General features: G+C 60.7%; 60 protein-coding genes. 23 read left to right on the top strand and 37 right to left on the bottom strand.

Translation table 11 applies throughout. The features are described from left to right. Positions 1-186: 186 nt before the first annotated feature. Both ACNPM8_RS09635 and ACNPM8_RS09630 read right to left on the bottom strand, forming a co-directional pair. Positions 187-774, bottom strand: coding sequence for a DinB family protein (locus ACNPM8_RS09635; RefSeq protein ID WP_448939751.1), 588 nt, complete (start codon positions 772-774; stop codon positions 187-189). A gap of 337 nt (positions 775-1111) precedes the next feature. After that, positions 1112-2011 (bottom strand): DMT family transporter, encoded by a 900-nt coding sequence (locus ACNPM8_RS09630; protein WP_448939750.1) that lies wholly within the window; start codon positions 2009-2011, stop codon positions 1112-1114. A gap of 122 nt (positions 2012-2133) precedes the next feature. On the opposite strand from ACNPM8_RS09630, the gene ACNPM8_RS09625 reads away from it, so the two are divergent. After that, a complete protein-coding gene (locus tag ACNPM8_RS09625; RefSeq protein WP_448939749.1) occupies positions 2134-3078 on the top strand; it encodes a LysR family transcriptional regulator in 945 nt (314 codons plus the stop codon). 285 nt (positions 3079-3363) lie between these two features. On the opposite strand, the gene ACNPM8_RS09620 is transcribed toward ACNPM8_RS09625, so the two are convergent. Genes ACNPM8_RS09620 through modA form a run of 5 tightly spaced genes read right to left on the bottom strand, consistent with a single transcriptional unit; the run spans position 3364 to position 7810 of the window. Continuing rightward, on the bottom strand, positions 3364-4242 hold the full coding sequence (locus tag ACNPM8_RS09620) for an NTP transferase domain-containing protein (protein ID WP_448939748.1): 879 nt from the start codon (positions 4240-4242) through the stop codon (positions 3364-3366). Beyond that, positions 4239-5486, bottom strand: coding sequence for a molybdopterin molybdotransferase MoeA (locus ACNPM8_RS09615; RefSeq protein ID WP_448939747.1), 1248 nt, complete (start codon positions 5484-5486; stop codon positions 4239-4241). The genes ACNPM8_RS09620 and ACNPM8_RS09615 overlap by 4 nt, the downstream gene beginning before the upstream one ends. Further along, entirely contained in the window at positions 5483-6235 is a 753-nt protein-coding gene (locus tag ACNPM8_RS09610; RefSeq protein ID WP_400342951.1) for an ATP-binding cassette domain-containing protein, read from the bottom strand. Before ACNPM8_RS09610 ends, ACNPM8_RS09615 begins: the two co-directional genes overlap by 4 nt. Continuing rightward, positions 6232-7038 (bottom strand): ABC transporter permease, encoded by an 807-nt coding sequence (locus ACNPM8_RS09605; protein WP_448939746.1) that lies wholly within the window; start codon positions 7036-7038, stop codon positions 6232-6234. Before ACNPM8_RS09605 ends, ACNPM8_RS09610 begins: the two co-directional genes overlap by 4 nt. Next, a complete protein-coding gene (gene modA, locus ACNPM8_RS09600) occupies positions 7031-7810 on the bottom strand; it encodes a molybdate ABC transporter substrate-binding protein (RefSeq protein ID WP_448939745.1) in 780 nt (259 codons plus the stop codon). The genes ACNPM8_RS09605 and modA overlap by 8 nt, the downstream gene beginning before the upstream one ends. 137 nt (positions 7811-7947) lie before the next feature. On the opposite strand from modA, the gene moaA reads away from it, so the two are divergent. Then, the gene (moaA, locus tag ACNPM8_RS09595) at positions 7948-8988 is read left to right on the top strand and encodes a GTP 3',8-cyclase MoaA (protein WP_448939744.1); all 1041 of its coding nucleotides are present in this window, start codon (positions 7948-7950) and stop codon (positions 8986-8988) included. On the opposite strand, the gene ACNPM8_RS09590 is transcribed toward moaA, so the two are convergent. Genes ACNPM8_RS09590 through ACNPM8_RS09580 form a run of 3 tightly spaced genes read right to left on the bottom strand, consistent with a single transcriptional unit; the run spans position 8985 to position 10741 of the window. Beyond that, positions 8985-9545 carry a DUF6036 family nucleotidyltransferase gene (locus ACNPM8_RS09590; RefSeq protein WP_448939743.1) on the bottom strand — a complete coding sequence of 187 codons (561 nt, stop codon included), beginning with the start codon at positions 9543-9545 and terminating at the stop codon, positions 8985-8987. The two genes, moaA and ACNPM8_RS09590, sit on opposite strands and share 4 nt — an antisense overlap. Then, positions 9542-10138 carry a helix-turn-helix transcriptional regulator gene (locus ACNPM8_RS09585; protein WP_133835082.1) on the bottom strand — a complete coding sequence of 199 codons (597 nt, stop codon included), beginning with the start codon at positions 10136-10138 and terminating at the stop codon, positions 9542-9544. Before ACNPM8_RS09585 ends, ACNPM8_RS09590 begins: the two co-directional genes overlap by 4 nt. 57 nt (positions 10139-10195) lie before the next feature. Further along, positions 10196-10741: a DinB family protein gene (locus ACNPM8_RS09580; protein WP_166650882.1), complete on the bottom strand. Its 546-nt coding sequence runs from the start codon at positions 10739-10741 to the stop codon at positions 10196-10198. A gap of 104 nt (positions 10742-10845) precedes the next feature. Here ACNPM8_RS09580 and ACNPM8_RS09575 point away from each other — a divergent pair, with 104 nt between their 5' ends. From ACNPM8_RS09575 to ACNPM8_RS09560, 4 genes are all read left to right on the top strand, one after another. After that, complete coding sequence (locus tag ACNPM8_RS09575) at positions 10846-11802, top strand: helix-turn-helix transcriptional regulator (RefSeq protein WP_332503198.1); 957 nt, start codon at positions 10846-10848, stop codon at positions 11800-11802. A 500-nt stretch (positions 11803-12302) separates the two neighbouring features. Continuing rightward, entirely contained in the window at positions 12303-13166 is an 864-nt protein-coding gene (locus tag ACNPM8_RS09570; RefSeq protein ID WP_448939742.1) for a hypothetical protein, read from the top strand. 418 nt (positions 13167-13584) lie between these two features. Next, positions 13585-14793, top strand: a complete 1209-nt coding sequence (locus ACNPM8_RS09565) for an IS110 family transposase (RefSeq protein ID WP_448939741.1) — start codon at positions 13585-13587, stop codon at positions 14791-14793. An 800-nt stretch (positions 14794-15593) separates the two neighbouring features. Beyond that, a complete protein-coding gene (locus ACNPM8_RS09560; RefSeq protein WP_448939740.1) occupies positions 15594-16787 on the top strand; it encodes a M20 metallopeptidase family protein in 1194 nt (397 codons plus the stop codon). Positions 16788-16803: 16 nt separating this feature from the next. Here the strand turns inward: ACNPM8_RS09560 and ACNPM8_RS09555 are convergent, their stop codons facing one another. The 4 genes from ACNPM8_RS09555 to ACNPM8_RS09540 form a co-directional block, all read right to left on the bottom strand. Then, positions 16804-17511, bottom strand: coding sequence for a GNAT family N-acetyltransferase (locus tag ACNPM8_RS09555; RefSeq protein ID WP_448939739.1), 708 nt, complete (start codon positions 17509-17511; stop codon positions 16804-16806). Between the two features lie 84 nt (positions 17512-17595). Beyond that, positions 17596-18012, bottom strand: coding sequence for a hypothetical protein (locus tag ACNPM8_RS09550; RefSeq protein ID WP_448939738.1), 417 nt, complete (start codon positions 18010-18012; stop codon positions 17596-17598). A gap of 48 nt (positions 18013-18060) precedes the next feature. Next, positions 18061-18468 (bottom strand): molybdenum cofactor biosynthesis protein MoaE, encoded by a 408-nt coding sequence (locus ACNPM8_RS09545; RefSeq protein WP_133834414.1) that lies wholly within the window; start codon positions 18466-18468, stop codon positions 18061-18063. Next, positions 18465-19646 carry a ThiF family adenylyltransferase gene (locus ACNPM8_RS09540; protein ID WP_448939737.1) on the bottom strand — a complete coding sequence of 394 codons (1182 nt, stop codon included), beginning with the start codon at positions 19644-19646 and terminating at the stop codon, positions 18465-18467. Before ACNPM8_RS09540 ends, ACNPM8_RS09545 begins: the two co-directional genes overlap by 4 nt. Positions 19647-19683: 37 nt before the next feature. On the opposite strand from ACNPM8_RS09540, the gene ACNPM8_RS09535 reads away from it, so the two are divergent. From ACNPM8_RS09535 to ACNPM8_RS09515, 5 genes are read left to right on the top strand one after another with little or no spacing between them, the layout of a single operon-like run. Further along, positions 19684-19935 (top strand): MoaD/ThiS family protein, encoded by a 252-nt coding sequence (locus tag ACNPM8_RS09535; protein WP_402697358.1) that lies wholly within the window; start codon positions 19684-19686, stop codon positions 19933-19935. Between the two features lie 3 nt (positions 19936-19938). Next, positions 19939-21171 carry a molybdopterin molybdotransferase MoeA gene (locus tag ACNPM8_RS09530; protein WP_448939736.1) on the top strand — a complete coding sequence of 411 codons (1233 nt, stop codon included), beginning with the start codon at positions 19939-19941 and terminating at the stop codon, positions 21169-21171. Beyond that, a complete protein-coding gene (moaC, locus tag ACNPM8_RS09525) occupies positions 21164-21640 on the top strand; it encodes a cyclic pyranopterin monophosphate synthase MoaC (RefSeq protein ID WP_332487502.1) in 477 nt (158 codons plus the stop codon). Before ACNPM8_RS09530 ends, moaC begins: the two co-directional genes overlap by 8 nt. After that, positions 21630-22121: a MogA/MoaB family molybdenum cofactor biosynthesis protein gene (locus tag ACNPM8_RS09520; RefSeq protein ID WP_105658556.1), complete on the top strand. Its 492-nt coding sequence runs from the start codon at positions 21630-21632 to the stop codon at positions 22119-22121. Before moaC ends, ACNPM8_RS09520 begins: the two co-directional genes overlap by 11 nt. Positions 22122-22159: 38 nt before the next feature. Then, positions 22160-22369, top strand: a complete 210-nt coding sequence (locus tag ACNPM8_RS09515; RefSeq protein ID WP_013347838.1) for a DUF1653 domain-containing protein — start codon at positions 22160-22162, stop codon at positions 22367-22369. A 24-nt stretch (positions 22370-22393) separates the two neighbouring features. Here the strand turns inward: ACNPM8_RS09515 and ACNPM8_RS09510 are convergent, their stop codons facing one another. Then, complete coding sequence (locus ACNPM8_RS09510) at positions 22394-22825, bottom strand: MarR family winged helix-turn-helix transcriptional regulator (protein ID WP_133834408.1); 432 nt, start codon at positions 22823-22825, stop codon at positions 22394-22396. Between the two features lie 78 nt (positions 22826-22903). Here ACNPM8_RS09510 and ACNPM8_RS09505 point away from each other — a divergent pair, with 78 nt between their 5' ends. After that, complete coding sequence (locus ACNPM8_RS09505; RefSeq protein WP_448939735.1) at positions 22904-24004, top strand: hypothetical protein; 1101 nt, start codon at positions 22904-22906, stop codon at positions 24002-24004. Between the two features lie 41 nt (positions 24005-24045). Here ACNPM8_RS09505 and ACNPM8_RS09500 read toward each other — a convergent pair whose 3' ends face one another. From ACNPM8_RS09500 to ACNPM8_RS09485, 4 genes are all read right to left on the bottom strand, one after another. Then, a complete protein-coding gene (locus ACNPM8_RS09500; RefSeq protein WP_402697353.1) occupies positions 24046-24168 on the bottom strand; it encodes a hypothetical protein in 123 nt (40 codons plus the stop codon). A gap of 222 nt (positions 24169-24390) precedes the next feature. Beyond that, the gene (locus tag ACNPM8_RS09495) at positions 24391-25041 is read right to left on the bottom strand and encodes an alpha/beta hydrolase (protein WP_402697351.1); all 651 of its coding nucleotides are present in this window, start codon (positions 25039-25041) and stop codon (positions 24391-24393) included. Between the two features lie 554 nt (positions 25042-25595). Then, a complete protein-coding gene (locus ACNPM8_RS09490) occupies positions 25596-25886 on the bottom strand; it encodes a hypothetical protein (protein ID WP_332487489.1) in 291 nt (96 codons plus the stop codon). Between the two features lie 11 nt (positions 25887-25897). Then, on the bottom strand, positions 25898-26542 hold the full coding sequence (locus ACNPM8_RS09485; protein WP_332487487.1) for a hypothetical protein: 645 nt from the start codon (positions 26540-26542) through the stop codon (positions 25898-25900). A gap of 510 nt (positions 26543-27052) precedes the next feature. Between ACNPM8_RS09485 and ACNPM8_RS09480 the strand changes: the two genes are divergently transcribed. Together ACNPM8_RS09480 and ACNPM8_RS09475 are read left to right on the top strand one after the other, a co-directional pair. Further along, positions 27053-27574 (top strand): CHAD domain-containing protein, encoded by a 522-nt coding sequence (locus tag ACNPM8_RS09480; protein WP_402473657.1) that lies wholly within the window; start codon positions 27053-27055, stop codon positions 27572-27574. A gap of 138 nt (positions 27575-27712) precedes the next feature. Continuing rightward, positions 27713-28312 carry a cysteine hydrolase family protein gene (locus ACNPM8_RS09475; RefSeq protein ID WP_402697349.1) on the top strand — a complete coding sequence of 200 codons (600 nt, stop codon included), beginning with the start codon at positions 27713-27715 and terminating at the stop codon, positions 28310-28312. Positions 28313-28325: 13 nt separating this feature from the next. Here ACNPM8_RS09475 and ACNPM8_RS09470 read toward each other — a convergent pair whose 3' ends face one another. From ACNPM8_RS09470 to ACNPM8_RS09450, 5 genes are all read right to left on the bottom strand, one after another. Next, positions 28326-29108 (bottom strand): IclR family transcriptional regulator domain-containing protein, encoded by a 783-nt coding sequence (locus ACNPM8_RS09470; protein WP_402697348.1) that lies wholly within the window; start codon positions 29106-29108, stop codon positions 28326-28328. Positions 29109-29188: 80 nt separating this feature from the next. Then, on the bottom strand, positions 29189-29845 hold the full coding sequence (locus ACNPM8_RS09465) for a 3-oxoacid CoA-transferase subunit B (protein WP_105658562.1): 657 nt from the start codon (positions 29843-29845) through the stop codon (positions 29189-29191). Next, complete coding sequence (locus ACNPM8_RS09460; RefSeq protein ID WP_448939734.1) at positions 29845-30516, bottom strand: 3-oxoacid CoA-transferase subunit A; 672 nt, start codon at positions 30514-30516, stop codon at positions 29845-29847. The genes ACNPM8_RS09465 and ACNPM8_RS09460 overlap by 1 nt, the downstream gene beginning before the upstream one ends. A gap of 19 nt (positions 30517-30535) precedes the next feature. Then, positions 30536-31747: a thiolase family protein gene (locus tag ACNPM8_RS09455; protein ID WP_448939733.1), complete on the bottom strand. Its 1212-nt coding sequence runs from the start codon at positions 31745-31747 to the stop codon at positions 30536-30538. A 175-nt stretch (positions 31748-31922) separates the two neighbouring features. After that, entirely contained in the window at positions 31923-32477 is a 555-nt protein-coding gene (locus tag ACNPM8_RS09450) for a DUF6318 family protein (RefSeq protein ID WP_448939732.1), read from the bottom strand. A 360-nt stretch (positions 32478-32837) separates the two neighbouring features. Here ACNPM8_RS09450 and ACNPM8_RS09445 point away from each other — a divergent pair, with 360 nt between their 5' ends. Next, positions 32838-33587 carry an IclR family transcriptional regulator gene (locus tag ACNPM8_RS09445; RefSeq protein ID WP_133834397.1) on the top strand — a complete coding sequence of 250 codons (750 nt, stop codon included), beginning with the start codon at positions 32838-32840 and terminating at the stop codon, positions 33585-33587. Between the two features lie 825 nt (positions 33588-34412). Here the strand turns inward: ACNPM8_RS09445 and ACNPM8_RS09440 are convergent. From ACNPM8_RS09440 to ACNPM8_RS09430, 3 genes are all read right to left on the bottom strand, one after another. Further along, entirely contained in the window at positions 34413-35738 is a 1326-nt protein-coding gene (locus ACNPM8_RS09440; protein ID WP_448939731.1) for an MFS transporter, read from the bottom strand. Between the two features lie 120 nt (positions 35739-35858). Then, positions 35859-36872: a PDR/VanB family oxidoreductase gene (locus ACNPM8_RS09435; RefSeq protein ID WP_133834395.1), complete on the bottom strand. Its 1014-nt coding sequence runs from the start codon at positions 36870-36872 to the stop codon at positions 35859-35861. Between the two features lie 40 nt (positions 36873-36912). Next, on the bottom strand, positions 36913-38007 hold the full coding sequence (locus tag ACNPM8_RS09430; protein WP_448939730.1) for a Rieske 2Fe-2S domain-containing protein: 1095 nt from the start codon (positions 38005-38007) through the stop codon (positions 36913-36915). Between the two features lie 169 nt (positions 38008-38176). Here ACNPM8_RS09430 and ACNPM8_RS09425 point away from each other — a divergent pair, with 169 nt between their 5' ends. Then, complete coding sequence (locus ACNPM8_RS09425) at positions 38177-38758, top strand: PadR family transcriptional regulator (RefSeq protein WP_102598620.1); 582 nt, start codon at positions 38177-38179, stop codon at positions 38756-38758. A 56-nt stretch (positions 38759-38814) separates the two neighbouring features. On the opposite strand, the gene ACNPM8_RS09420 is transcribed toward ACNPM8_RS09425, so the two are convergent. The 10 genes from ACNPM8_RS09420 to ACNPM8_RS09375 form a co-directional block, all read right to left on the bottom strand. After that, the gene (locus ACNPM8_RS09420) at positions 38815-39684 is read right to left on the bottom strand and encodes an ABC transporter ATP-binding protein (protein WP_448939729.1); all 870 of its coding nucleotides are present in this window, start codon (positions 39682-39684) and stop codon (positions 38815-38817) included. Next, a complete protein-coding gene (locus ACNPM8_RS09415) occupies positions 39674-40396 on the bottom strand; it encodes an ABC transporter permease subunit (RefSeq protein ID WP_442904165.1) in 723 nt (240 codons plus the stop codon). Before ACNPM8_RS09415 ends, ACNPM8_RS09420 begins: the two co-directional genes overlap by 11 nt. 47 nt (positions 40397-40443) lie before the next feature. Further along, on the bottom strand, positions 40444-41280 hold the full coding sequence (locus tag ACNPM8_RS09410; RefSeq protein WP_133834394.1) for an ABC transporter permease: 837 nt from the start codon (positions 41278-41280) through the stop codon (positions 40444-40446). Next, positions 41277-42257 (bottom strand): ABC transporter substrate-binding protein, encoded by a 981-nt coding sequence (locus tag ACNPM8_RS09405; RefSeq protein WP_133834393.1) that lies wholly within the window; start codon positions 42255-42257, stop codon positions 41277-41279. Before ACNPM8_RS09405 ends, ACNPM8_RS09410 begins: the two co-directional genes overlap by 4 nt. Positions 42258-42340: 83 nt before the next feature. Next, positions 42341-43339: an ABC transporter substrate-binding protein gene (locus ACNPM8_RS09400; protein ID WP_105662446.1), complete on the bottom strand. Its 999-nt coding sequence runs from the start codon at positions 43337-43339 to the stop codon at positions 42341-42343. A gap of 200 nt (positions 43340-43539) precedes the next feature. Next, positions 43540-45057: an acyl-CoA synthetase gene (locus tag ACNPM8_RS09395; RefSeq protein WP_133834392.1), complete on the bottom strand. Its 1518-nt coding sequence runs from the start codon at positions 45055-45057 to the stop codon at positions 43540-43542. Positions 45058-45119: 62 nt separating this feature from the next. Next, on the bottom strand, positions 45120-45575 hold the full coding sequence (locus tag ACNPM8_RS09390) for a MaoC family dehydratase (RefSeq protein ID WP_105662444.1): 456 nt from the start codon (positions 45573-45575) through the stop codon (positions 45120-45122). Between the two features lie 53 nt (positions 45576-45628). After that, a complete protein-coding gene (locus ACNPM8_RS09385; protein WP_133834391.1) occupies positions 45629-46819 on the bottom strand; it encodes an acyl-CoA dehydrogenase family protein in 1191 nt (396 codons plus the stop codon). After that, a complete protein-coding gene (locus tag ACNPM8_RS09380) occupies positions 46816-47706 on the bottom strand; it encodes an amidohydrolase family protein (RefSeq protein WP_133834390.1) in 891 nt (296 codons plus the stop codon). The genes ACNPM8_RS09385 and ACNPM8_RS09380 overlap by 4 nt, the downstream gene beginning before the upstream one ends. Before the next feature lie 18 nt (positions 47707-47724). Then, complete coding sequence (locus ACNPM8_RS09375) at positions 47725-48654, bottom strand: SDR family NAD(P)-dependent oxidoreductase (protein ID WP_133834389.1); 930 nt, start codon at positions 48652-48654, stop codon at positions 47725-47727. Positions 48655-48788: 134 nt separating this feature from the next. On the opposite strand from ACNPM8_RS09375, the gene ACNPM8_RS09370 reads away from it, so the two are divergent. The 7 genes from ACNPM8_RS09370 (at position 48789) to pcaC (ending at position 54852) form a co-directional block, all read left to right on the top strand. After that, a complete protein-coding gene (locus ACNPM8_RS09370; RefSeq protein ID WP_133834388.1) occupies positions 48789-49262 on the top strand; it encodes a MarR family winged helix-turn-helix transcriptional regulator in 474 nt (157 codons plus the stop codon). Between the two features lie 159 nt (positions 49263-49421). After that, positions 49422-50618, top strand: coding sequence for a 4-hydroxybenzoate 3-monooxygenase (locus tag ACNPM8_RS09365; protein WP_448939728.1), 1197 nt, complete (start codon positions 49422-49424; stop codon positions 50616-50618). A 63-nt stretch (positions 50619-50681) separates the two neighbouring features. Beyond that, positions 50682-51515: a protocatechuate 3,4-dioxygenase subunit beta gene (pcaH, locus tag ACNPM8_RS09360; RefSeq protein WP_448939727.1), complete on the top strand. Its 834-nt coding sequence runs from the start codon at positions 50682-50684 to the stop codon at positions 51513-51515. A 1-nt stretch (position 51516) separates the two neighbouring features. Then, positions 51517-52095 carry a protocatechuate 3,4-dioxygenase subunit alpha gene (gene pcaG / locus ACNPM8_RS09355; protein ID WP_133834385.1) on the top strand — a complete coding sequence of 193 codons (579 nt, stop codon included), beginning with the start codon at positions 51517-51519 and terminating at the stop codon, positions 52093-52095. Positions 52096-52240: 145 nt separating this feature from the next. Then, positions 52241-53647, top strand: coding sequence for a lyase family protein (locus ACNPM8_RS09350; RefSeq protein ID WP_448939726.1), 1407 nt, complete (start codon positions 52241-52243; stop codon positions 53645-53647). Further along, on the top strand, positions 53629-54426 hold the full coding sequence (locus ACNPM8_RS09345) for an alpha/beta fold hydrolase (protein ID WP_332487448.1): 798 nt from the start codon (positions 53629-53631) through the stop codon (positions 54424-54426). Before ACNPM8_RS09350 ends, ACNPM8_RS09345 begins: the two co-directional genes overlap by 19 nt. An 18-nt stretch (positions 54427-54444) precedes the next feature. Then, complete coding sequence (pcaC, locus tag ACNPM8_RS09340) at positions 54445-54852, top strand: 4-carboxymuconolactone decarboxylase (protein WP_365943063.1); 408 nt, start codon at positions 54445-54447, stop codon at positions 54850-54852. Positions 54853-54888: the final 36 nt, after the last annotated feature.

Below are 54888 nucleotides of genomic sequence, written 5' to 3'. Positions count from 1 at the left end.
TGCCGCTAGCGCTAGGTCGATGTTGGGTTTGAGCTGCACGTGGTTCCCCACCATTGCAGCCGCTCAATCGACGAACTGAAGTGCCGGGGAGTCACAGGTCCCTTATTTCAAAATGTCCAGCAGGGTTCTGGTTCGGGGATCTCCGCCGCAAGCCTGCCGGACGACAGAATCAACACGCCGGAAGAACTAGGCGTTCTCGGCTAGCTTTTTCATCTGCAAGCGTTGTTCTTCCCACTGGTCGGCAGTGAGCTCTGGCAAGTTAGGTGCCGATGGCCGTAGACCGACGAAACCGTCCAGCTGCTCCCGGACGATATCCAAGTGCCCGGCATGCCGGTGCGACTCTGCGATCATATGCACCAGGAGCCGTTCCACCGTGGTGTGCCGATGCTTTCCCCACCATGGCACTACAGCCGGTGAACCCAGCTCCAGCTCGTCAAGCACTCCATCGGCTGCGGCAATCGCTTCCTTGTAGAACATGACTGCATCATTCAGAGTCATCCCCGGTGGCGGGAGGAAGTCTGCTTGCGCTTCATCGGAATCGAAGATGCTCCGGATAATCGGATTCTGAATTTCGCGGCCCAGGCATTCGATGAAATACCCGGATTCGGTGACGGCCAGGTGGAGCAGCAGCCCCATGGCGTGGGTACCTGTCGAGGTCATGGGCGTTCGCGCTTGGGCATCGCTCAGGCCTTCGCATTTCCACAAGATGGCTTCGCGGGCATCGTTGAGATATTCGCGCAGCAGCGCGCCGCGGTTACTTTTATCAATTGGCATGAGCCGAGTCTAATGCCGCGATGGAAACAGGAAAATAGGCCGCTGCAGGACGGTGCACAGCAGTGACCGCTCGCTCCGACGCCTAGGTAACAAGCCCGAGCATCAAGGTGACGTTCGCAGGACGGTTTCAGGGAAATCCGGCTACTTGCAAGATCGAAAGGTGGGGACATTACGCCATTATTCAGTCCGGCCTCGGGTGCAGGTCCAAGGAGAGCCGTGGTTTCCCCCGTAACGGCGGCTACAGGTTGCACGCGCAAACGCAGAATACGAATAGGAGTACATCCCGTATGTGCAGCATTCGCAGCTCCCGGGACAGGATGGATATCGCCTTGCCGGGTCAGTTGCCGTCAGCTGGCCCAATCACCGGTGCCAAGCCTTCCTTGGCCGTTGGGCCGCTTCCGCGCCAGCGTTGTTCAGCACGCGCACCCCACCACGTGGCCCCCAGGAGTACAGCGGCGCCCGCATATCCGAGTGCGCCTATCGGATCTGAGGCCAGGAGCACTCCTGCCAGCAGTGCCCATCCTGGTTCTGTGCCAAGAAGCATGCCCGCACGTGACGCCGAGGTGTGCTTAGTGGCCCACAGCTGCCCGAGAAAAGCGAAGATGGTGCAGCCCAGGCACAGATAGGCGATGGTGAGCCAATTTTCGATGCTGAAACCCGGAAGATGCTCCAGCAACGAATTGCCACCCCACGCGGCGAATATCGCAGCTCCGAACACTATCTCGACCGTGGTTAGTCCCAGCACATCAGCGTTCCTGCCAATGGTAAACCGTGCCTCGGCAACTCCGAGCAGGGCCCGGGTTACCGCCGCAAGGAGCATCAAGCCATCGCCCAGATTGGCCCCGGAGAATCCCTGCCCATCCACGAGCAGCGTAATCCCGAATAGTGCAAGAATAACGCTGGAGACCAGAGATGGGGAAAGCCGTCTTCTCGTGAGTGCGGATTCGAGCAACGGTGTGAAGAGAATGGAAAGAGCAATGATAAGTCCGGCATTGGTGGCACTTGTGAGCGTGACACCAATGGTTTCCAAAGCGATAGTCGCCGCTCGCATGGTCCCGAGCAGGACTCCGGGCAAAGTCGAGTCCCGGAGCCGCATGTTGGAGCGGGCGAGATTCACGCAGAGCAAGATTGCCGCTGCGGGCAGGAAACGTGCGCACATCACCGCGGCAGCAGACGAGGCCATCGCGAGATCTTGGGTTGCCAGGTAGCTGCCACCCCACATTATTGCGATGATCATCAGGATTATATCGGGAAGAAAGCGATGGGCTACACGAGGATTTTCTGGCATGCTTTCACTTTAGGAAGGCAAACCATGCAGAACAACGGCCAGTGTCTTCACGATCCCGTAAGCTAAGCTTCATGGAAGTGCATCACCTGCGAACCCTGCGCGAGCTCAGGGACCGGGGCTCAGTAACTGCAGTAGCCCAGGCTCTGCACCTTTCGCCGTCTGCCGTATCCCAGCAGCTTGCAGCGCTGCAACGCGGGATGCCAGTTGCCCTGACCGAGCCGCGCGGCCGCGTGCTGGTGCTCACCCCCGCCGGGGAGCGGTTGGCCGCCGCCGGCGGAGAAGTATTGGAGTCTCTCGCACGCGCAGAGAATTCCGTCTTCGAATACCTGCTGGCCCGTCAAGAGCCCGTTTCGGTCACCGCTTTCCACAGTGCCGGACTGGCCTGGTTTCCGCCGCTCATCGCCAGCAGCCTGAGTGATCCAGACGGCCCCATGGTGCATTGCCGGGACGAAGACGTGTCTATCAACGGGTTCGTCGATCTGGTCGGGAACCATGATCTGGTCATCGCCCACCGCCCGCTGGCCTCAGCTGCATGGCCGGGCAACAGGGTGCACGTCACGCCCGTCCTGCAAGAGCCGATCGACGTGGCACTCCACCGGGAACACCCGTTAGCGCAGCAGGAAACGGTGCGCTTGGCCGATTTGGTGGGCGAAACCTGGGTCGCAGCACACGAGGGATTCGCACTGGAACCGTTGCTGGTCCAAGCGATGTTTGCCAGTGCCGGAAACCCGATTCAGATCGCGCATCGCGTCAATGAGTTCAACCTGGTGGCGGCGATCATCGCCGAAACCCGCATGCTTGGGTTGCTGCCTCGATATACGGGGCTGACCCCATATTTCCGCGAGCACGTAGTGCTGCGTCCCCTGGCAGACCTCTCCCTCGGCCGCCATATCGACATCTTGACCAGGCCCGAAGCACGGACTCGGGTGAGCACACGCACCGTGATTGACCGGATCATCAAGATTGCCGACCGGACCCGCCGCCACGCGGAAGAAGCGTTGCCGAAAGGCCACTAGCGTTGCTGCAAGCAAATGGCGCATTCTGGTCGTCTGCTCGTCCTGCGAGAAAATCGCGACCAGGAATCGGGCGATTACTGAATCCCGGGTATTCAAATTATCGAAGCTTCCTTGATTCCCTGCCTAAGTCAGGGCTCGGCGAAAAGGCGCACGCCCCGAAGCACTCCCAGGATCTGTAATTAGCGGTCAGTCCGGCAACAAATCGAAAAGGGCCACTCTTCAATTCGCTCCAACCTTGCGCACCATTTCACTGGTATTGCACTGCGGTCTCAAAGGATTCATGGCTTACGTTGTTCCTTCAGGATGCTCATCAGCCCAGCGGTGGGCACGCGAGACCAGTTGCTCGGACAAGCCAGGCAAGTCTCCCTTGCCGCTGCCCAGCGCAAGTCCGAGCAGGAAAGTGCTCAAAGGCGCTGCCGGCCGGGCTACTTCGTGAGCTACATGTTTGGCTGCATCAAGCACGGTAGCGATATCCACTTCGCCGGAGTCCAAGCCCAATTCCTTGGCGGCTGCTTCCAGCCAATCGTTCAGTGCTTCGGGTGGCAAATGCTGTGCCATGGCTTTCCTTCCGTTCTGGCGGGCGCTTTCCAGTGCCTGCGGGGTATCAATGTCGCTGCTGGTTTCATCATCCACCGGTACCCGCGCCAGCTGCAGCTGATTCAAGGCTCGGCGCACCGGGGCATTGACCAGGTTCCCGCCCAGCTCTGCGCAGACCGAAGCCAGTGCCGAGGTGCGATAGATTCCAGCCAGCCATTGGGTGTGGCCTTGCGCGTCAACCAGCAGCAAGCCATCGGCTGCGCGTTGCCCAAAGTCGTTGATCAACGCAGTGGCCACCGCGACCGGCCGGTGCAGGTCGCAGGCCAGAACCATGGTCCATTCACTGCCTGCGCTGGCAGCTAGTTCTGCAAGCCCGGCAGCGATGCCTGCCAAGGGACCAGCGAATGGCGGATCCTCCCGGAGAACGGAATCGGCCTTGGCACCAGCGGAATCCGGGCCGACCACAACGACGCGTAGTGCGCCGGTTGTGCGGGCCGCGGCGACCACGCGGTCAACCAGGCGCTGTCCGTGCAGCTCTATTTCGGCTTTGCCTTCGCCGCCCAGCCGAGAGCCCCTGCCGCCGGCGAGCACCAGGGCATTGAAGTTGGCGAGCTGCCGCGTGCTCATGGGATCATCCCCAGTACCTCGACTTCATCGCCGGGGTGGATCTGGTTGACGCCAGCCGGGACCAGCGCGTAGCCCTGGGCAGCGCCGAACCCGCCCACCGAGTGGGAAATGCTGCTGGCGTGAACCGCCGGGGCGCACCGCAGTTGCTCACCATGCTCGAGGACTACCGGGATGACCTGCATGCGTGCGGCGGCGGCTTTCCATCCCACCGCGGCGATGGCGCGCAAAGTCGGGCGCAGCACCTCGCGGTGGCCTTGCATGGCCCGCAGGCACGGGCGCACGAACAGCTCGAAGCTGACCGCTGCGCTGACCGGGTTGCCGGGCAAGGCGAAGACCATCGCACCGGCCTCCAAACGGCCCGCGCATTGCGGCTGGCCGGGGCGGATCTTCACCCGGGCCGCCTGCACTGCCGGTTCGGCTTCCAGCACCTGGCGCATCACATCGTAGGCGCCGGGACCTACTCCCCCAGTGCTCAGGATGGCATCATGCGTGGAGCCGAGCACGTCCAGCTGTTCGCGGACCGCTTGAGTGTCATCCACGCAGTGCACCACGGTAGCTGCCTGGATGCCGGATTCAGCCAAGAGCCCTGCCATGAGCAGCGAATTGGTTTCCGGGATTTGCCCGCGCGAGAGCCTTTCACCGGGCGCAAGCAATTCCGCCCCGGTGACCAGCACGGCCACTTTGGGCTGTGTGCGCACCGACAGCTTGCTGGCACCGGCTGCCGCCAAGGCGGAAAGACGGGCCGCGGTGAGCTGCTCGCCGGCATAGGCCACCAGGTCACCGGCGGCCTTGTCCTCGCCGCTGCGGCGGATGTCCTTGCCTGCTGGCACCGGCCCATGGATCTGCACGGTGGCGGCATCCCAGCCCTCTGCTGCCGCTGACGTATCCTCGATGCGCACCACGGCGTCAGCATCCGTCGGGATCGGGGCACCGGTCATGATCTTCACGCACTGGCCCGGTTCCAGCTTCGGATCCCAGCCGCTGCCCGCGGTCACTTCGCCGATGACTTCCAGAGCAATTGGCGCCACAGCGGTGTCATCCGAACGCACCGCATAGCCGTCCATCGCCGAGTTGTCCCACAACGGCAACGGGTGCGTGGAGGTGGCATCCTCGGCCAGCACCGCGCCGTGCAGCGCAGCGAAACCGCCAGCCACCTCGATCTCCTGCGGGGCCAACGGCACCACCTGCGACAGCAGCCGCGTACGGTGCGCTTCAAGTTCCACGGGTTCATTGCCGGTGATCATGATTGCTCTTCCTGGATGTTCCTCGGGTGCTGCGCTGGCAGGGTGGCCACCACTGCGCGCACAAAGCGGTTGGCCGGGTCGGCGAAGACCTGCTCGACGGTTCCCTGCGCAATGATGCTTCCCCGTTCCAGCACCAGCAGGTCATCGGCGAGCGCCAAGGTGTCGGCGGCCGAATGCGAGACGACGATGGCGCTGGTCGCGGTGCGTTCCAGCTCTTCGCGCACCAATGCGCGCATGTCCATGGCGGCTTCGACATCCAGCGAGGCGAAGGGCTCGTCGATCAGCAGGATCTTGGGCTGGGCGGCCAAGGCCCGGGCCAGCGCAATGCGTTGGCGCTGCCCGCCGGAGAGGGCCTCGGGCCGGTGGGTGGCGATTTCTTCCAGTCCCAGCCGCCCGATCCATTCGGCGGCCACGGCCTTGGCGGCAGCCTTGTCCAGTCCCCCGGCGCGGGCGCCAAAGGCGATATTCTTCAGCGCATCCAGGTGCGGGAACAGGTGCGGGTCTTGGCCCAGCAGGCCCACCTCGCGCAGGTGCGGCGGGCGGTGCTGCTTCGCGTCAGCCAGCAGCGAACCGGAAAGCTCGATGCGCCCCTCGGCAATCTTCTGGATCCCGGCAATCGCATGCACAATGGTCGACTTGCCCGAGCCGCTAGGGCCCATCATCGCCAGCGTGCTGCCGGCAGGCACTTCGAATTCAACGGCCACGTCGAATCCGGTGCGCGGCACTCGCAGCGCAACCTTCAATGTCATTTCAAGGCCCCCGGACGCCAGGCGCGCACCAGCAGCAGCACCACTACCGCGGTGGCCAGAAGCAGGATCGATAGGGCTACTGCCGAGTCGCGTCCAGTTCCAGCCCCGTTGAACGCGGTGTAGATGGCCAGCGGCATGGTCTGGGTAACCCCCGGCGCGTTGCCGGCGAATAGCGCGGTGGCCCCGAATTCGCCGATGGCCCGCGCGAAGCACAGGATCACGCCGGCCACCAGTCCGGGGGCGGCCAGCGGCAAGGTGATGCGGGTGAGCACCATCCAGCGCCCGGCGCCCAGGGTGGCGGCGGCTTGTTCGTACCCGGCGCCGGCGGCCCGCAGCGATCCTTCCACGGAGAGCACCAGGAAGGGCAGAGCCACGAAGCTCTGGGCAATGACCACCGCGGCGGTGGAAAAAGGCAGGGTAATCCCCCACAGGGAATCGATGAATTGTCCGATGGGGCTGGTGCGCCCGAAGAGGAAGAGCAGGGCCACGCCGCCGACCATGGGCGGAAGCACCAGCGGGACGGCGATCAAGGCCCGCAATAGCTGGGCCACCCGGGCCGAGCTGCGCGCCATCAGCACCGCCAGCGGCACGCCGAGCAGCACGCACAGGGCGGTGGCCGCCACCCCGGTGCGCAAGCTCAGCCAGAGCGCCGAGAGGGCTTGGGGGCTGGTGGCATCGGCCACCAGCGTGGACCAGCTGGCACGGGTGAGAAGCGCCAGCAGCGGCAGCACCAGCAATCCCACGCCCAGCAAGGCCGGGGCAATGACGAAGCCGGGAACCCGTACCCCGGTATCGCTAGCCATTGGCCTGCGCAGCCCCGGTGCCGAAACCGTGCTCTGCCAGGATTTGCTGGCCGCGCTCGCTGATCACGAAGTCCACGAAGGCCTGTGCGCCGGGGTTCTCGCCCAGCGTGGCGATCGGATAGGTGTTCACGACCTCGTCAGCTCCTTCCGGAACGATCGCCGCGACGTTTTCGTCACCCAGCACATCGGTGGCGTAGACCAGTCCGGCATCCGCTTCGCCGGCGGCCACCTTCTGCAGCACCGCGGTGACATTCTGCTCCTCGCTGGCCGGGACCACTTCGACGCCCTGGGCCTGGAGCAGCTGGCGTGAGGCCGAGCCGCACGGCACCTGCTGCGCGCACAGCACCGTGGTGGCCCCGGCAAGGTCTTCCAGCGAATCGATATCCGCCGGGTTCTCCTGCGGCACCGCGATCACCATGGTGTTGCTGGCGAAGATCACCGGCTCGTGGCCGAACCCGGCCTCGGTCACCTCCAGCATGTTGCGTTCATCTGCCGAGGCGAAGACATCCACGTTTGAGCCTTCAAGGATCTGCGTGGCCAGGGTCGAAGAGCCGTCATAGGAGATGCTGGCAATCTGCACCTCCGGATGTTCTGCGGTGAACTCCTCGGAGATCTGTTCGAAGGCGCTCTGCAAGGAGGCCGCCGCGGAGATGGTGATGGGTTCGGACGCGGCCTGATCGGAAGAGCCGCTGGCCGAACAGCCCGCCAAAGCCAGCACGGCCGCCGCGAGCCCGGCAAGGGCTCGGAACCGTGGAAACGGGCGGTGCTGCATGGGATCTCCTTGAAATCGGGGGCTGGTGCCAATGCTACCGTCGCGCCAACCGGGGCCGATCCATTTTGCGTACTTGATTTGTTACTTTCAGGTTAACCGTCTTCCACGCAACGGTGCCGGGGGCTACTGTGGAGTGTATGAAAGCACAAGCGGCCGGCACCCTGGGCGATGCCCGTGGACGGCCCCTGCATGACCTGCGGATTTCGGTGACAGACCGCTGCAATTTCCGCTGCGTCTACTGCATGCCCAAGGAGATCTTCGGCCGCGACTTCGTTTTCCGCGAGCGCTCCGAGCTGCTCAGCTTCGAGGAGATCGAGCGGCTGGCCCGCGTCAGCGTTTCGCTGGGGGTCACCAAGCTGCGGTTGACCGGCGGCGAGCCGCTGCTGCGCCGCGGCATCGTGGACCTGGTGGGCATGCTCTCCAAGCTGCGCACCCCCGAGGGCCAGCCGGTGGATCTGGCAATGACCACCAATGGGTCGGCGCTGCCGGTGCTCGCACCTGCGTTGAAGGAAGCCGGGCTGAACCGCGTGACCATCTCCCTGGATTCCTTGGATGACGAGAAGTTCAAGGCCATCAACGACGTGGACTTCCCGGTCTCCCGGGTACTGCACGCCATCGACGTGGCCCGTGAAGTGGGCCTGGGCCCGGTGAAGATCAATACCGTGGTCAAGCGCGGGGTCAATGACTCGGAGATCCTGTCGCTGGCCGAGCACTTCCGCGGCACTGGGGCGATCCTGCGCTTCATCGAATACATGGATGTGGGCACCACCAACGGCTGGAAGCTGGATGAGGTGCTGCCCTCCTCCGAGGTCGTGGCCATGGTCAATAAGCGCTGGGCGCTGGAACCGGTGACTAAAACCGAACCGGGTGAAACGGCCAACCGCTGGCGCTACCAGGACGGAGCCGGGGAGATCGGCGTGATATCCAGCGTCACCAACGCCTTCTGCGGCAACTGCTCGCGCGCCCGGGTCTCGGCCGAAGGCCAGCTCTACACCTGCCTGTTTGCCGGCTCCGGCTACGACCTGCGCCAGCTCATGCGCGACGGGATCAGCGATGAGGATCTTGCCAAGGCACTGACCGGGCACTGGCGCAAGCGCGATGACAACTACTCGGAGCTGCGCGCCGCGCTGACCCCAGGCAACCGCAAGCGCATCGAGATGTCCTACATCGGGGGCTAGGGGTTCTTGTTGCTTCTTAGACGCCGTGCGACGGTTATGGCCTCTTCTGCGACAATCTCATAATTTTGCCGACTCCCAGACAACGGAATTGAGTCTTCTCCATACTTGTCATAGGCGAGTTCAAGTAATTCGCTGGTGTCGCTGAGTCTTAAAGCGTTGACCAGGTGCCCTAAATCAAGAATGTCTTTGTCGCGCTCCGCCGCCAGCTTCATGGCGGTCAAAGTCGGCAAATCAGCAACTTCGACTACGGAAAGAATAGAGTCCGGCGCGGGAGCCCAAGAGGCATTGTCGGGGATGAAAGCGGCTGCACTAGAGTTCAACCACTTTTTAGGCAAACCGTGTTCGGCCGCCATCGCCTCTATGATTTTTTCGACTTCTGTCCGATGCGAGTAGTAAGCATCGATATCTTCCGTAGCACGATCAATCAGGCCGTGAAGAAGCATAGCCGAGCCCCCGACGACTCTAATTCTCACGTTGAGTCCCTGTTCGTTCAGGCGCCGTTCGAGTTCTGCGAGCAGGTCAACGACTCTGTTTCTTCCCAAGCCCGTTCTACTCATGCTGTTCCCAAGCTCCGTTGTCGAATCCACACATTCAGTTCTTGAAGTGCTGGAGGCGTCTCAGCGCGAATTAGCTCCTTCATCTTCTCCCCTACCGGATACAACTTTTCCGAGAGGAACACGGGTTCCGTTGGTCGCACAATGTCCGAGGTCCACTGCGGGACTGGCGTATTGGTCTGGCCCGCAATCCACTTAGTTATGGCCGCCAGAGCCACTTGGTATTGCGAGTCCTCCAATTCAGGCGACTGTGCCAAGAGTGGACGCCCGGCTTCAAGAGATTCAGTCGAATATTCACTGATGAGACGCAGTGCGAACTCGAAATTTTTGGCTTCCAGGGTCTGTCGGAAGTCCTCAGCTATTTCAGCGCCCCTGTCATTAATAATGCGTAGCCCAGGCTCCTCAAACCCAAGTCTCTTCAGAACCCTAAGCACTAATCCCAGAGCCACCGTTTCTTTCCCTGCTTCCAAGTCAACGATGAACTTACGCGAAACCCCTACCGAATTTGCCAAGGCAGCTTGGGTCAGCCCTAGGAAACCACGTTGGGTCCGGATCTTATCCGCCAGGCTTCCGACAGTGAACGATGGGGTTTTCATATTCAAATGATGTCACCGTACGGTGACTTTGTCTAGAAGTTTGATTGCCGCCTGTTGTTATCCCATGGTCTTCTGCCCATCCAGGGATTCGCGGATGATGTCCGCATGCCCTGAATGCTGGGTGGTCTCGGCGATGATGTGCAGCAAGGTGCGGCGCACCGACCAGTGGATATCGACAAACCATGGGGCCGAAGGCAACTCGTGCACGGTGTCCAGATCCAGCTCAGCCAGCAGCGCATCGGTGCGGTCGGCAATCAAAGCGTAGTTTTCCAGCACCGCGTCGAGAGTATCTCCTGGCTGCATATGGAATTCGTTATGGAATGCTTCGATCGCTTCGGGTGGCATCTGGCTGAAATCCGCACCGTCCCACGCCATGGCTGCCCGGCCTTTGACCATGAATTCCTGCCACTGTTTTTCGACTGCGCTGACATGTTTGATCAACCCGCCGAGGGTCAGCTCGCTCACGGTGGTTCGCTGCTCCGCCTGCTCATCGCTCAAGCCTTGGACCGTAAAACGCAAAAAATGCCTCGCGTTGGCCAGGGTCTGGAACAGGTCGGCGCGTTCTCCGGTGAGCTTGGTGTTGGTGATGGCCATGGTGCTCATGATTGCCTCCTGGCATAAGCTGCAGCCGGTATTTCCAGCTGGTAGTAACCAGAATAGAAGTGAAAAGTGCCAGTTTTTGTCCTAAATCAAGGCAGACTTATCGTATGAGTACCAGTACCAGATTCTTGCGCTTACTCTCGCTACTGCAGACCCATCGCTATTGGTCCGGAGACGAGCTCGCAGAACGCCTTGACGTCAGCCTGCGCACCGTTCGCCGGGACATCGACCGGTTGCGTGACTTGGGCTACCCAGTGCAGGCCGATCGCGGTGTGGGAGGTGGTTATCAGTTAGCCTCCGGCACCGCGTTGCCTCCCCTGGTGCTCGACGATGAGGAAGCGGTGGCACTGGTGGCGTCGCTGCAATCCACCGTGCATGGCGGGTCCTCCGCTCTGGCTGAAGCGGCGCTGCGAGCATTGGGGAAAGTGGTACCCGTGCTGCCGGCCAGGCTGCGTAAACGGGCACAGGCCTTGACCGCGAGCACCATCCCGCTCAATTCCCAGTCTTCCGCCTCGGATCCCGTGGATCCGGCAGTATTAGTGGCCTTCGCCCAAGCCTGCCGTGATCATGAACGAATCGCTTTCGACTACAAGGACGCCAAGGGAGCAGCAACTTCACGCCGGGTAGAACCGGTCCAATTGGTGAATGTTGGCAACCGCTACTATCTCGTGGCTTTTGATCTGGACCGCGATGATTGGCGCAGCTTCCGCGTGGACCGCGCACAGAACCCAACACCCAGGGCCTTGCGCTTCACACCCCGACAGGTGCCAGGTGGCGATGCATCAAGCTTCGTTCGTGCTGGACTGCGTGGCAGCGGACAACCAGATGTGAGTGCGCGGGTGCATGCCAGCGCAGAACAACTGGAGCCGCTGATCGGCCGCTGGTTCCAGATCGAAGAAATCGACGACGACAACAGCCTAGTGAGCACCGAGAATATGAACCTTAACTGGGCCGCGTTCGGGCTGGCGATGAGTCAGGCCAAAGTCAGCGCTGTTCAGCCGACAGAACTGCGAGAGCTACTCGATTCGTGGATAGCGAACCTTTCGTCAGAGCCCTGTCGCTAAAACCAAGCTCCGGAGGATCTCTGTACAACGCACGCAGGCCGTTAGCCCTTACGCTCATGAAATCGTAGTTAAATCCCCTCCCGAACTATGACATTCGCGTGGACGATGCACCCGGTCAGTGTTCGAACGTGGAAGAAAACCCAATGAATCCGAAAGCAAGTCTCCAGATATCTTATTGATCCACTGGACACGCAATCCGGCGGAACTTGCGCGCTCTCTCTCGAATTCCAACGAGACGAGCGCCGATAATAGACGGTCACAAACACGTCACTCAAAAAATCAACACCGGCTGCAATGCAGATTTCCGGGGGCTTCAAATGAATACACAGCTAATCTGCACGAACGGTCACAATCGTTCAACATCCACTACGTTGGCCAATCCGAGCTAAATCGAATGGAGCCTTTGAAACTTGCTACCGATCAACGGCAAAACTGGGACAAGTAACTCCACCTCCGGGTCATCTCCCCCGCAAACAGGTCCGACCATAGATACTCATTATTTGACAAAGCTCGCAACGGGCACCTTCTTGAAACCTATCCAAAGACCATCGGCCCGTTTGACCAAATTATGGGTGATCGCTCGTCAAAAATTTCATCCTCTAGTTTCAATTGTGCATAATGACTCCAAGACAGGAGATAAATTGACAGAGATTATCACGACAACAGTTGCTCTTGTTGGTCTATTCGTAACAGCAGCACAGTTCACGGCGGCCGCCAGGGCACGGAAAGCGGCCGATTTCTGGGGAGACCAGATCGAAAAAACCGCCTCCTTGCGATCCGAGGAAGATGAGACGATATCCGATCACTACCAGAATGCCTTGTCGCTGGTTTACGCCGTTGAGCGAGTCCCTGGATGGAAGTTCGCTCTACCAGTTGGTTCTCTTTGCTTTCTAACTCTATGGCTATTCGCAACAAGCGTTCTTTTCAAAGGATTCATACTTAGTCCAGTGTCAGCGGAGGGGCAGTTGGTGGCATTTACAGGCGTCTACGCTCTTGCGGCCACATTTGGAATTTTTGCTACATTGCAAAAACTATTGACCCTTCAGGTTCACCGCACAAAGACCAAGATCGGATTCAAAGTCGAAGAATTTTACGACCCGGCACTCTTCGAAGTAAGACTATTTAAACATGTAAAGAAGTGTCTTGCCCTTGCCACTGCTGGGATCTTGTTGGCTTCTTTCGCGGTTGCTTGTTTCTCCGGCTTTCCGGTTCTCACTCAAAATAATGATGAAATCCTCGCCGCGGGCTTCCTTAGCAGCATTATTGCAGCCATAACCTTATGGTTTTCCGTTCACAAGTTCACCTCAATCTACAGGAACCCGCTTGACGAAAATAACCTGGTAGTCACTCTTAAAGCCCATTGATCTACGAATAGAGGATCGCCGCCTTACCCGAATCTAGTCAGCATCCGAAGACGAAATCCCCTCCCAGTACGACCCCAAGGGAACGCCTAAGTAGATTCACTGATGGCTGGAAATGCTATTGCATTCCGCATCAGCCCGCGAGCGGTCCGCATGAAGCCATGCCCCGTTATCTTTTTGATAGTCCCTAAAAAGAGGATCATAGGGACTGTCGGCCGACCAATCTCGGCATGGTGTCTTGCCCCTGTCTAACCAATGATCCGGGGGGGGTGTTGCCACCGAGATTGGGATGGCAGCGTGGTGATTGCTAATTAGGGGCGCGGCGCCAAGACACTGGACGCCTGTCATAACGTGGATGTAAGACTTCGCTACCGACGGTTGGTCGACCTTGAACAAGAACTAGTTCAAAGGAGCACTAGCCATGATCACCGCGGATATCGATATTTTCCTCGGCCTGGACGTAGGGAAAACCGACCACTGGGCCTGCGCCGTCACCAAGGACGGCACCAAAATATGGAACAAGACCCTGCCCAACGACGAAACCAAACTCGTCTCGGTCTACCAGAATCTCAGTGCCAAAGGCACCGTCCTGGTCGTCGTGGATCAGCCAGCTACCATCGGAGCCCTCGCTGTTGCCGTCGCCCAGAACCTCGGTATTCCGGTGGCCTACCTGCCCGGATTATCGATGCGGCGCATCGCAGATATGTATCCTGGCACGGCGAAAACCGACGAAAAAGACGCATTCATCATCGCGGACGCGGCCCGCACCATGACGCACACGCTGCGCAGCATCCAGGTCTCTGATGAGGATGAAGCCACCCTGGGCATGCTCACCGGATTTGATCTGGATCTAGCCAGGCAGATCACCCAAACCAGCAACAGGATCCGCGGGCTATTCACCCAAATCCACCCGCCACTAGAACGAACCCTCGGCCCATGGCTGGAACACGACGCCGTCCTTGAAGTCCTCGCTATCTGGCCCACACCAGCCGCACTGAAGCATGCCGGCAAAGCCAGGATCGATGCGAAGTTGAAGAAATATAGTGCTCGCCGGCACACCGCCTGGGCTTCAACCATCATTGACGCTTTGGAGGAGCAGAGCGTCATCGTGGTCGGCACTGAGGCCGCGGGGCTGGTGATCCCTCACCTCGCCCGGCAGCTGGTCTCGTTGCATGCCCAACACGTAGACGTGGCCACGCACTTGGAAACCATGGTGGAGGCCCACCCTCTTTACTCGGTCCTGACATCCATGCCAGGGATTGCCGTCAGGACCGCTGCGATCATCATCGCCGAGACCTCCGGCAAGACCTTCACCAGTGCTGCCGCACTGTCCTCCTACGCCGGTTTGGCACCAACTACGCGCCAGTCAGGCACCTCCATCAAGTCCGAACGGGTCAGCCATTCAGGCAACAAACGCTTGAAACGAGCACTGTTCCTCTCGGCGTTCGCGTCCATCCGCTTTGATCCGACCAGCCGGGAATACTGTGACCGGAAACGGGCTCAGGGGAAACGCCACAACCAAGCGTTGATCGCTTTGGCCCACCGACGGCTCACGGTCCTGTTTGCCATGATTCGGGATGGCTCACTTTATGACGTTCCGGAGCTGAAAATCGCTTGTCACAGAACATAGGGGCACCCCCCAGGTCTCGGTATCCATAACCAATGCATCAACCTGATCGACACTACCCGTTACCGAACGAGAAGATTAGGTTACCGGTCCGTTTCCATCTTTAACTCCCTATGCGCACTACTCAGTAATGCAAAAAGCCTTTTTGGACATTGACACCTCTAATTTGCAATAAGAAGTTAACTGCAAAACGTGGACGAGCAGGCATGCCGGCGGCGCTAATTCTTCGTTGAGCCTGCCCCGCCCCCGACACCATTCAAATTGAATCTCAAGTACTGTCTTGGCTCTACACTCAACGAACATCATCGAGAAATACGAATAATGATTCTTTAACGCAGTGTTCTTCGTGCGGCTCACCGAGCCTTATGCCCCCGTAACCGCCCCATAATTGAATGCGGCATCACAGAAGTAAACAGCGATAGTTTTCGCGACGTTCACGCTGATCAAGCGAGAGGTTCCACTAAAAGTACCGCATTGGCTTCTAGAAAAACTTCACATCATTTCACCCTTGGCCAAAGTCAGCGACGTCCACCCGGCAGAACTGCGAGACCTACTCGATTCTTGGACGGAGAATCTCGGCTCCTGATTGCGAAAGTTGTGAGATGCAACAAAAAGCGTCTTGATAGCTTGACGGCGACACAACCGCGAGGCGTATAGTCACTCGCGTGCTAACACCATTCAAATCGTTCGGAGTAAATGCTTTGATTAGTAATTACTTAAAGTTTGAATCATCGGCATAGTCATCTCTACGTACCCTGAGGCTCTCCGCCCGTCTGTCGACGACGCCTACGAAAGGCTGATTCATGTCCATTGCCGACTTTACCGCTGATGCACAAACCATACTTCCCGATCTGATTAAACTGCGCCGTGAGTTGCATGCGGACCCCGAGCTCGGACTTAATCTGCCCCGCACTCAGCAGAAGGTGCTCGACGCGCTTGAGGGGTTGCCGCTGGAAATCACTACCGGCACCCGCACCAGTTCGGTCACTGCAGTGCTTCGCGGAGAACTGCCCGGCCCGACAGTCCTGCTCCGCGGCGATATGGACGCTTTGCCGATTCTCGAAGCGACCAATCTGGACTTCGCCTCTGCCAACGGCAATATGCACGCCTGCGGCCACGACCTGCATACCGCGGGACTGGTGGGCGCAGCCAAGGTGCTGTCGGCTCATCAAAGTGAACTACATGGCTCGGTCATCTTCATGTTCCAGCCAGGCGAAGAAGGCCACGGCGGAGCGAAGATCATGCTTGAAGAGGGACTACTCGCCGCAGCCGGAGACCCTCCAGTTGCTGCCTACGCGATCCATGTGGGACCCGGCCCACGAGGAGTCTTCGCAACACGAGGTGGTCCAGTAGCTGCTGGCTCGAACCAGCTGACAGTGAAGCTGAAAGGGCGCGGTGGACACGGTTCGCAGCCTCACCAGACCCTGGATCCAGTTCCTGCCGCGGCCGAACTCGTCCTGGCCTTGCAAAGCTTCGTGACTCGACGATTCAATGCCTTCGACCCGGTGGTACTCTCGATCACCCGGCTGTCCACCGGAGACGGTGCAATCAACGTCATCCCGGAGAGCGTCGAGCTGGCGGCCACTATCCGCACCATGTCTCATGAATCGCTGGCTGTCCTGGAAGAAGGACTGCCACGAGTCATCAACGGTGTGGCGGCAGCCCATGAACTCACTGCTGATGTGAGCTTTGAAACGCTCTACCCGGTGACCGTGAACGATCCCGCCGAGACGGAGGCGGCGCTGACAACGATGCGCGAAATCTATGGTGAACAGCGCGTGGCTGTAATGCCTTCGCCAATGATGGGCTCGGAGGATTTCGCGTTTGTGCTCGACGAAGTACCCGGCACGTTCATCGCATTGCTGACCACTCCACCGGAAATGACCGCCGAGGAGGCCGAGTGGAATCACTCACCACGGGTGATCTTTGATGACTCGGTGCTCTCAGATCAAGCTGTAGCCCTGGCAGCGATCGCTTTTAAGCGAACCGCCAGCTGAACTTCGGAGCTGCGCGCTAATTCTCGAGAATTACGGTGGTTTGGGTCCCCACATACTCAAACCCAGCGCGCAGCGCCGTTCTGATTGACGCGGCATTATCAACGTGCGCGCGCCACTGAGGAATCAGCCCGGCATCCATTGCATGCTTTTGAGCAATGCCGACAGCTTGAGAACCGAGTCCACTGCGCCGACTGGCAGGTGATACGAGCGCGCCAAGGTGGGCCAGTTTTTCTTCCCACACGTCATAACCAGCACCTGCCAGAGGTCGCGGCTGGTGCTCAGAATCGCTGAGCAAGATAAAGGTATTCTCCATCTCGCTCAAGCCGACTTCTGCAGCGTCTTCGGCTGGGCAGGCTGTTTCAAGATCAACAGCGTGCACTCGCGCATGACTTACCTTGGCGTTGGAGCCAGACACCATTGGCGCTGAATCACTAAAGTACAGCTTCGCTTCCCCGAGAGCCCGCCCACCATAAGGAGCACTGAGTTCTAAAAGTTTCTCGTGGCTGGCTAGTTCCGAGTCGGGTAGCTCTCGCCCAGCTTCTATTGCCCACGAGGGGCCGACCAAAATCCCGGTGCCAAAGAGTGATACGAACATAAGCACGGCGCTATCGTTCTTCTCGCGATAAACGCGATCTTCTCCTCGTGCCAATGCTTCTACCGAAACACCGAGGATCGATGCCCAGGATTGTCGGATGGTCGCGATGGTGTCGGGTTGAAGCGTCATGCCGAAAGACTATCGGAATTCAAATTATCTGTGTCTGCCAAACAGACCGAAAACTCGCGAAGCAAGCCTTTAGTCCAAACGGATCTAACGTTCCAGAGATTCTAACAATGCAACAGCATTGGTATTTTCAAGCCAAAAATACGCATGAATCGCCAACAAGACGTCGTCTATTGACTGTTCAATTGCCGGCCCACTCCACAGGGCAACGACCGCACTCGCGACATTCGAAATCGCCGAGTTTTGACTGGCCCTGCCGAGCTCAACGCCGCGAAGCACCAGCAGGTAGTCGAGAGCCAAGTTGCGTAAATCTTGATTGGAAAGCATCTTCCGCGTCGAATACCCCAGAGCTCGTTGCATCGTCGAGATCGATGAATCCACGTCCGGAAGCGGCAAACATTGTTGTTGAAGCCCGGACAACAGGAATTCACCGCGAGGGACGTCTCCCGGCATCACTTCCTTGTAATCGGTCCTGCTCCCTGAGCCGGGACGATACTCAGTCAAAACGTAACTTCCGTTCCTCACTAGACGTATTCGCTAGGTAGGTCCGGCCTACAGTCCAACCCACTCGGAGCTGCCGGAAGTGAAGTGCTGCTTCTTCCAGATCGGAACTTCGGCTTTGATGCGTTCAACCAGGTTCTCAATGGCATCGAAGGCTTCCTTGCGGTGCGCTGCTGCCGAGGCAGCCACCAAAGCGGCATCACCAATCTTCAGCGGACCCACACGATGCACAGCCGAAAGCTTCAAGCCCGTGCGCTCTTCTTCCTCGGCGATGATCTTCTCCAGGAAGTCCTGCGCCTGCGGGTGATGCGAGTAGTCCAGGGAATTCACCGACTGCCCACCATCGTGGTTGCGAATGATTCCGTGGAAAAGCACCACAGCGCCGGCGGTATCAGACTGCACGGCATCGCGGACTGTGGCCTCATCGATTGGTTCCTCGGTGATCAACGCGTAGCTCATGAGCGGGTTCCTTCGGTTGTTGCGGGTTCGGCCAGTAGTTGCGGCGCCACCGCGGCCAGTGCGGGAAGCCCGCCTTCAAGATAGTTTGTTTTGATGCCCCGGCCAGCGAGCAAGGCGGCCGCGCGTTGCGAGCGAGGACCGCGTGCGCAGTAGACCGTTACCTGTGCCGGGATCTGCTTCAGATCTGTGCCGGATTCAACAGCTGCTTCCAACTCAGGAAGGGGCAGATGCAAGGAACCGGCGATGTGCTGTTGTGCGCGTTCGTCATCATTGCGCACATCCAACAAGACAGGTGTTGCACCACCAGTTAGGGCTTCGGCGAGCGCCTCGGCGCCGATGCCTTCAGCTTCAGGCAGCGTTCCCGAGCAAAAAAGCACATAATCGATCAGCTCGGTGACTTCAGCGCCTCGGGGGTCCCGGGAGAATTCGAGGGTGCGGGTGCTGGCAGCCAGCGCATCGTAGATCAGCACCTTTCCCACCAGCGGGGCACCGATTCCGGCGATCAGTTTCAAGGCTTCAGTAGCCAGCAGCGAACCGACGGTTCCGCACAATCCGGGCAGCACGCCCCCGGCGGCGCAATCCGGCACGGTGCCCGGGGCAGGCGGGACCGGGAACAGGTCGCGGTAACCCGGGCCGTGCTCATGCCAGGCCACGGAAACTTGTCCATGATGCTGCAGGATCGATCCCCAGATTAGCGGGATGCCCGTGAGCTGCGCGGCGTCATTGGACAGGTACCGCGTCGGGAAGTTGTCGCTGCCATCGATGACGAGGTCATAATTCGCAAAGATCTGAAGCGCGTTCGAAGAATCCAGCCGCAGGTTATGCTCGATGATTTCCACATTGGGGTCCAGCGCCGTGGCAGCCTGCGCCAAGGAAGCGGTCTTGGCCAGACCGATATTAGCGCTGGTGTGCGTGACCTGGCGGTGCAGGTTGGATAGCTCCACGACATCATCATCCACAATGCCGATGGTGCCTACTCCCGCTCCGACCAGATACGGGACGCTGGCGCTGCCCAGCCCTCCGGCGCCGATAACCAGTACCCGGGCGGCAGCCAGCCGGCGCTGCGCGGTGTCATCAAATCCGGGCAACGAGAGTTGGCGTGCAGCTCGTGCAGTCTGTTCGCCGCTCAGTGGCGGCCCGGGGGCCACAAGCGCGGGAAAGTCGCGTTCGCTTTTCATCGTGCTCCTTATCGCCTAGGCGCGATAGCATGAAGTCATGTCGAAGATTACGATACGCTACTTCGCTGCCGCGGCGGCAACAGCGGGCTGCGAGCAGGAGAGCTGGGAACGCCCCGATACACTCGCCAGGCTGCGTAGCGAACTGATCGATTCCTACGGACCTGAAATGGCCCAGGTTTTGCGCGCCGGAAGTTTCCTGATCAACGGCGTGGTGCGCCGCGATGCCGGCGAGCTGGGCACGGCCGACGATCTGACCGTGGATGTCCTGCCGCCGTTCGCAGGCGGATAGTCCATGTCCTGCACTCTGGAAAGCCATCGCGCGGAACTTGAAGAGCTGCTGTCCCCGGTCTTCGCCTGCCTGGACAGCGAAGTGCTGCCCGTCGATAGCCCTGAGGCCAGCGATCGAATCCTCAGCGAGGACCAGTACGCCCTTTTGCCCATCCCTGCGTTCACCAATTCGCAGATGGATGGCTACGCTGCGCGCAGCGCGGATCTGGCAGCAGCCTCGCTCCGCTCCCCCATCTCTTTGCCGTTGGGTTTCACGGCTGCCGCCGGCGCCCGGCAAATACCCCTGGCTGAAGGGACGGTCAGTCCGGTGATGACCGGTGCGATGATCCCGCTGGGTGCTGACACTGTCATCCCCATCGAGGACAGCGGCTCTGGCGCTTTCCCGGAATTGGTCCGTGCCGGCGTTGGCACCCCCAGCGGCCACGCGGAATTCTCGGCCCCCAGCGTCGTGGGCCGCTTCATCCGCCCCGCCGGCGTTGATCTCGAAACCGGCGCTTTGGTGGCCAAGGCTGGAACCCGGCTGACCCCGACCATGATTGCCGCACTGGTTTCCAGCGGGCTGCGTGAAATACCGGTGCGCCGGGCCTTGAAGGTGGCCGTGTGCACAACCGGTGATGAGCTCAGCGATGGACAGCGTTCCCAGGGCCAGATCCCGGACTCGAATTCCCCTATGCTCGCAGCCTGGTTGCGCCGCTATCAGGTGCAGGTGCGCACCTTGCAGCTGCCCGATGATCCGCAGCGCTTCGCCCTGGCCATCGATGCCTTGCAGGAACAGGTTGACCTGATCGTAACCGTGGGCGGCATCAGCGCTGGAGCCTACGAAGTGGTCCGCCAAGCGCTGTCGCCGCTAGGCGGGGTTTTCCATCATGTGGCCATCCAGCCCGGCGGCCCGCAAGGCTTCGCCCGACTGGCCAAGGCAGCGGTGCTGTGCTTCCCGGGCAACCCGGTCAGTGCCCTGCTATCGGCAGAACTGTTCCTGGCTCCGCTGCTGCGACAGCTCAATGCCCTGCCAGAGCCCTTGCCCAGGCACTACCCGCTGGCAGCCGATGCCAGTTCCCCCGAGCACAAGCACCAGGTGCGCCGAGCGCTGATCCGCGATGGCCAGGTCGCCATCCTGGATCCGGGATCCCACCTGGTCCACGATCTGGCCCGCGCCGATGCGCTGGTGCATATCCCGGTAGGCGTCAGCCAGTTGGCTGCCGGCCAAAGCATCGAAACTTGGAGCATGAATGTCTGAGAAACTCACCCACCTGCGCGAAGACGGCAGCGCCCATATGGTCGATGTCAGCGACAAGGCCGTCACCAAGCGCGTGGCCACCGCAGAAGCCATCTTCGCCACCCGCCCGGATGTTGTCCCGATGCTGATGACCGGGCAGTTGCCCAAGGGCGAGGCGTTGGGCACCGCAAGGGTCGCTGGCATCATGGCGGCCAAGCGCACCTGGGAACTGATTCCGCTGTGCCACCCGCTGCCGATTTCCAAGGTGTCCATTGATTTCACCGCCGAGGAATCCGCGGTGCGCGTCACCGCCCAGGTGACCACCAAGGGCGTCACCGGGGTGGAGATGGAAGCGTTGACCGCGGCCAGCGTTGCGGCTCTGACCCTCTACGACATGGTCAAGGCCGTGGACAAGCACGCCGAGGTCCGCTCGGTGAAGGTTTTGGCGAAGTCCGGCGGCAAGAGCGGTGACTGGGTTCGTGGAGACTAGCCGCATGGCGGCCGTGGTGGTTGCTTCGACCAGTGCCGCAGCAGGCACCGCCGAAGACAAGACTGGTCCGCTGATCACCCGGTGGCTGTCCGAGCGCGGTTTCGAGACCGGCGAGCCGACGGTGGTGGCCGACGGGCAGCCGGTGCGTTTTGCCGTGGATGATCTGCTGGCCAACGACGCGCAGGTCGTGATCGTGACCGGCGGGACCGGGGTCTCACCCGATGACCAGTCCCCCGAAATGGTTGCCCCGCTGCTGGATGTCCAGCTGCCCGGAATCATCGAGGCCATCCGCCGGCGCGGAGAAGCGACCACCGCGCTGTCCATCATTACCCGCGGGGTCGCAGGATTCTCCGGTAACAGCTTCGTCATCACGTTGCCCGGGTCCACCGGCGGAGTGAAAGACGGGCTGGCCGTCCTGGATCCGATCCTGGAGCACCTGCTGGTCCAGCGCAGCGGCGGCACCGGGCACGGCCCGCGGTAAGTTCTCTAGCACCATCATTGATCAGAAAGGCCACCAGGTTGAGCATCGAACCCGGAATCTACCAGCACTTCAAGGGCCAGCGCTACGAGGTGCTGGCCGTGGGGAAGCACAGCGAAACCGAAGAGCCGCTGGTCTTCTACCGCAAGCTCTACGACGACTACAGCTTCTGGGCTCGGCCGCTGGAGATGTTTGCGGAACACGTTGAACGCGATGGCTACAACGGCCCGCGTTTCGCCAGGATCGCCTAGGGCAAGTTGCAGATTTCCCTGGACCTACTGCGAGTCGGCAACGTTATAGCGTTCCAAGGCCTCGGCAAAGGCCGAGATCTGCTCTTCGCTCCAGCCCTCCAGACGATCGGTTACCGCAGCGCGGTGCACGGCGGCGGAAGCCTGAAGCCGCTCGCGGCCCACGCCAGTCAGTTCCACTACGCGGCCGCGCCCGGATTCCGCATCGTCATAGGCGATATATCCCAAGTCCAGCAGCGTGCCTACCTGCCGGGAGACTGTCGAGCGGTTCAGCGAGAACGCCTCGGCAATGTCGGTGGCCCGGGTTCCGGGAGTATCGGCAATGAAGCGCAGCAGGGAATGTTCCACGAGTGTCAGCGGCTCGGCCAGCTGGCGTGAGCGCGTATTGGCACGTCGGGTAATCATTTGCATGTGATGGAAGATCGATTGGATATCGGCTTCCCGCTGTTCCTTGCCCATGTTCCGAGTCTAGTACGCAGGGCTTTGCCGGGCACTCAATGTTGCATCATGCAACATTAAGCGTATTCTTTAATGCTGATGACTCTCACCGACAACGCCCCGCGCCAATCTCCCGCTTCCAAGCATGCCGATAATCCGGCCAAGAAGAAGTCCCCCGCAGCCAAGCCGGCACCACTGGGCTGGGGAAAGCTCGCGTTGACCATGCTGATCCCGTTCTTCCTGTGCGCCATCATGGGATTGTTCTATCTGGGGGCCTTCCACGCGCCCAGTCCGCACAACGTGCAGGTGGCGGTGGTGGGCGATTCCGCGCAATCCAAGGTTTTCGCCCAGACCCTGCAGGATGGGTCCGACGGTGCATTGAATGTGCGCACCGTCGCCGATGCGGACCAGGCCCGGAAACTGGTAGAGCAGCGCGAGCTCGTGGCCGCCTACGAAACCAGCGGCGGCACGGCAACGCTCTACAGCTCTAGCGCCGCGTCGGAAACCTCGGCGAATATCGCCCAGAAAGTCTTCTTGGACGTGGCCTACGAACAAGGCCAGCCATTGCGTATCGAAGATGTCGTGCCCACCGGCGAGCAGGACACCACCGGGCAGGGGCTGTTCTTCCTGCTGGTCGCCTTGAGCATTGGCGGCTACGCCAGCGCCGTGCCGCTGGCCGGGTTCATGGGCAAGGTCAAGCTGCCCGTGCGCTTCGCCATGGCGGCGGTTGCCGCAGCGGTGGTTGCCACAATCGCGGTGCTGATCGCGGGCCCGGTCTACCGGATCATCGAGGATCATTACGCGGGCATCTGGCTGATTTCCTGGGTTTACGCCGCCGGCATCACCCTGCTGGGCCTGGGCCTGCATCCACTGCTGCGCCACTGGACCACCCCGACGCTGACCTTGTGCTTCGTCGCACTGAATTTCACCAGTTCCGGCGGGATCTTCCAGCCGCAAATGCAGCCGGGATTCTACGGTGCACTCAATACCTTCTGGAATGGCGCCGGGTGGCTGCACGCAGTGCAGACCCTCGTCTACTTCCCCGGGCAGTCCATCGGCATGGATCTCCTGCGGCTAATCCTCTGGCTGATCCCCGGCATCCTGCTGGTCATCCTGACCCACGCGTGGAGCGTGCGCAAAACCCGCGTGGCCGATGAAAATGCCAGGATCCGGGACGTCGAGGAAACCGTCGCCGCGTAGCGGCACGCGCCGCGGGGATTGCTCCCTGCCAGATGCCGCTCCTAGCTGCGCAAGAGCCAGGAGCGCGCGGAGCCCAAGGCTCGGCGCAGTCCGCTCACCGCGTCATCCATGACCGCGGTTCCCACATCCTGGAAGGACCCCATACCACCGCGGTAGAGTTCCAAGGCCTTCCGGGCAGCCTCTCGCAGCTGCTCTCGGCTTTCAATATTCTCGAAAAGGCCTCTTCGAGCCAGCGTGCCGCATGGGCGCGTTGCGCGTCATGGTCCTGGGCCGCTGCGAGATGCAGCTTCTCGATCGCCGCGCGGATTCTGCTCAGTGACTGCTCGACATTGTCCATGACACAAGGTTATCCCGGCCGTCGGGCACTGCTGCCCGCCAGCCGCGCTTCAGGACTTGCCCAGCGGTATCAGGTCAAGTTGCGCGGTGATATGGCTGCGGACGTCGTTCAGTTCATCCATGTTGATCCCGTGGGCCAACCCCGGGTAGGTGTGGGCGGTCAGGGTCGAATGCTCGGGCAGGAACTTGGCGGTGCGTTCAATGGCGACCGGGGCAATGACCCGGTCTTCGGTGCCACGGCCCCAGAACACAGTTGGACGCTGCGCGGCGATGATTTCATCGGCTGGCTGGGTGCCGCCTAAGACGAATCCGCCCAGGATCGTGGTGGCCAGCACCCGCTCGGGCCGGGTGCGCAGCAGCTGGCTGGCCATCAACCCGCCCTGGGAGAAACCGATTGGAATGATCTTGGTGGCGGTGTCTACATTTGCATCGATCCAGGCCCAGATCGCCGCGGTGGCCGCTTGCACCGGCGCCGCGTCGGGGACGCCCGGAGTGGTGATCTGGAACCAGGCGGCCCCGCCGTGGCCCAATTCCAGCGGAGCGCGCAGCGAAGCCCAAGGCAGATCCAATCCCAGCGGTTCGGCGAGCGAGCCCAGGTCGTGTTCATTGGAGCCGAAGCCATGCAGGAAGACCAACACGGCACCGGATTCCACGGCGTCATCCCAGTTGGAAGAACGCACTTCGCTCAACAAGTTGCTCATGGCAGGTCAACTCCTCATCAGTTGCCGGTGACGGTGCCCTGGGGAGGAATTGCGGATTTCGCTTCTCCCCGGCAAAACTCAATAGTTCAAGCATACTGCAATTTGTTGAAGATACAAGTAAATTCTGTCACTTAAAATTCGTCATCCTGGCCGTCACATACTCCCGCCAAGGCCCATTCGGAATTTCTGAAGCGATCTACGCCGCGATCGAGCTCACCCCCCGCCAAGAGTCGCGAGGCAGAAGCGCGAACCAGCTGGTCAACAAAGATAATCGCGGGCCGGAATCGACCCCAGCCCAATGCGAAAACTTGTGGATTTCCTTTGGCGGAATCACTGATTCCGGAGGCATCCCGTCCCACTTCACGCAAAAATTTGGCGACAGAATCCACGAATCTCAAACTCAGGATCACGGACCGGGGCATTCGTAAATTCCGCGCAACATGGTCATTAACGCTTGAGAACCACACTCTGGACCAGACTGCGGTTCTCAAGTTCACATTATATTATTCCGGATTCATAAACGGCGCTGAATCTTGTCGCCGTGATTTGAGAATTCACCGGTAGGAGCGAGTGATGATTATCCGATATTCATCGCCCAGGGCTTCCACGAGTTGCCGCCGGAGCACTTCACCTTCGGCCCAGTGAACCGAACTTAGATCTTGCTCTGTCCAGCCAGCAACTTCGTCATACTTATCGATAAATCTTTGATTCCATTGAATCAAACGATTCGCAATGTCCTCGGGAACCATCGGAAGTGGATCACCGCTAAAATATCCTTGTTCATAGGGCATTTCAATGGGCAAAATGTTCGTCCACTGGGGAACGATCATGAGAGTTTTCGTCATGCGTTATCTCCTCACCTGCACGCCGGCTTAGAACTTGGATAAGACGTTATAACCAACTTGTTCGTTTTCGAAATAACGACGGTCGGGTTGAAAGTTACCTTTTTTGTACGTTTGGCATTCGTAAGCACAATCGGTGCGCTATAACAGAGCTTTCCGCCGCCCGCATTGCGAATCATCGCAGGATTTTTCAGAATGCTGCGCGTTGCGTAATCCATAAAATCATCCCAACGCCCATATCCTCCCACAGAACCAATACGCTTGGCCCACTCATATGCATGTCGAGACTTTATGTGCAAGTATCCAGAGGTGCTAGACGTTCCACACTTCAGATTAACTTTTCCGCCAGCAAACGCACTATAGCCCTTAGCTGTGTAAGAAGTTACATTCCAACCTCTATTACGAGAGACGTTACAATTGAAGCTGTCTATCGCGCCCAGTAGCGCTGGATTTGCTACCTGAAGTCCGCTTGGCGACTCTGCATCTGAAGCTGGCGGGAAAATCAGCGAACTGTGCTCGTTCAATTGTTCCACCGATATTTCCGTGATCGTCGAATCTGTCGTTACCACAGTGTTTAGCGGTTGCGCATTTGCAACGACCGTTGAAGACATTGCAAGTCCCACACCGGCAATGACTGCCAAAATCTGCCTAAACTTCACTTTGCTTTGTCCTTTGATAATCGATTTTTCTACTAACGATGGTAATCATAACTCACTTGGATTATTGAAATTACGTTTGGAAGAAATATTTTCAATTAGTTCGACAGCCGTAGGCAGCCGCACGCCAGTAATTTGAGACTAGAACCTTGCATAAACTCGCAAAGGGCAAGTCCAAGCTCTTGAGCTTGCATGCGCCGGCCAGCCAACCGCTCACACGGGATGCTGTGTGTACCTTGTCTTTTCTGGGCACCGCACGCGGCTGATACCCGCCGTCGTATTCTAGATCCGTTTCTTTCCTGTCAAGGACGGGCAACCATGCCCGCTTAGGTCAGCGCCTCCGCCATAGATCCACAGGCCCACCCCGGCGTCAAAGACTGGCAAACTGCCGACTCACTCTTTGTCGACCAATGGTGGGAATCTGCCTGGCCGCTGCCGGATTTTATTGCTGCGGGTGTCACTGCAGATGCAACGCCGGTGCACGCTTGCTGTTTTAACCAAGGCGAACAGGAAGTGCGCAACGCCCTGGACAGCGAGCGTTTCCGGGGTAAGCTGGCCATGCTGGACCAGTTGCCGTCCGTCATTCGGGCCTCAAAATCAGAACAGCGCCCGGCCGCCGGTGAGGCCGAAAGGCTGCTGAGCGCGTCGATCCGCTCCCTGGAAGACGCCCACCACGACTCCGGCGAGGCCGCCGCGGGAGCCGTCCGCGACGAGGCACTGCACCAGGAGCGCAAGGCAGCCAAGGCACTGATGCATCTGGCCGAGTCCCTGGCCTACGGAGGGCTTGATGGCGCCGGTGCGCTGCTGCGGCACGTGCGCAAGCTACAGAGAATCCTAGGCCGGCACCAGGACAGCGCGATGCTGCGAACTTACCTGGACTCGGTTGCCCAACGGGACGATTCCTCCCTCAAGCTGCTCAAGGCCTGCTGCAAGATGCTGGACGCCGAAGAAGCCATCTCCGCCGCCGTGGTCCGCGATTATTCCAAAACCTGGCATGATGCTCAGCTCTCTGGCCTGGCCGCACTTCGAGACTAGGCAGGCGAGCATGGAGATCCTTCCAGCCGGGATCCGCGCGAATCCCGTCAATAAGCGCTGGCCTGCGCGGCTCGCTTCATGGCAAGCTGAAATCGAGCGCTGCTGAAGAGGTCAGCGGCCTATGGGAAGGGGCATCCCATGATTTTCGACCCGTCCAGGACCGCAGTGGTGTCCATCCACAACCAGGGGGACATCATCGGGCCCAATGGCGCCTTCGCGGACATGTTCCACGAGCAGATCACCCGCCGGAACGTGGTGGGCCAACTGGCCGGGCTGCTGGAGCAGGCCCGCACGGCCGGCGCCCCCATCATCTACACCCGCATCGCCTTCGCACCGGACTATAGCGATCTGGTGCCCAATTCCCCGCTGCTGCAGATGGTGCAGCAGGCAGGCTGCCTGGTGGACGGCACCGAATCGGCGGCCATCATTCCGCCGCTGATCCCGAGCCCCGGCGATGCTGTCATCACCAACCAGCAGGTCGGCGGCTTAGGCACGGAACTGGCTGAATTGCTCCGATCCCGCAACATCGGCACCCTGCTGATCGCCGGGGTAGCCACCAATATCTCGGTGGAAAGCACGGCCCGGGCTGCTGTGGACCACGGCTACCGGGTGGCGATCGTGGAAGATGCGTGCTCGGCGGCCACCGAAGCGGCCCATGCAGCGAGCATCGAGTCACTCGGGCTGCTCGCCACGATCCTCACGTGCGACGAAATCCAGTGGGATCCGGCCGTCGCGTGATCCCCTGCGTGTGCTAGCGGCTAGAGGCCAGCGCCTCGCGCACCTGCTGCGCGGCCTCGAAAAGCCGCGGCAGCACCGCTTGGGCTGCCTCCTGCGCGCTGTCGCTGGTATTCGGACGCACGCTCATCGACACGTTCATCGCGGCGACCACGGTGCCATCGGCACTGAATACCGGCACCGCCACCGAGCGCAGGCCGATCTCCAATTCCTGGTCCACCACGGCATAGCCCTGGGTACGGATCCGTTGAAGTTCAACGCGTAGCTGATCCGGGCCATCGATCCCCAGCCCGGTCATTGAATGCACGCCGGCGGCGATCACCGCCTCGCTGATTTCTTCAGGCTGGTAGGCCAAAAGCACCCGGCCCATGGAGGTATTGGCCGCCGGGAAGCGGGTGCCCACCGAAATGCCCACGCGCATGATCGAACGGGTATGCACCCGGGCGATGTAGACGATCTGCGATCCGTCCAGGATGGAAGCGGAGGCCGATTCATGCACAGCAGCCGAGAGTTCCTCAAGCACCGGTTCGATCAGCTGCGGCAAGGTGGCGCTGGACAGGTACGAGTACCCCAGCTGCAGGACCTTGCTGGTCAGCTCGAAATGCTTGCCGTCGGTGCGCACATAGCCCAGCTCCACCAGGGTCAGCAGGAACCGCCGGGCGGTGGCCCGGGACAGGGCAGTGCGTGCGGCGACCTCGGAGAGGGTCATTGACGCGTGATCGGCATCGAAGCTGCTGATGACCGCCAAGCCGCGGGCCAGGGACTGGACCGATGTGGTTGTTGCTGCCTGCTCGCTCACCGTGCTCCTTGCGCGCTGGAAATGATTGCGGGGTGCACTTCCGGGACTCGGATGCGCACCCCACTAATCTACTGGGTCTTCTAGGCCTGGGTCAGTTCCACCGGGACCTTGGCGGCCAGCTCCTCGAAGCTGATGCCATGGGTGGAGCGCACGAAGACCTTGGCATCACGCAGCTCGAAGACGGCCACTTCGGTGTAGATCCGCGAGACGCAGCCCAGCCCGGTGACCGGATAGCTCAGCGTTTCAACCAGCTTGGATTCCCCGGCCTTGGTGAACAAGCTCATCATCACCCAGGTCGCCTTGGCGCCGATAGCCAGGTCCATGGCGCCGCCCACGGCAGGAATGGCGCCTTCGGCACCGGTGTGCCAGTTGGCCAAATCGCCATCCTTGGAGATCTGGAAGGCGCCGAGCACGCATACATCCAGGTGGCCGCCGCGCATCATCGCGAAGGAATCCGCGTGGTGGAAGAAGGAGGCCCCGGGCAGCTGCGTGACCGGGATCTTGCCTGCATTGATCAGATCCGGGTCGATGTCCTCGCCGGTGGCGACCGGGCCCATGCCCAGCATGCCGTTCTCGGTGTGCAGGGTGACTCCCTGCTCCTTGGTGAGATAGTTCGAGACGTTGGTCGGCTGGCCGATTCCCAGGTTCACGAATGCTCCGGCCGGGATGTCCGCGGCAACGAGCTGCGCCATTTCATCGCGGGTGAGCTTTGCTTCGGTGGTGGTCATTGCGCTCATTACTTTTCCCCTCCCAGTTCCACCACGGTATCCACGAAGATGCCCGGGGTGATGACGTTTTCCGGATCGATGGAACCGGCCTGGACGACCTCGTCCACCTGCACGATGGCCGACTTGGCCGCGGTGGCCATGATCGGGCCGAAGTTCCGCGCGGTCTTGCGGTACACCAGGTTGCCCAGCGTGTCGGCCTTCAGTGCCTTGATCAGCGCGAAATCGGCGTGGATCGGGGTTTCCAGCACATAGCCCTTGCCATCGATCACGCGGGTTTCCTTGCCCTCGGCCAGCAGCGTGCCGTAGCCGGTGGGGGTGAAGAACCCGCCGATGCCGGCGCCAGCGGCGCGGATGCGCTCGGCCAGGTTGCCCTGCGGAACCAGCTCCAGCTCGATTTCCCCGGCCCGGTAGGCCTCATCGAAGTGCCTGGAGTCGGACTGGCGCGGGAAGGAGCAGATGATCTTCTTGACCCGACGTTCCTTGATCAGCAGGGCCAGGCCGGCGTCGGCCTGCCCGGCGTTGTTGTTCACGACCGTCAGGTCCTTCGCGCCGCAGTCCAGGAGCGCGTCGATCAGTTCCATCGGCTGGCCGGCGTTGCCGAAGCCGCCGATCAGGACGGTGGCGCCGTCGGTGATCTCGGCGACGGCGTCCGCGGCCGAGGTGGCAATGCGTGGTGCCATGATGCTGCCTTTCTATAAGCTACTTGGTTGCGTTCACGTTTTCGACGACGACAGCCAGGCCCTGGCCGACGCCGATGCAGATCGCGGCGAGCCCATAGCGCTCGCCGGATTCTGCCAGGCGGCGGGCGACGGTGCCCAGGATGCGCAGGCCCGAGGCTCCCAGCGGGTGGCCGATGGAGATGGCCCCGCCCCAGGCATTGACGATAGCCGGGTCGATATCCCAGGCCCGGATGCAGGCCAGGGACTGGGCCGCGAATGCCTCGTTCAGCTCGACCGCGGCGATATCCGACCACTTCAGGCCGGCCTTGGCCAGAGCCTTGTTGGCGGCTTCCACCGGGGCGAAGCCGAAGAACTGCGGATCCAGCGCGGCAGCGCCGTTGGAGACGATGCGGGCGATCGGATCGGCGCCCAGCAATTCGCCGCCGCGCTCGGAACCGATGAAGGCCGCCGAGGCGCCGTCGCTCATCGGCGAGGCGTTGCCAGCGGTCACCGTGGCATTCTCCCCGGTGCGGAACACGGTGCGCAGCTTGGCGAGAGTTTCTGCGGTGGAATCAGCACGGATGGTCTCATCGCGGGTGACTTCGGTGCCGCGCTTGTTCGCCGGCGGAACCGGAACTACCAAGTTGTCGTACTTTCCGGCCTCCCAGGCGGCCGCGGCCTGCTGGTGCGATGCCGCGGAGAATTCATCCTGGTCTTCGCGGGAGATGCCGTGCTTCTCGCGCAGCTGCTCGGTGGCCTCGCCCAGCGATACCGTCCATTCCCCCGGCATGGCCGGGTTGACCAGGCGCCAGCCCAGGGTGGTGTTGGCCAGTTCCAGATTGCTCGTCGGGAAAGGACGCTCGGTCTTGGGAAGCACCCATGGAGCACGGCTCATCGATTCGACGCCGCCAACCAGGACCAGGTCCGCGTCGCCGGTGGCGATCTGGCGCCCGGCGGCGATCGAGGCATCCAGCGAGGAGCCGCACAGGCGGTTCATCGTGGTGCCCGGCAGCGAGGTCGGCAACCCGGCGAGCAGGGTGGCCATGCGGGCCACGTTGCGGTTCTCCTCGCCGGCGCCGTTGGCGTTGCCGAAGATCGACTCGTCGATATCCGCGACATCCAGCTGCGGCGCCCGGGCGACCAGCTCGCGCACCACGTGGGCGGCCAGGTCATCGGGGCGGTGGCTGGACAGCGCGCCGCCGATCTTGCCGAAGGGGGTGCGGATTGCGTCGTATAGGTAGGCCTGCTGCATCGTGTCACTGCTCCATCGCTGCGGTATGTTCACATCGTGAACTTAAGTTCGTACAATGAACTTTAGCAGCCGATGTCCGTACCTTCAATAGATTTCTGTTGCGGTCCACCCGGTTCCCCGCACAAAAGTGCCCCGGCTGCCGAAGCAGCCAGGGCACTCTCCAAGTCACATATTGCTATTGCGCGTTAACCGCGACATTCAGCGGCTGCCATCCGGAAGACTCGTCGAACGCCGGATCCTGCACAGCTAGCGAGCAAATGGATCCAATGAAGTTTCCATCCTCGTCATAAGCGATCTCATCCCAATTTTCTTCAAAATCCATGCAGGAAACCGGCTCAATTTCGCTGGTCGCCTTTCCATCTGCACCGAGGACTTGGCCAGCGGCTCGCTCTATTCCAAAGCTGGCAAACACAACCTTGGGCTCGCCCGGCGATGCTTGATACTTGTCCAGGGTGCTCATGGTTTCAATAACCCTGAATTCGCCTTCGCCAATGCTTCCGCCATTGGCATAGGCCTGGTCGGTCTGGGCGATTAGCTCCTGGCACAAGGTGCAGTCCGCTGCCGAGAAGCCCTTGAGTGCGGCGGTGTCACCGCTCGCCACCGCATAATTCAGCAGCTGCACCCAATACTCCACGGCACCTTCCAGCCCTTCCTCGGATTTCTCGCTGAGGACCGCCGGGCGCTGCGGAACTTCAGCATTTTGCTCCGGGGAGCTCGGCGTGGGCGACACCGTGCCAGCAGAAGGATCACCGGCCCCCCTGGGATGCACTGACGCAACCGCTGGCTGCCAGCGTCAATGCAGCCATCAAAGCTGCAAGCTTTATTTGATGATTTCGAACCATTGCCGCCGCCTTCGTGGAGTTTTTTCCGCGTTCAAAAACGACATTACATCAAGCATTTCGATAATACGACCACTATTCAAATAACGTTTTGGCTACTCTTTTCAATGAGAATCGCTGGAAAAATTCCACGTTAACTCTGGCCGAACAAGGGAAATTCGGCGCGATAGCGAACCCTGCTTGCACTAAAGCGCAGAGCCGCTCACCTGGATGCAGGAGAAGCGAAGCAGCCACTGCCCTAAAATAGTTCCATGGCCAATTCGCCCAGTGGGGACTCGATGCTGGACCGCTTGGTTCGGATCCTGAATTCTTTTGATCTCAACAATCAGTCGCTCAGCGTCAGCAGCCTGGCCCGGCGTGCCGACATCCCCAAAGCAACCATGTACAGGTTGCTCGATGAATTGGTATCCCATGACTTGCTGGCACGAGACGGGTCTGGCCAGGTGCGGCTGGGTTTGCGCCTTTGGGAATTAGCCAATCGAAGCGCTGCCACCCAGGACCTTCGCACCGCGGCATTGCCGTTCATGGAGGACATCAACCAGCTGCTGGGGCAAAATACCCAGCTCTCGGTACTGCACCAGGATGAGGTGCTGATCATCGAGCGTCTCTCGCGGCCCGGCTCTGTTGTCAATCAGGCGAATGTCGCCGGACGCATGCCTGTGCACCGAACTTCGATGGGCATGGCACTTTTGGCCTTTTCGCGGCCGGAAACCATTCACGGGTTCCTGGAACGCCACCACGAACTGATGACCGCCACCCATCCTGAACTCCGCGCAGAAATGGCGGAGATCCGTCGCAACGGATTCGCCTCGTTCGACGGATTCATCGACCCGGAAACCACCGGTGCCGCCGCCCCGATCCTCGACGAGGCGGGCTATCAGGTTGCGGTTATCTCGGTGGTTGTTCCCCGCGACTCTGGAACACTGCAGTCCGCAGCTCTGGCGCTACGCACCGCAGCCCGGGGCATTTCCCGTGCAATGCATTTGGGCGACAACCGCTAGGCGCAATCAGGATCCCGCTGTTCGATACACGCGCTACATCCACTGGCAAGCAGTCAATAGCTTCCGAGACCATCGCACTTCTCTGAACTCCTTGTGGAGTTGATGCCACCAATGAATTGGTCTGCGTTTCTTCCGACAACGGGCGGAAAACAAGTGGTTGGTTGCTCTCCGATCTCGGTTTCGAGCGAGATAACGAGGTAGCTCCAGATCAAGTAACGTGTTGAGATCTTCCGGGATGAAAATGTCGTAGCCAGGGCCATTCTGGTTTCCACCATCCAACGGCACGGACTACTTCAGTTCCCGACTCATCCGCGGGTGCACTATCCGAAAAGCACTCAGCCCAGGCGCATTTCGTGCATCATCACCGCCAGGCAGACCTGGCCGGCCGCTCTTGCCGCCAAGCAACTGGACACTGCCTTGCCCAAACAGGCAGGTTTCATCCCCGAGCTCTTCCTGAGGCGCGGCTCGTCCCCAGAGTCCAAGAGCGGATCTGTTCATGATGAAGCGCCAAGCCGGCTTCGTCTCGATGGCAAGCCCGCCAGTGTTGTCCACGTGCGACCGAGAATTTCGCTTGAACCCGGACGCCGCACACCATCCACGTGCCGGCCATGATTGGATGGGATCCATCGTGGTCCTTCTAATTCGTTTGCCTTCTGGAACCAGGACCTTCCAAGTCACTGCCTGCAGCGCCATTCCTTGGCCAGTACCCGCCCAGATCCGAGGTGGCCACTGCGAATCAAAGACTGACCGCTCCCCGACTAAACGCGCCATTAAAACGCTGAAGGGGCGAAGCCCGTTGGCGCCGCCCCTCCGCTGAGAAATGTCCTAGCTGGCGGAATTCGTGCTTGCCGAATCCGAAGTTTCCTTCTCCGGGGCGTGAGGCGACGCGCCGCCGCGCAGCATCATTAACGCAACTGCCGCGCACAGCACCACAATGCCTACGCCCAGGTACAACTGGGCGGCGGTCCACGAGGAGTCAAGCAGGCTGCCGGCAGCCAGTGGAGCCAGGATCGCGCCGAAACGGCCGATGCCAATAGCCCAGCCAACGCCGGTTCCACGTGACTGCGGTGCATAGGAGGACGGCGTCAACGTGTAGAGGCCGGCTACGCAACCGTTAATGAGCATGCCAACCAGAACACCCAGGACGAAGGCCAGTGCAAGGATGCCTGCCGCCGAGATGAACACCACCATGAGCACTGAGGAAAGTACAGTGAACGCAATGAGCACCTTGCGAACGGCCCACTTGGTGGTCAAAGCGCCGAAGAGCAGGGAACCGAAGGTGCCACCGAGGGTCAGCATCAGGCCGCCGACCACACCTTGGCTTTCGGTCATGCCCGCGGTTACCAGCAGCTTCGGGGTCCAGCTGTTCACGAAGTAGAAGCCGAACATCACCGCGAAGAAGGCCACCCAGATCACCGCGGTCACCCGGCGTGTATCCGGCGAGAAGAGCGCAAGGACTGCGTTGCGGCTTCGGCCAGATGCGGAGCTGCCCTGTTCTGGCAGGGCCACGTTCTCGGCACCCAGGTGCATTTTGCGTGCCAGCTTGCTCAGCTTCTCGGCGGTTCGCGCAGTACGCCGGGTCAGCAGGAAGTCAACGGATTCGGGGACGACGGCCAGCAAAGCCAGGAAGGCGACCATCGTCAGCACTCCTCCGAAAATGAAGACCGAGCGCCAACCGTAATGGGCCTGCAGCGAGACCGCCGCCATGCCGCCCAAGGTGGCGCCGACTCCGTAGCCGGCGGTGTAGATGCTGACCGCCATGCCCCGCCAGCGTCCATTGGAGTATTCGCTGGTGATCACGTTGGTGCACGCCAGAATGCCGCCGACTCCCAGGCCGGTGACGATACGCCAGATGGCAAGGCTCGCCATGGAATCCGCGGTGGCTGAGAGGAACATGCCCAGCGATGCCAGCGCGGTGGTTCCCAAGAGCATCGGACGGCGTCCGAACAGGTCGGCGAATGGAGCCAGCAACAATGAGCCGGCAGCCATGCCAAAGAGGCCTGAGCTGAGCAGTACGCCCAGCTGGGCGCCGTTCAACGAGAATTCTTCGGAAACCTGATTTGAGGTAAAGGCCATGGCCAACACATCAAAACCGTCGAGGGCGTTCAAGAAGGTGCAGACTGCGACGACGAGCCATTGAAAGGCCGACATCGGTGAATTTTCAATTCTCTGTTTGATGTCCATGGGGAACTATCTCCAGTTTTAGGGTGCACCAAGCCGCCCGCGAAACCGTTTCGGTCCGCCGGCGAGGGTGCCAAGATGGGAAATTTGCTAGTTCGGTTCGATGGTGACCACGGCGGGTCCGCCGGTGCGGGCGGCATCGGCCTTGGCACCGGTCTGCGAGGTAATGGCTCGCGAAACGCAGCAGTTCATCTTGCTCGACTGGCGTTTCTGCCGTTCGGAGTAGAACACGTCGCGGTGGTCAATCCGTCCGGTGATTTCGGTAATGCGCACCTCGCACAAACCGCATTCGCCCTTGCGGCAGTCGGACATCATGTCCGCACCGGCGTCCTCCAAGGCTTCGAGCATGGAGCGCCCTTGGGGAACGGTCACTTCCAGGTTCAGCTTGGGAACCCGGACAATGAATTCCTCCGGGTCGTACCAGCCCGAGTTGCCAAAGGTTTCATAGCGCAGCGCCGATGGATCCAGCTCGAGTTCTGCCCAGCTACGTCGAACTGCATCCATCAGCCGGATCGGCCCGCACATGTACAGTTCGGTTTCCTCGCCGGCACGTTCCAGCAGCTCGTTGACCGACAGGGACGTGCCTTCATCGTCCACGTGCACTTCCAGCCGAGAACCGTGTTCCGCCTCCAGCTGTGCCAAGTAGGCCATGGCCGAACGCTTGCGGCCGGCAAACACCAGTGTGTAGTCGGCATTCAAACGCTTGAGCACTGAAGCCATATTCGCCATGGCGGTAATGCCGACACCGCCAGCCAAGAGGATGTAGTGCTTGGCACCCACGCGCAGCGGGAAGTTCTGCAATGGCTGGGTGATCTGCAAACGGTCTCCCACTGCCAGCTCGTGCATATAGGTCGATCCTCCACGGGAGAGCGGAGCCTTGAGCACGCTGATCACCAGTGTTGTTCCGTCAGCGCTCGACTCGACCACAGAGTAGGAGCGCTTGGCATCCTCTGCGTTGATTTGCACCTTCAAATCTATGTGCGAGCCAGGCTCGGCTCGCTTTGGCAGCTGCGGGGCAAGCTCGATGCGCTTGATCCCATCGGCCACGTCTGCGATGCCGGTGACTTCTGCTTCCTGCCAGACTTCAATATTTGTCGCTGCCATTGCGTTGGCACCAACCTTTCAGTTTGAGCGCGGGAGCCGGCTAGGCGCGGACGGACTGGTTGGCTTCGGCGGCGAGCATGCCGTCAAGAATGCGGCGAACCCACATGCCGCCGGCATCGATGTTCAGGTTGTAGAACTCGTAGTCCGGGTTGGCATCAATGGCTTTCTGCTGGGCCTTGAGCATCGCCTCGTCTTCGCCGAAGCCCCCATGCACCCCATCACGCAGCTGGGTGGTGATCAGCTGGCTGTCCAGGCAGTAGTTGCGCATGAACGCCCAGAAGTAATGCGAGGAACGATCAGTTTCCGGGGTGATCGTGTTCATGACGAATCCATTGACTCCTTGGCTGCGGTCGCCTTCAGGCGCGCCGGTTCCAGCCTTGGCTACGCCGACGTCAATGGTAATCGTTGCCGGCGCTTCGAAGTGGATGATCTGCCAGCGGTCCACCTTGCCTTCGAAACCCGGGAACTTGTCGCGCATGTTCTTCAGCCAGAATGGCGGTGCGTCGATATTGTGCATCCAGCGTGTGACGGTGACCTTGTTGCCTTCATGAGTGGTGATGAATTCCGAGTCGCTCAGCTCATCTTGGCCGATCGAGGAGGAATGCACGAATTCCTCATGGGTCAGGTCCATCAGGTTGTCCAGGATCAGCTGGTAGTTGCAATCGGCGGCAATGGTCATGCCGTCGCCTGCCCATTGTTCGGAAGACATCTGGTGCATGTCCGGGACCAGCTCCGGGTCGGCCAAGGTGGGGTCGCCCATCCAGATCCAGACATAGCGGTAGCGCTCAACAATAGGGAAGGAAGGAACAGTAGCCGAAGGATTGATGGTTTCCTGGGCCGGCATCGAGACGCACCGGCCAGCGGAGTTGTAGACGATGCCGTGGTATGGGCACTGCAACCCGTCCTTTCCCACGGTCTTGCCCATGGATAGCGGAGCCAAGCGGTGCCAGCAGGAGTCAGCCAGTGCAACGGCCTTGCCATCTTCGGTGCGATACAGGGCAACCGGGCGCTTGGCAATGGTGCGCGACATCGGCTTGCGGGTGACCTCGTGATCCCAGGCGGCTACGTACCAGGCATTCAGCGGATGGTCCATGATCTTGGCGGTGGTGGTGCTCTTGGCGGCAACCTCGGTCATGACGGTCCTCTCGATTGCGGACCCGGCAGTGCTCGGCGATGGCGGATCCAATATGTGGTTTGCCCAAAGGCGGAATATGAGAAACTATCTATGCACATAGATAGTTCGCATGCCATTAGACTAGCTATATAGATAGTGATACGCAACACATTTCTGGAAAGGGGCGGTTTTGAGTCTTCGCAACGCGCTGCTTTCACTGCTGACAGTTGAACCAATGACCGGCTATGACCTGTACAAAGTCTTCGAATCGTCGGTCGGGCACGTCTGGCACGCCCCGGATTCGCAGATCTACCCCGAGCTGAAACGCATGGAATCCGAAGGTCTCATTGCAGGGCAGGATGTGCCTTGGGGTCCACGCGGAAAGAAACGGCAATACACCATCACCCGGGATGGCGTCACCCAATTCAAGGATTGGATGAACACGCCCCTGGAGTACGCACGCACCCGCGATCCCGCGCATCTCAAGGCTGCCTACCTGGAATGGGCGGAACCCGAGGCCGCGCGCGAGCAGATGCGCGGGCATATCGCTCATCACCGGTCATTGCTCAACCAATGGCAAGAACGCATCGCGGAATTGGAGCAAGGCAGCAACTCCATGCTCACCAAGCGCTTGAAGAACACGCCGCGCGAGGAGTGGGAAGCCACTGTTGCCTACAAACGATTCACCTATGAAGGCCTGATCGCCCGGGCAGAAGCTGAAATCCAGTGGGCTACGCGCGGGCTGGAACTCATCGACCTGCTGAACCCCTAGGCTGCCGGCCGGCGCAATAAAGCCGCCGACCCGGCACGGATCGGCGGCTCAGAGCGCTACTTGGGATTCGTCAAGAACTTCGTCTTGGCCTCTTCGGGGCGATGCCCTTGCTTGGCCTTCTGGATTTCCGCGTAGACATGGTGGCGAAGCTCGGTGAATCGCGGCAACGACCGGGTTTCCAGCTGGTCGCGCTCCGCCGGCAGATCGATCAGGATATCCTCCTGCACCACGGTTGGCGAAGAAGACAAGATGATCACGCGCTGGCCCAGGTAGATCGACTCGTCGATGTCGTGGGTTACGAACAGCACGGTGACCCCCAGCTTCTTCCAGACATTGCGGATCAGGTCCTCGAGGTCTGCGCGGGTCTGCGCATCAACGGCCGCGAATGGCTCATCCATCAGCAATACCTCTGGCTGGTAGGCCACCGCGCGGGCGATCGCCCCGCGCTGCTGCATGCCGCCGGAGAGCTGCCACGGGTAGGACTTGGGCACATGGCTCAGCCCCACGGCTTCCAGCGCATCGTCCACCAATTTCTTGCGTTCGGCCTTCGGGACGCCGGCGTTCTTCAGCGGCAGTTCGACATTGTCCGCCACGCGCAGCCACGGGAACAGCGACCGGCCGTATTCTTGGAAGACCACGGCCATTTTCTTCGGCGGTCCGGTGACTTTCTGCCCGTCCAGCAGCACCTCGCCGCTGGTGGCGCCCAGCAAGCCGGCAATGCACTTGAGCAATGTGGTCTTGCCCGAACCGGAAGGACCGACCAGGCACACCAGCTCGCCATGCCCCAGGTCAAAGGTGAGGTCCCGGACCGCTTCGATATCGCCGCCGTCGGTGTGGTAGACCTTCTTCAGCCCCCGGACCGAGAGCAGCGCTTCGCCTTCTGGCAGGGTGCGCCCGCCGGCGGTTCCATTCTGGCTAGACAGCATTTTCAACCTCTTTCAGACCGTTGTACCAGCGCAGGACGCGGCGTTCGATCCACTGGAATATAAATGACATGATGACCCCGATCAGGCCCAGCACCACGATGCCGGACCACATTTCCGGTACGGCGAAGGAACGCTGGAACTGGACGATCGCGAAGCCCAGCCCGGAGGAGGATGCGAACATCTCGGAGATGACCATAAGGATCAGCCCGATCGACAAGCACTGGCGGATGCCAGCCATGATGGTCGGGGTGGCGCTTGGCAGCACCTGGTAGCGAATCCGGGCTAAACCGCTGATGCCATAGGATCGGCTGGTTTCGTTCTGCACCGGATCGATGGCGCGAACGCCCTCAATGGTGTTCAGCAGCACCGGCCAAATCGCGCCGGAGATGATCACCGCGATCTTCATGCCGTCGTTAATGCCAACCAAGAGCATCAGCACCGGAATCAGCACCGGCGGCGGCAAAGCACGGAAGAACTCGAACACCGGTTCGGTAATCGCCCGGGCGGTGCGGTTCATGCCGACGAGCAACCCGAGCAGCACACCGAGCACAATGGCCCCGAGCACGCCGAGAACCAGGCGCTGGACGCTTGGCAGGACGTCGGTGAACATGCGTTCGCCAACCCAGGTCTCGATGAAGGTCTTGCCCAAGTCTACCGGGGTAGGAACGAAGAAGCTCGCTCCACCAAGGGTTGCCGCGACCCACCAGAGGATGAGCAGAACCGGCAATGCCAGAATGAAGGAAATCGACTTCAGGAGTTTCATGCGGCGTTCTCTCCCCGGACTGAGGCGTGCCAGGAAAGCACGCGCTTTTCGATGATGCGCATGCACAGGTTGATTGCCACGCCCAGCAGGCCGGTGGCAACAATCAGCGCGTACATTCCGGCGATTGCGCCGCCTGACTGCGCCAGCTGGATTTCCTTGCCCAGACCCGGTGCGCCGATGATCAGTTCCGCAGTAATCGCCAGGATCAGTGCCACGGCAGCGCCCAGCCGGATGCCAGTCATCAGGTAAGGGAGCATGGTCGGGAAGATGACGTCGCGGATGCGCTGGATCCGGGAGAATCCATAGGATCTCGCGGTCTGCATCGCCACATTATCCACGTCTGCAACTCCATAGAGCACCTGGATCAGCACCTGCCAGAAGCAGGCATAGATGATCAGCATCAGCGAGGATTCGATTTTCGTGCCGAATAAAAGCACCGCGAGCGGGATCAATGCCACCGACGGAATTGGACGCAGGAACTCGATGGTGGAGTTGGTCGCACGACGCAGGAAGCTCGACATGCCGATTACCAAGCCCAGTACCAGCGCCAGCAGCACCGCTGCGGCCAGGCCGATGAACCATGCCAGCATGGTTTCCCCCACCGCGACCCAGAAGGCGGTCAAGGCAAGATCAGCGAACAGCGTCATCAGCACTTCGGAGGCGGGCGGCAGGTAAGCCGCCTCGACAATTCCAAGAGCCGGGACCAGTTCCCAGATCCCCAGGAAGGTCACGATGCCAATCAATCCCCAAAAGCCATTGGGGAATTTCGAGCCCGATTTCCTGCGCTTGGCTTGGCGCGCCTCAGCCGGCGCTGTGCTAGTGATGGCACTCATGGCAGGAGCTTCTCCAGGTCGACTGGCTTGGACAGGGTGCCATAGCTCAGTGCCGCATCGCCGAGTTCTTGCACGGCCTCGCGGTTGAAGTCAGGGCGGAAGCGCGGCAGCACCATATCGGCGCGGACCTCCTCGCTGATCTTGGTGTAGGTTCCGACAACTTCGCGGACCTCGTCAGGGTTCTCCTGCGCATACTGAAGCGACTTGTCCATCGCCTTGGTGAACTTCTCGGTCACCTCGGGATTTTCCTGGGCGTACTGCGCAGAAGTGAAGTAGCCGGCAACATCCAGCTCCGGATCGAATTCGGCGAAGTTCGCAGAGAGCATTTTCGCTCCGGCGTCCAAGGCCGAACTCTGGAACGGCTCCAGGATCCAGGCGGCATCGACGATGCCGTTTTCCAGTGCAGCAGGAGCATCGGGGAAAGGAACCTCGACGAACTCGATGCTTGCCGGGTCTCCCCCGTCTTCTTCGACAATTGACTTGATGGTGGTATCGCCGATGTTCGACAGGTTATTGACCGAGACCTTCTTGCCGGCCAAGTCCTTGGGCGAAGAAATCTTGGAATCATTTTTGACCAGCACGGACCCGACGTCGGATTTCACATCACCTGTGGTGGAGATGCCATTGGCGACGAACTTCATGTCCAGTCCCTTGTCGTTGGCGACCATTACCGAGATCAGATTGGAGAAGGCGAAGTCATAGCTCCCGGATTGGATGCCCGGGACGATAGCCGAACCGCCAGTTGCGGTTTCGATTTCCAAGTCCAGGCCTTCTTCGGCGAAGAAGCCCTTGGATTCTCCCAGCCAGATTGGTGCGGTATCGACGATGGGGATTACCCCGACGGTGATTTTTTCCAGCGAGCCATCTGATCCTGCAGCATCTTCCCCGGCCGAGCCGCCGCTAGGCGAACCGGAGCTGCAGGCAGCAAGCGCGAGGACTGATAGCGAAGCGAGTGCGAGCTTGAGCGAGTGTTTCATGGCAACTACCCCCAATTGAGTGTCATTGCTGCTGCGGCGTCCGGAATCTGGAACCGCAGCAGCAATAGCGTGAAGTTGTGGAATTACTTGGCGATGAGGTTGTTCATGTCTGGGGCCTTCTCCAGGAATTCGAACTTGGCGGCCAGATCTCCGAGCTTTGCCAGTTCCTCAATTGGGGTTTCCGCTTCCCAGGTTTCCATGAGCAAGCCTTCGGCTACCTTGGCATCCATATTGATGAAGTCTGGCAACATGGCCCTGGCGGCATCCGGATCACTATCGGAGGCCGGCAGTACTTCCGCCATAGCTGCCTTCCACTTGGAAATGACTTCCGGATTCTCTTCAGCGAACTGGCCGCTGGTGAACGTCACCATGGTTGGCAGCCCCGGAATTGCTTCTTGGTTTGGATAGCCAAGCAGTTCGTTGTCCTTATCGCCCAAAGCACGCGAGAGGAACGGCTCTGGAAGCCAGACGGCGTCAACGTTGCCGCGATCCAGCTGCGCCTCCATGTCCGGGAAAGGCATTTCGCTGAACTTCAGGTCTTTCGGATTGGCTCCAGCCATTTCTGCGGATTCCATAATCGTCAGGTCGCCCTGGGTACGCAACGCGTTGACCGATGTGGTTTTTCCAGCCAGATCTTCCCAGCCGCCGATGCCCGAGTCCTTGCGCACAACTACTCCATTGACATCCTCCCCATCAGCCTTGGAAGCGGAATAGCCGGTGACGATCTTCATGTCCAGGCCTTTGTCCGCAGCGGTCATCACCGATAGCGGATTGCCCACGGCAATGGCCAATTCTCCGGTGGATACCGCTGGGAGCATCGCGGCACCGGCGTTGGAAGTGCTCAGTTCTACATCCAGGCCATGCTTTTCAAAGGTCCCGGCGTCGATACCCTGCTGCACTGCAACCGACGGTGCGATTGGCAGAATACCTACGGTGATTTTGGTGAGCGAGCCATCCTCGGCGGCGGCGGATGTGCTTCCCTCTGATTCTGTCGAGCCGGACAGCGAACCTCCGCCACAGCCCACCAGGCCGAGTGACAGGACCGCTGCGCCTGCAAGCAGTGTAGACCAGCGCTTTTTCATATTTCCCCCTAGAAAGCCATTGCCGCAACCCCGAGTGGCGGGTCGAAGAAAGTGTGTGATTTGAACCACAATTCAAGACTAAGCCAACTATTGAGAATGTCAATGGTTGATTTTATGATGATTTATTCTCTGCGTATGGGCGGTATCTTGCACTTATGCAAACGTGAGGCCACGGAATCCGCCACGAAGCCGTGGAGCGCTCAGCTGAACTGCTTGCGCAAGTCGGCTTTGCGTATCTTGCCGCTTGCGGTGCGCGGCAACTCATCCAGGAAGACCGAGGTGCGCGGTATCTTGTAGCGCGCCAAGCGTCCGTCGAGATACGCCACAACATCCTCTTCGCCCAGAGATCTACCGGACTTCAGCACAATGACTGCACGCGGGACTTCGCCCCACTTCTCGTCAGGGACGCCAATCACTGCCACCGATTCAATTTCAGGTAGTCCCATAATGGCTTGCTCGACTTCGGCAGGATAGATGTTCTCCCCGCCGGAAATGATCATGTCCTTAAGCCTGTCCGAGATGAACAGGAAGCCTTCTTCATCCACGTGGCCGATATCCCCGGAACGGAACCAGCCAGATTCATGGAACGCCCCTGAGGTAGCCTCGGGACGGCCCCAATACTCCTTGATCACGTTGGGGCCGCTGATCAGGATCTCGCCAACCTCGCCGGCTGGCACCTCATTGCCCAGCGAGTCCGCGATGCGAATGTCGGTGAAGAAATGGGGCAGGCCGGCCGAACCCATTTTCGGTCGGGAGTACATTGCCTGGAGCATGGTGGCGCCGGGCGCAGTTTCGGTCAAGCCATAGCCGCCACTGAATCCGAGCCCACGCGCTTCATAGGCTTCAAGGACACGTAGCGGCACAGCGGAGCCTCCGCAGGTGAGCATCTCCAATGAAGACAAATCCGTTTCCTCCCATTTTTCATGCTCGGCTAGCAATTGGAAGGTCGTTGGGACGCCCGAGAGCTGGGTGACCTGGTAGCGCTCCACCGCATCCAGCACGGCAGCGGGATCAAAACGCTCCTGGAGGACCACTGTTCCTCCCTTGAGCAGCATCGGCAAGGCGCCCATGCCCAGCGCCGCTACATGGAAGAGCGGTGCAATGAGCAAAACAACAGATCTGCTGGTGACATCGTAGTCAACGATGACATTGTAGGAATTCCACGTCATGTTGGCATGCGTGAGCACCGCGCCCTTCGGCGTTCCGGTAGTGCCCGACGTATAGAGGATGATGGCTGGATCCTCTAACTCGACGGCGATATCGTCGTGCCCGCTGCGCCCTGCCTGAAGGGCCCGTTCATAGGATGAGTCCGCGCACGGAACCGAAGCGACTTCCCAGGCGGTACTGACCGGGCTGCCTTCGATGGATGCATGCGCTTCGCTGGCGAAGTTCTCGACATAGATCAGCACCTCGCTGCCTGAATCGCGCAGCGCAAAGTTCAGTTCCCGCGGCGCCAGACGCACATTGAGCGGAACGAACAACGCCCCAAGCTGGGTAACGGCGAACATGGTTTCCAGGTACGCAGCATGGTTGGCGCCAAGGAACGCTACACGGCTACCGCGGGCGACTCCGCTGGCCGCCAAGGCACTGCTGAGCTTGTCGATGCGTTCTGCCAGCTGCGCGTAGCTCAAGCCGACTCCCGCATGAATCACCGCAACCTGCTGCGCGGATTTCATCCGACGCCGGTGAATCCAGTTGCCAAACCCCTTATTCAACATCTGCCACTCTTTTCATTAGGTCGTACGTTGCCGTTGCGGCTCTAGCTCAGCTGGCTCTTTACCTAGGCGTAGAAGCGGTAGAGGCCCCGGGAGACCACGGCCGGCTTCGTGCCGCCTTCGACTTCGATGACCTGGTCCACTGCAATCTGGTATCCGCCCTTGACCTCTTCCACCTCGGCGATAACCGCCTTCATGCGGATCTTGGAACCCACCGGTACGGGCGAAGGGAATCGAACTTTTTCCAGGCCGTAGTTCACCTTGGTCTTCACGCCGGTGACATCGAAAAGCTCGGTCCAGAACGCAATCTGCAGGCTCAAGGTAAGGTAGCCGTGGGCAATCGGGCCACCGAAAGGGCCCTCCTTGGCCTTCTGCGGATCGGTGTGGATCCACTGGTGATCATCAGTGGCGTCAGCGAAGGTGTTGATTTGTTCCTGTGTGACCACGCGGTATTCGCTGTAGCCCAGGTCCTTGCCCTGGGCGCTGGCGAGGTCTGCGTAATCCAAAACGGTTGGTGCCATGATATTTCTCCTCTAGATGGGTTCTTTGGTTGCTCGAGTTCGCGAATGCCGCTTTAGCGGAATGCGCTGACGCCGGTAATCGCGCGTCCGATAATCAGTGAATTGATCTCGTGTGTGCCTTCATACGAGTAGATCGCTTCGGCGTCGGCATGGTGGCGCGCTACGTTGTTCTCCAGCAAGATGCCATTGCCGCCGCAGACCTCTCGGGCGAGGGCTGCCGTTTCCCGTAGCATGCGTGCGGTGAACATCTTGGCCATGGCCGAGTTTTCATCGCGGTAGATGCCCGCTTCCTGCTGCTGGGTCAGCCGCACCACCAAAGCCAGGCTCGCGGTGGCGTTGGAGAGCATATGCGCCAGCTTTTCCTGGATCAGCTGGAATGAACCCAGCGGCTTGCCGAATTGGCTACGGCTGGCAACGTAGTCGCGAGCCGATTCGTACGCGCCGAAGCAAACGCCTGTGGCAATCCAGGCGACGTCTGAGCGCATGTTGCGCAGGCAGGCCGCTACGTCGGCAAAGGAGTTGATCTTGGCCAGTCGCCCGCTGGCTGGCACCCAGACATTCCCCAGCTCGATGTCGGCGTTCTGCATAATGCGCAGGCTGGTCTTTCCCGGAATTTTCCTGATTTCCATGCCCGGCGCGTCCGTTGGAACCAAGAAGCATTTGATCTGCGAATCGGCTGCGTCGCGGGCAAATACTGCCAGCACGTCCGCTTGGCTCGCGCCCCCGATCCAGCGCTTCTGCCCATTGATCACCCAGCCAGCCACACCATCGCGTTGCTCCTGCTTGGCCGAGGTGGCTAGCCCTCCGGCAATATCCGAACCGTGTTCTGGCTCGGTCAGGGCGAACACTCCCTTGCAGGCAAAAGATGTGATCCGCGGCTCAAGCACGGCTACCTGCTCCGCACTTCCACCCAGGTTGACGGTGGTCCGGAATAGGCCGGACTGCGCGTTGTAGTAAGTCGCTACGGAGGCATCCATGCGTCCCAGCTCGAAATTGCGGAAGCCCGAGTAAAGCGCGGAAGGCTTCTGGCCCGTGGCAAGCACTTCGGCCGGGTTCATCAGATCAGCATCGATCAGCGGTGCCACGATCTGTTCCGGGAATTCTCCGCGTTCCCAATAGTCATCGACTATCGGACCCACATGTTCTGCCAAAAGGGAACGCAAACGGTCCAGGGCCGCACGCTCAGCGTCGGTGAGCAGGTCCTTGAATCCATAGAAATCACTAGTTGCTGCCGGTTGGATCATTCTTCTATCCCCAACACGCGCAGTGCATTGCCCTTCAGGATTCCCGGTCTCACCGAGTCCTTCAACTCCAATTCTGCAAAGGCCCCCAGCCACTTCTCCGGGGTAATCAAGGGAAAGTCCGTGCCGAACAACAGCTTGCGCGACAGCACGTTATTGCCCATCTTCACCAAGGAGCTGGGGAAATACTTGGGGCTCCAACCGGATAAATCGATGTAGACATTGGCCTTGTGCGTGGCAATGGAGTTCGCTTCATCCTGCCATGGAACCGAGGGGTGAGCCATGATGATGACCAGGTTCGGGAAGTCCGCGGCCACATCGTCGAGCAGCAGCGGATTGGAGTAACGCAGCTTAATGCCCCGACCGCCAGGCAGCCCTGCTCCCATGCCGTTCTGCCCTGTGTGGAAAATGCATGGGAGGCCTAGCTCCTGGAGCTTTTCCCATAGCGGGTAGAACGCTTCATCGCTGGGATCGAATCCCTGGAGCGAGGGGTGGAATTTGAAGCCGCACACTCCGAGCTGTTCAGCCTGGTACTGCGCATCGCCGATGGCTTCGGCTCCTCGGCGGGGATCGACCGAGCCAAAGGGAATAAGCACGTCATTATTTCGGGCGCAGCCCTGGACCAAGTCCTCAATGGAGTTCGGATCATGCCCGAGCGCGGTGCGTGCATCAACGGTGAACACCACGGCAGCCATGTTCGACTCGCGATAAAGCTGCGCAATGCGATCAATGGAGGGTGTACGCTCCGATGATTTGAAATACGCTGCCGACGCTTCGAAAAGATCCTCCGGCATTGCCTTGTGGCCGCATTCGTCGACTTCAAGGTGCACATGCATGTCGATGGCTTCAAGCGAAGCGAAATCGATGCCCAGTTCATAACGCAAAGTCATAATGATTCCCCCAGTTCCCTACTTGGCTGGTTCCGGGCGCAGTTCTTCCGGAAGTTCCGGGAACTTCTCCCCAACGGACTGCTGGTGGGATCCGAAGCGCGCAGGGAATTCATTGGCCAGCGTTTCATAGTCCCATCCGCCGTCGTGCAGCTCGGTGACCACAGCTTCAGGGTGGCTCCAGACCTGCAGGCGGTCCCCGCCGACTCCAATGGCCTGGCCGTTGATCTCTGCAGCCGCGTCCGAGGCCAGGTAGGCGATCAGGCCGGCCACATCATCTGCGGTGCCAAAGCCCAGATCCTTGCGGAAGAAGTCCGGCATCGCTTCGCCGCGCTCGTCGGCTTCCACGGCAGCTGCAAAGAATGGAACGGTTTTGGTCATTTCGGTGGCTGCCACCGGGATCACTGCGTTGGCAGTAACCCCGGCTCGTTTCATTTCCAGGGCCCAGGTGCGCACCATGCCGACAATGCCGGCCTTTGCCGCCGCGTAATTGCTCTGGCCGAAGTTGCCGCGCTGGCCGGTCGGCGAACCAATTGCGATGATGCGTCCGGAGACATTGTTTTCCTTGAAATACCCGTAGGCCTCACGCACGCAGGTGAAAGTGCCGCGCAAGTGGACGTTGATCACCAGATCAAAATCTTCGTCGGTCATCTTCAGCAGGGACTTGTCACGCAGCACACCCGCATTGGTGACCAGAATATCCAGGCGACCGAAGTTCTCGACAGCGCCGGCAACCAGCGCCTTCGCGGCCTCGGTCGTACCTACCGCCGCCGCAACTCCCGCCGCCGTGCCCCCGGCTTCGGTAATGGAAGCAACCGCAGCATCCACGGCCGCAGGATCGACATCATTGACAATCACCGAGGCTCCCTGACGCGCCAGTTCTTGCGCATAGCTCAGGCCCAGTCCGCGTCCGCTTCCGGTCACGATGGCAACTTTTCCTGCTAGGGACATGAGAACTCCAATTCGGTGAGGTGTTTCAATTGCTCCACTTGGAAGAAAAGTGGGAACCTTGACTACATACATAAGAACTTTAATCCTTGAGAAAGTCAATGGTTTATTTTTTCATGAAAAGTGGGGACAATGAGATGACTAGCAAAATCACGGCCAAATCAGCGAAGAAAGAACTGTTCATGAAATGCGACCTCGTTCAGGAGCTGAACTTCCTAGTGGCGCGCATGCGCTCCCTGGGTTCGACCCGGGCCAACCATGCGCTGAAGCCACTCGGCCTCAAGGTGCGTTCCTACTCGGTACTTTCCTTGGCGTGCAGCGACATCACCCCCACCCAACGCGATCTCGCTGAATTTCTCGCGCTCGATCCAAGCCAGATCGTGCCACTAGTGGACGGGTTGGAAACCAGTGGACTAGTCTCCCGAATTCCAGATCCCAGCGACCGCCGCTCCAAGGTGATAGTAGCCACCGCGGCCGGCCGGAAGCTCTACGCGCAGGCGCGCAAGATCACCAGGCAAAACGAGGACGAGACCTTGGAAGCGCTAACCCCGCAGGAGCGGCTGCAGCTGCGCGATCTGCTATCCCGGGTAGCGCTGGCTGACGCGGAGTAGCACCCCATTTTTCTCATTCATTGAGAACCCGGCTGTCTGCCCGATCACATGCGCCGCATCATGAGGGAAGTTCTTATTACTTCCTTAGACCAGATGCATCGGTCCGGCAACGCAGCCGGCAGTGCGGCTTCTGGTCCAGACGCTAGCGAGGCAGGTCCCATGGCTCAGAATCCGCGCATTCTCAAGACCAAGGTCGGCATCATCGGCGGCGGTCCAGCAGGGCTCATGCTCTCCCACCTGCTGGCCGCATCCGGCATCGAGAACATCGTCGTGGAAATGCGCGACCACGAGACCATCCGCAACACCCACCGCGCGGGCATCCTCGAAGCCCAGGCTGTCAAGATGCTCACCGAGTCCGGCGTGGAGGGACGGGTCCTCACCCACGGCGACGAGCACGCCGGCATCGACCTGCGCTTCAACGGCCAATCCCACCCGCTGGACTTCCGCGATCTGGTCGACGCCACCGTCACCCTGTACGCGCAGAACGAGGTCTTCGTTGACCTGGCCGCGGCGCGCCAGCGCGCCCAGGGCGACGTGCGCTACTCCTGCGAAGTCACCGAGATCCTGGACATGGAGACCTCCACCCCGAAGTTCCGCTTCACCGATGAGCAGGGCAACCTCTTCGAGGTGCACGCCGATGTGATCGTCGGCGCCGACGGCTCGCGCTCCTTCGCCCGCCGCCAGATGCCCGAAACGCTGCGCAAGGATTTCAAGGTCGCCTACCCCTTCGCCTGGTTCGGCATCCTCACCGAGGCGCCGAAGTCCGCGCCTGAACTGGTCTACGCGAACTCCCCGCACGGCTTCGCGCTGATCTCCCAGCGCAGCGAAACGGTGCAGCGCATGTACTTCCAATGCGACCCGAACGAAGACGTGAATGCCTGGAGCGATGACCGCATCTGGGCCGAGCTGCAAAAGCGCGTGGACGGGCCGGATAATTTCCAGCTGAAAACCGGCGAGATCTTCGACAAGACCGTGCTGGGCTTCCGCTCCTTCGTGCGCGAACCCCTCTCCCACGGGCGGATGTTCCTGATCGGCGATGCCGGACACACCGTCCCGCCCACCGGAGCCAAGGGCCTGAACCTGGCCTTCGCCGATGTGAAGGTGCTCTTCGAGGCGCTGGATTCCTTCTTCTCCACCGGCAGCGAGCAGCTGCTGGACGGCTATTCGGACCTGGCGTTGAAGCGGGTCTGGAAGGCGCAGAACTTCTCCTACTGGATGACCTCCATGCTGCACACCCCGGTAGGCGGGGACCCTTTCATGGCCAAGCGCGCCCTGGGCGAACTGGAAACGGTCACCTCCTCGCGCTTCGGCCAGCAATACCTGGCCGAGTCCTACACCGGCTGGCCCCACGCTTAGCCTTCGCCCTTGCCAAGCATTTCCTCCACCACGCCCGTACGCCCCCTTCGAAAGGAGCACGCAGTGAGCACCGAAACCACAGCTAACGAGTCGTTCAGCGATTCCCACGTGCTGGACCCCGCAGCCACGACGCTCTCGCAAGAATCCATCAGCCAGGAAATCGCCGATATCCATGCGGCCTACTGCCAGTCGGTGGTCGAGGGCAAGAAAGCCGAGACCCAGCCGCGCATCGACTTCGCGCCCTACCGTTCCTCGCTGCTGCGCCACCCGACCAAGAACCTGCGCCACGTGGACCCGGAAACCATTGAGCTGCACTCCCCGGCCTTCGGCCAGCGCGACGTGCACGCGCTGGAATCGGATCTGACGATCCAGCACAACGGCGAGCCGATCGGCGAGCGCATCGTGGTCGCCGGCCGCGTGCTCGATGGCGACGGCCGCCCGGTGGCCGGGCAGCTGGTGGAAATCTGGCAGGCCAATGCCGCCGGACGCTACATCCACAAGCGCGACCAGCATCCGGCCCCGATCGATCCGAACTTCACCGGCGTGGGACGCGCCATCACCGGCCCGAACGGCGAATACTCCTTCACCACCATCAAGCCGGCACCCTACCCGTGGAAGAACCACCACAACGCCTGGCGCCCGGCGCACATCCACTTCTCGCTGTTCGGCACCGACTTCACCCAGCGCATGATCACCCAGATGTACTTCCCGGGTGACCCGCTGTTCAGCCTCGACCCGATCTACCAGGCGATCACCGACAAGGAAGCGCGCGACCGCCTGATCGCCAGCTACGACCATTCGCTGACGACCCATGAATGGGCTACCGGCTACAACTGGGACATCGTACTCACCGGCTCCAACCGCACCTGGATGGAAGATGAAGAGGGAGACCACTAGCATGGCTCAGGCACCAGAACTGAAGCTGGCCCCCACACCGGGTCAGACCATCGGCCCGTTCTACGGCTACGCGTTGCCCTATGAGAAGGGCAATGAGCTGATCAGCCAGGCCCATCCCCGCTCGGTGCGCCTGCACGGGATGGTCTATGACGGCAACGGCGAGGCCATTCCGGACGCCCTGCTGGAAATCTGGCAGGCCGACGAGAACGGCAATGTCGTTTCCCGCGATGGCTCGCTGGTTCGCGACGGCTACACCTTCACCGGGTGGGGACGGGCGGCGGTGGATAACGCCGGGCACTACACCTTCACCACCGTGAACCCGGGCGCTACCGAAGAGGGCAAGGCCCCGTTCATCATGCTCGCGGTTTTCGCCCGCGGCCTGCTCAATCGCCTGTTCACCCGCATCTACCTGCCGGAGGACACCGAAGCGCTGGCTAGCGACCCGTTGCTGTCATCGCTGGGCGAAGCAGAACGCGCAACGCTGATTGCTGCTCGCGAAGACGATGGCTCGCTGTGCTTCGATATCCGCCTGCAAGGCGGGAACGAAACGGTGTTCCTCTCCTACCCGCGCGAGAGCTAGTTGCCACCGCGACACCCCGCTGGATTGCCCCAGCGCCCGCACTGTTACGGGCGTTGGAGCGCCCGGCGGGGTGTTGCCCGTTGCCGGGCACTACAGTTCTAGATAGACGGCTTATACGCTCAACAGCTAAGAATCGAGGCACCGAATGGATGGCGCAGACTACGGCGTGCTGGCCCCCGCCTGGGCAGGAACTGCGGCCGCGGCCTTGGCCAGCGATGCGTCTTTCGTCCAAGCCATGCTGGATGCCGAAGCCGGATGGGTGCAGGTCCAGGCGGATGCCGGCCTGTGCAGCGTCCAGGATGCGCAGGCCGTGCGCGAGGTGGCCAGCGTGGACCGCTACGACCTGGCCTTGCTGGCCTCCAGGACACCGGATGGGGCCAATGCGCTCATCCCGCTGCTGGGCATGATGCGCGACCTGCTCAAGCACGACGGGGCCGCGGCAACTGCGGGCACCGCGTTGCACCGCGGTGCAACCAGCCAGGACATCATCGACACAGCGCTGATGCTGGTGCTGTCCAAGACGTTCACGCTCACGCTGGCAGATCTGCGCAGCACCGCTGGCGGGTTGGCTGCCCTGGCGCAGGCCCACCGCGGGACCGTGTGCATTGCCCGCTCGCTGACCCAGCATGCGCTGCCCACCACCTTGGGCTGGAAAGCGGCCAGCTGGCTCTCGGCCGTGCTGGATGCCGAGCAGCAGCTGGATGCCGCGGCGCGGCAGCTGCGCTTGCAATGGGGCGGTGCGGTAGGCACGCTCGCCTCCCTGGAGCAGCTGCTCTCCGGCCAGCCGGAGACAACGGCCACAAGCCAGTCGCTGTCCTCGGATCTGGCGGCCCTGCTGGGCCTGGAGGATCCGGGAACGCCCTGGCACACCAACCGCATGCCGATTCTCCAGCTTGGCTCCGCACTGGGTGCGGCCATTGCCGCGCTGGGGACCCTGGGCGCTGATGTGCTCACCGCCTCCCGTCCGGAAATCGGCGAGCTGTCCGAACCTCGCGAGGCCGGCAAAGGCGGCTCCTCGGCCATGCCGCAGAAGCAGAACCCGGTGCGCTCGGTACTGCTGCGCAATGCGGCATTCAGCGCCCCCGGATTGCTCTCCACCCTGTTCACTGCTGCCGGCACCGCGGTGGATGAACGCCCCGATGGCGGCTGGCACGCCGAATGGAGTGCCCTGCGCGAACTGGCCCGGCTGGCGTCAGGGGCGGCATTCCACGCTTCGTTCCTGGCCAACGGCCTGGGAGTGGATCGCGCTGCCATCGAGCGGAACCTCGCCCTGGGCGGAGATGCCGTGCTCTCCGAACGACTCGCTGCCGCCCTGGCTGACCTGGTGGTCGGCGGAAAACCGGCCATCCAGGCATTGGTGCGCCGCAGCCTCGACGAGGGCATATCCCTGCGCGATCTGCTGCGCCTGGAAATCTCCGTGCATGACTTGAACGACCAGGACCTCTACGAATTATTTGATCCAGCTGGCTACCTCGGTGCCGCGGATCGCTTCACCGAAACCGTACTCGCCGATTACTCGGCACGGAAGGAATCATGGCAGTCCCGCAACTAACCCCCTCCTTGCTGCACACCGACAAGGCACTTCCCACCCTCATCGTCGGCCCCTCGCTGGGCACTGCGGCCCTGCCGCTGTGGGCCCCGGCCTTGCCTTACCTCAAGGACAAGTTCCAGGTCATCGCCTGGGACCTGCCGGGGCACGGCGAAAGCAAGCCGTCCACCGAAGCCTTCTCGCTGGCCGAACTGGCTACCGGCGTCACCAAGGCCGTCGAGGCGCTGCGTGCCGACGGCGTCATCTCCGAGGGCAGCAAGCTGTACTACGCCGGAGTGTCGGTCGGCGGGGCCACCGCCCTGCAGCTGGCCGTGGACCACGCCGGCTTCTTCAATGCGTTGTCCTCCATCTGCTCTGCGGCGAAGATCGGCACCCCCGAAGGATGGACCGACCGTGCCGAGCTGGTCGCCAAGGCCGGCACCCCGACCATGGTCGCCGGTTCTGCCGAGCGCTGGTTCGCACCGGGATTCATCGAGAAGGAGCCGGTGATCAGCACCGAGCTGCTGCACAGCCTGCAGAACGCTGACCGCTTCGCCTACGCCCACGCCTGCGGCGCCTTGGCAGGATTCGACGTGCGCGGGCAGCTGGCTTCAACCAGCGACCCGATCATTGCCATCAACGGCGCACAGGACCAGGTGTGCCCTCCGGCAGACGCGGAGTTCATCGCCGAAAATGCACCCCGCGGAACCATGGCGGTCATCGATTCGGCCGCCCACCTGGCCCCGGCCGAAGCACCCGAAGAGACCGCGGCCTTGCTGGCCGAGTTCTTGCTGGCCAACTAGAAGCGAGGACCTGCAGAAATGGCTGATTCACCGCGCCTTCCCGGCGATACCTATGATGCTGGCATGGAGGTACGCCGCCAGGTGCTGGGCAACGAGCACGTTGAGCGTTCCACCAGGAACTCGAATGAGTTCACCGACGAATTCCAGGAAATGATCACCCGCTACGCATGGGGCACCATCTGGACCCGCGACGGCCTGCCGCGCACTACCCGCAGCGCCATCACGCTGACCGCAATGATCGCCGGCGGCTACTGGGAAGAACTGGAAATGCATGTGCACGCGGCCCTGCGCAATGGCATGGCTCCCGAAGAAATCAAGGAAGTCTTCTTGCAGTGCGCCATCTACTGTTCCGTTCCGGCAGCGAACGTTGCGTTCAAGATCGGCAAGAAGGTGCTGGAGGAGTACGCGGCAGCCGAAGGCCACTAGCCGTGGCACCGCGCCGCTAGCGGCGCGCCGCCGCCG

Source organism: Glutamicibacter sp. AGC46 (genome assembly GCF_053543715.1).
The sequence above is the reverse complement of the archived record's forward strand: the minus strand, read 5'-3'. Positions and strand labels throughout refer to the sequence as shown.

Excerpts from the sequence above, each read along its gene's own strand:
- ACNPM8_RS09635 (WP_448939751.1), bottom strand. The coding sequence starts at position 774 with ATGCCAATTGATAAAAGTAACCGCGGCGCGCTGCTGCGCGAATATCTC.
- ACNPM8_RS09630 (WP_448939750.1), bottom strand. The coding sequence starts at position 2,011 with ATGATCATCGCAATAATGTGGGGTGGCAGCTACCTGGCAACCCAAGAT.
- ACNPM8_RS09625 (WP_448939749.1), top strand. The coding sequence starts at position 2,134 with ATGGAAGTGCATCACCTGCGAACCCTGCGCGAGCTCAGGGACCGGGGC.
- ACNPM8_RS09620 (WP_448939748.1), bottom strand. The coding sequence starts at position 4,242 with ATGAGCACGCGGCAGCTCGCCAACTTCAATGCCCTGGTGCTCGCCGGC.
- ACNPM8_RS09615 (WP_448939747.1), bottom strand. The coding sequence starts at position 5,486 with ATGATCACCGGCAATGAACCCGTGGAACTTGAAGCGCACCGTACGCGG.
- ACNPM8_RS09610 (WP_400342951.1), bottom strand. The coding sequence starts at position 6,235 with ATGACATTGAAGGTTGCGCTGCGAGTGCCGCGCACCGGATTCGACGTG.
- ACNPM8_RS09605 (WP_448939746.1), bottom strand. The coding sequence starts at position 7,038 with ATGGCTAGCGATACCGGGGTACGGGTTCCCGGCTTCGTCATTGCCCCG.
- modA (WP_448939745.1), bottom strand. The coding sequence starts at position 7,810 with ATGCAGCACCGCCCGTTTCCACGGTTCCGAGCCCTTGCCGGGCTCGCG.
- moaA (WP_448939744.1), top strand. The coding sequence starts at position 7,948 with ATGAAAGCACAAGCGGCCGGCACCCTGGGCGATGCCCGTGGACGGCCC.
- ACNPM8_RS09590 (WP_448939743.1), bottom strand. The coding sequence starts at position 9,545 with ATGAGTAGAACGGGCTTGGGAAGAAACAGAGTCGTTGACCTGCTCGCA.
- ACNPM8_RS09585 (WP_133835082.1), bottom strand. The coding sequence starts at position 10,138 with ATGAAAACCCCATCGTTCACTGTCGGAAGCCTGGCGGATAAGATCCGG.
- ACNPM8_RS09580 (WP_166650882.1), bottom strand. The coding sequence starts at position 10,741 with ATGAGCACCATGGCCATCACCAACACCAAGCTCACCGGAGAACGCGCC.
- ACNPM8_RS09575 (WP_332503198.1), top strand. The coding sequence starts at position 10,846 with ATGAGTACCAGTACCAGATTCTTGCGCTTACTCTCGCTACTGCAGACC.
- ACNPM8_RS09565 (WP_448939741.1), top strand. The coding sequence starts at position 13,585 with ATGATCACCGCGGATATCGATATTTTCCTCGGCCTGGACGTAGGGAAA.
- ACNPM8_RS09560 (WP_448939740.1), top strand. The coding sequence starts at position 15,594 with ATGTCCATTGCCGACTTTACCGCTGATGCACAAACCATACTTCCCGAT.
- ACNPM8_RS09555 (WP_448939739.1), bottom strand. The coding sequence starts at position 17,511 with ATGACGCTTCAACCCGACACCATCGCGACCATCCGACAATCCTGGGCA.
- ACNPM8_RS09545 (WP_133834414.1), bottom strand. The coding sequence starts at position 18,468 with ATGAGCTACGCGTTGATCACCGAGGAACCAATCGATGAGGCCACAGTC.
- ACNPM8_RS09540 (WP_448939737.1), bottom strand. The coding sequence starts at position 19,646 with ATGAAAAGCGAACGCGACTTTCCCGCGCTTGTGGCCCCCGGGCCGCCA.
- ACNPM8_RS09535 (WP_402697358.1), top strand. The coding sequence starts at position 19,684 with ATGTCGAAGATTACGATACGCTACTTCGCTGCCGCGGCGGCAACAGCG.
- ACNPM8_RS09530 (WP_448939736.1), top strand. The coding sequence starts at position 19,939 with ATGTCCTGCACTCTGGAAAGCCATCGCGCGGAACTTGAAGAGCTGCTG.
- moaC (WP_332487502.1), top strand. The coding sequence starts at position 21,164 with ATGTCTGAGAAACTCACCCACCTGCGCGAAGACGGCAGCGCCCATATG.
- ACNPM8_RS09510 (WP_133834408.1), bottom strand. The coding sequence starts at position 22,825 with ATGGGCAAGGAACAGCGGGAAGCCGATATCCAATCGATCTTCCATCAC.
- ACNPM8_RS09505 (WP_448939735.1), top strand. The coding sequence starts at position 22,904 with ATGACTCTCACCGACAACGCCCCGCGCCAATCTCCCGCTTCCAAGCAT.
- ACNPM8_RS09495 (WP_402697351.1), bottom strand. The coding sequence starts at position 25,041 with ATGAGCAACTTGTTGAGCGAAGTGCGTTCTTCCAACTGGGATGACGCC.
- ACNPM8_RS09490 (WP_332487489.1), bottom strand. The coding sequence starts at position 25,886 with ATGACGAAAACTCTCATGATCGTTCCCCAGTGGACGAACATTTTGCCC.
- ACNPM8_RS09475 (WP_402697349.1), top strand. The coding sequence starts at position 27,713 with ATGATTTTCGACCCGTCCAGGACCGCAGTGGTGTCCATCCACAACCAG.
- ACNPM8_RS09465 (WP_105658562.1), bottom strand. The coding sequence starts at position 29,845 with ATGAGCGCAATGACCACCACCGAAGCAAAGCTCACCCGCGATGAAATG.
- ACNPM8_RS09460 (WP_448939734.1), bottom strand. The coding sequence starts at position 30,516 with ATGGCACCACGCATTGCCACCTCGGCCGCGGACGCCGTCGCCGAGATC.
- ACNPM8_RS09455 (WP_448939733.1), bottom strand. The coding sequence starts at position 31,747 with ATGCAGCAGGCCTACCTATACGACGCAATCCGCACCCCCTTCGGCAAG.
- ACNPM8_RS09445 (WP_133834397.1), top strand. The coding sequence starts at position 32,838 with ATGGCCAATTCGCCCAGTGGGGACTCGATGCTGGACCGCTTGGTTCGG.
- ACNPM8_RS09440 (WP_448939731.1), bottom strand. The coding sequence starts at position 35,738 with ATGTCGGCCTTTCAATGGCTCGTCGTCGCAGTCTGCACCTTCTTGAAC.
- ACNPM8_RS09435 (WP_133834395.1), bottom strand. The coding sequence starts at position 36,872 with ATGGCAGCGACAAATATTGAAGTCTGGCAGGAAGCAGAAGTCACCGGC.
- ACNPM8_RS09430 (WP_448939730.1), bottom strand. The coding sequence starts at position 38,007 with ATGACCGAGGTTGCCGCCAAGAGCACCACCACCGCCAAGATCATGGAC.
- ACNPM8_RS09420 (WP_448939729.1), bottom strand. The coding sequence starts at position 39,684 with ATGCTGTCTAGCCAGAATGGAACCGCCGGCGGGCGCACCCTGCCAGAA.
- ACNPM8_RS09410 (WP_133834394.1), bottom strand. The coding sequence starts at position 41,280 with ATGAGTGCCATCACTAGCACAGCGCCGGCTGAGGCGCGCCAAGCCAAG.
- ACNPM8_RS09405 (WP_133834393.1), bottom strand. The coding sequence starts at position 42,257 with ATGAAACACTCGCTCAAGCTCGCACTCGCTTCGCTATCAGTCCTCGCG.
- ACNPM8_RS09400 (WP_105662446.1), bottom strand. The coding sequence starts at position 43,339 with ATGAAAAAGCGCTGGTCTACACTGCTTGCAGGCGCAGCGGTCCTGTCA.
- ACNPM8_RS09395 (WP_133834392.1), bottom strand. The coding sequence starts at position 45,057 with ATGTTGAATAAGGGGTTTGGCAACTGGATTCACCGGCGTCGGATGAAA.
- ACNPM8_RS09390 (WP_105662444.1), bottom strand. The coding sequence starts at position 45,575 with ATGGCACCAACCGTTTTGGATTACGCAGACCTCGCCAGCGCCCAGGGC.
- ACNPM8_RS09385 (WP_133834391.1), bottom strand. The coding sequence starts at position 46,819 with ATGATCCAACCGGCAGCAACTAGTGATTTCTATGGATTCAAGGACCTG.
- ACNPM8_RS09380 (WP_133834390.1), bottom strand. The coding sequence starts at position 47,706 with ATGACTTTGCGTTATGAACTGGGCATCGATTTCGCTTCGCTTGAAGCC.
- ACNPM8_RS09375 (WP_133834389.1), bottom strand. The coding sequence starts at position 48,654 with ATGTCCCTAGCAGGAAAAGTTGCCATCGTGACCGGAAGCGGACGCGGA.
- ACNPM8_RS09370 (WP_133834388.1), top strand. The coding sequence starts at position 48,789 with ATGACTAGCAAAATCACGGCCAAATCAGCGAAGAAAGAACTGTTCATG.
- ACNPM8_RS09365 (WP_448939728.1), top strand. The coding sequence starts at position 49,422 with ATGGCTCAGAATCCGCGCATTCTCAAGACCAAGGTCGGCATCATCGGC.
- pcaG (WP_133834385.1), top strand. The coding sequence starts at position 51,517 with ATGGCTCAGGCACCAGAACTGAAGCTGGCCCCCACACCGGGTCAGACC.
- ACNPM8_RS09350 (WP_448939726.1), top strand. The coding sequence starts at position 52,241 with ATGGATGGCGCAGACTACGGCGTGCTGGCCCCCGCCTGGGCAGGAACT.
- ACNPM8_RS09345 (WP_332487448.1), top strand. The coding sequence starts at position 53,629 with ATGGCAGTCCCGCAACTAACCCCCTCCTTGCTGCACACCGACAAGGCA.
- pcaC (WP_365943063.1), top strand. The coding sequence starts at position 54,445 with ATGGCTGATTCACCGCGCCTTCCCGGCGATACCTATGATGCTGGCATG.